This window comes from Gemella sp. 20925_1_85, assembly GCF_041433735.1.
In the GTDB taxonomy this organism is placed as follows: Bacteria; Bacillota; Bacilli; order Staphylococcales; family Gemellaceae; genus Gemella.
In genome coordinates this window covers 1-57,671 of sequence record NZ_JAPWCC010000007.1, presented here as the reverse complement: position 1 = coordinate 57,671, position 57,671 = coordinate 1, and the positions used below count along the sequence as shown (strand labels likewise).

General features: G+C 29.9%; 64 protein-coding genes, 2 tRNA genes and 1 riboswitch (1 of these 67 running past the window's edge). Of the genes, 50 read left to right on the top strand and 16 right to left on the bottom strand.

Features of this window, described 5'->3' with window-relative positions:
- From O3884_RS03905 to O3884_RS03835, 15 genes are all read left to right on the top strand, one after another.
- Window positions 1–247, top strand: partial view of a hypothetical protein gene (locus tag O3884_RS03905; protein ID WP_371451825.1) — the 3' end only. The gene continues 791 nt to the left of window position 1, outside the view; 247 of the gene's 1,038 nt are visible here — the last part of the coding sequence; its start codon lies beyond the left edge, outside the window; it ends in the stop codon at window positions 245–247.
- A gap of 133 nt (window positions 248–380) precedes the next feature.
- Window positions 381–1,385, top strand: a complete 1,005-nt coding sequence (locus tag O3884_RS03900; protein ID WP_371451824.1) for a hypothetical protein — start codon at window positions 381–383, stop codon at window positions 1,383–1,385.
- 134 nt (window positions 1,386–1,519) lie between these two features.
- Entirely contained in the window at window positions 1,520–2,209 is a 690-nt protein-coding gene (locus O3884_RS03895; RefSeq protein ID WP_371451822.1) for a hypothetical protein, read from the top strand.
- Between the two features lie 94 nt (window positions 2,210–2,303).
- Window positions 2,304–3,347, top strand: a complete 1,044-nt coding sequence (locus tag O3884_RS03890) for a hypothetical protein (RefSeq protein ID WP_371451820.1) — start codon at window positions 2,304–2,306, stop codon at window positions 3,345–3,347.
- A gap of 22 nt (window positions 3,348–3,369) precedes the next feature.
- Window positions 3,370–3,687, top strand: coding sequence for a metal-sulfur cluster assembly factor (locus O3884_RS03885; RefSeq protein WP_003147395.1), 318 nt, complete (start codon window positions 3,370–3,372; stop codon window positions 3,685–3,687).
- Window positions 3,688–3,870: 183 nt separating this feature from the next.
- Complete coding sequence (locus O3884_RS03880; RefSeq protein ID WP_004263672.1) at window positions 3,871–4,437, top strand: DUF402 domain-containing protein; 567 nt, start codon at window positions 3,871–3,873, stop codon at window positions 4,435–4,437.
- The gene (locus O3884_RS03875) at window positions 4,418–5,230 is read left to right on the top strand and encodes an NAD kinase (RefSeq protein WP_371451817.1); all 813 of its coding nucleotides are present in this window, start codon (window positions 4,418–4,420) and stop codon (window positions 5,228–5,230) included. The genes O3884_RS03880 and O3884_RS03875 overlap by 20 nt, the downstream gene beginning before the upstream one ends.
- A complete protein-coding gene (locus O3884_RS03870; protein WP_371451814.1) occupies window positions 5,223–6,104 on the top strand; it encodes an RluA family pseudouridine synthase in 882 nt (293 codons plus the stop codon). Before O3884_RS03875 ends, O3884_RS03870 begins: the two co-directional genes overlap by 8 nt.
- Window positions 6,105–6,377: 273 nt before the next feature.
- The gene (gene cysK / locus O3884_RS03865; RefSeq protein ID WP_371451813.1) at window positions 6,378–7,286 is read left to right on the top strand and encodes a cysteine synthase A; all 909 of its coding nucleotides are present in this window, start codon (window positions 6,378–6,380) and stop codon (window positions 7,284–7,286) included.
- Window positions 7,286–7,825 (top strand): serine O-acetyltransferase, encoded by a 540-nt coding sequence (gene cysE / locus O3884_RS03860; RefSeq protein WP_371451811.1) that lies wholly within the window; start codon window positions 7,286–7,288, stop codon window positions 7,823–7,825. Before cysK ends, cysE begins: the two co-directional genes overlap by 1 nt.
- Before the next feature lie 215 nt (window positions 7,826–8,040).
- Complete coding sequence (locus tag O3884_RS03855) at window positions 8,041–8,754, top strand: HAD family hydrolase (protein ID WP_371451809.1); 714 nt, start codon at window positions 8,041–8,043, stop codon at window positions 8,752–8,754.
- A gap of 223 nt (window positions 8,755–8,977) precedes the next feature.
- Window positions 8,978–9,709 (top strand): rhodanese-like domain-containing protein, encoded by a 732-nt coding sequence (locus O3884_RS03850; protein ID WP_371451808.1) that lies wholly within the window; start codon window positions 8,978–8,980, stop codon window positions 9,707–9,709.
- A 156-nt stretch (window positions 9,710–9,865) separates the two neighbouring features.
- Entirely contained in the window at window positions 9,866–10,753 is an 888-nt protein-coding gene (locus O3884_RS03845; RefSeq protein ID WP_371451805.1) for a rhodanese-like domain-containing protein, read from the top strand.
- A gap of 285 nt (window positions 10,754–11,038) precedes the next feature.
- The gene (locus O3884_RS03840; protein ID WP_371451804.1) at window positions 11,039–12,529 is read left to right on the top strand and encodes a TIGR04282 family arsenosugar biosynthesis glycosyltransferase; all 1,491 of its coding nucleotides are present in this window, start codon (window positions 11,039–11,041) and stop codon (window positions 12,527–12,529) included.
- A 10-nt stretch (window positions 12,530–12,539) separates the two neighbouring features.
- On the top strand, window positions 12,540–13,118 hold the full coding sequence (locus O3884_RS03835; protein ID WP_371451802.1) for a TVP38/TMEM64 family protein: 579 nt from the start codon (window positions 12,540–12,542) through the stop codon (window positions 13,116–13,118).
- Window positions 13,119–13,162: 44 nt separating this feature from the next.
- Here the strand turns inward: O3884_RS03835 and O3884_RS03830 are convergent, their stop codons facing one another.
- On the bottom strand, window positions 13,163–13,846 hold the full coding sequence (locus O3884_RS03830) for a LiaF transmembrane domain-containing protein (RefSeq protein WP_371451800.1): 684 nt from the start codon (window positions 13,844–13,846) through the stop codon (window positions 13,163–13,165).
- Between the two features lie 6 nt (window positions 13,847–13,852).
- The gene (locus O3884_RS03825) at window positions 13,853–14,305 is read right to left on the bottom strand and encodes a LytTR family DNA-binding domain-containing protein (RefSeq protein WP_294682318.1); all 453 of its coding nucleotides are present in this window, start codon (window positions 14,303–14,305) and stop codon (window positions 13,853–13,855) included.
- Window positions 14,306–14,534: 229 nt separating this feature from the next.
- Between O3884_RS03825 and O3884_RS03820 the strand changes: the two genes are divergently transcribed.
- Window positions 14,535–14,631 (top strand) — tRNA-Sec (locus tag O3884_RS03820).
- Between the two features lie 60 nt (window positions 14,632–14,691).
- Here the strand turns inward: O3884_RS03820 and O3884_RS03815 are convergent.
- The 4 genes from O3884_RS03815 to tehB all read right to left on the bottom strand — a co-directional run bounded on the left by O3884_RS03815 (window position 14,692) and on the right by tehB (window position 18,354).
- On the bottom strand, window positions 14,692–15,348 hold the full coding sequence (locus tag O3884_RS03815; RefSeq protein ID WP_371451798.1) for an energy-coupling factor transporter transmembrane component T: 657 nt from the start codon (window positions 15,346–15,348) through the stop codon (window positions 14,692–14,694).
- On the bottom strand, window positions 15,329–16,699 hold the full coding sequence (locus O3884_RS03810; RefSeq protein ID WP_371451796.1) for an ABC transporter ATP-binding protein: 1,371 nt from the start codon (window positions 16,697–16,699) through the stop codon (window positions 15,329–15,331). The genes O3884_RS03815 and O3884_RS03810 overlap by 20 nt, the downstream gene beginning before the upstream one ends.
- Window positions 16,699–17,256 (bottom strand): ECF transporter S component, encoded by a 558-nt coding sequence (locus O3884_RS03805; protein ID WP_371451794.1) that lies wholly within the window; start codon window positions 17,254–17,256, stop codon window positions 16,699–16,701. Before O3884_RS03805 ends, O3884_RS03810 begins: the two co-directional genes overlap by 1 nt.
- 81 nt (window positions 17,257–17,337) lie before the next feature.
- Window positions 17,338–17,427: riboswitch (TPP riboswitch) on the bottom strand.
- A gap of 63 nt (window positions 17,428–17,490) precedes the next feature.
- Window positions 17,491–18,354: an SAM-dependent methyltransferase TehB gene (tehB, locus tag O3884_RS03800; protein ID WP_371451792.1), complete on the bottom strand. Its 864-nt coding sequence runs from the start codon at window positions 18,352–18,354 to the stop codon at window positions 17,491–17,493.
- A 160-nt stretch (window positions 18,355–18,514) separates the two neighbouring features.
- Between tehB and O3884_RS03795 the strand changes: the two genes are divergently transcribed.
- Both O3884_RS03795 and O3884_RS03790 read left to right on the top strand, forming a co-directional pair.
- The gene (locus O3884_RS03795) at window positions 18,515–18,973 is read left to right on the top strand and encodes a low molecular weight protein-tyrosine-phosphatase (protein WP_371451790.1); all 459 of its coding nucleotides are present in this window, start codon (window positions 18,515–18,517) and stop codon (window positions 18,971–18,973) included.
- A gap of 52 nt (window positions 18,974–19,025) precedes the next feature.
- A complete protein-coding gene (locus tag O3884_RS03790) occupies window positions 19,026–19,529 on the top strand; it encodes a GNAT family N-acetyltransferase (protein ID WP_371451788.1) in 504 nt (167 codons plus the stop codon).
- 43 nt (window positions 19,530–19,572) lie between these two features.
- Here the strand turns inward: O3884_RS03790 and O3884_RS03785 are convergent, their stop codons facing one another.
- Complete coding sequence (locus O3884_RS03785; RefSeq protein ID WP_371451786.1) at window positions 19,573–20,412, bottom strand: TehB-like domain-containing protein; 840 nt, start codon at window positions 20,410–20,412, stop codon at window positions 19,573–19,575.
- A gap of 192 nt (window positions 20,413–20,604) precedes the next feature.
- Here O3884_RS03785 and O3884_RS03780 point away from each other — a divergent pair, with 192 nt between their 5' ends.
- The 19 genes from O3884_RS03780 (at window position 20,605) to O3884_RS03690 (ending at window position 38,358) form a co-directional block, all read left to right on the top strand.
- The gene (locus tag O3884_RS03780; protein ID WP_371451784.1) at window positions 20,605–21,327 is read left to right on the top strand and encodes a metallophosphoesterase; all 723 of its coding nucleotides are present in this window, start codon (window positions 20,605–20,607) and stop codon (window positions 21,325–21,327) included.
- Window positions 21,328–21,765: 438 nt separating this feature from the next.
- Complete coding sequence (locus O3884_RS03775) at window positions 21,766–23,148, top strand: CAP domain-containing protein (RefSeq protein WP_371451782.1); 1,383 nt, start codon at window positions 21,766–21,768, stop codon at window positions 23,146–23,148.
- A 133-nt stretch (window positions 23,149–23,281) separates the two neighbouring features.
- Entirely contained in the window at window positions 23,282–23,578 is a 297-nt protein-coding gene (locus O3884_RS03770) for a VldE C-terminal domain-containing protein (RefSeq protein WP_483299435.1), read from the top strand.
- A 197-nt stretch (window positions 23,579–23,775) separates the two neighbouring features.
- Window positions 23,776–24,750: a selenide, water dikinase SelD gene (gene selD / locus O3884_RS03765; RefSeq protein WP_371451855.1), complete on the top strand. Its 975-nt coding sequence runs from the start codon at window positions 23,776–23,778 to the stop codon at window positions 24,748–24,750.
- A gap of 26 nt (window positions 24,751–24,776) precedes the next feature.
- Window positions 24,777–25,577 (top strand): sulfurtransferase-like selenium metabolism protein YedF, encoded by an 801-nt coding sequence (gene yedF, locus O3884_RS03760; RefSeq protein ID WP_371451779.1) that lies wholly within the window; start codon window positions 24,777–24,779, stop codon window positions 25,575–25,577.
- Between the two features lie 11 nt (window positions 25,578–25,588).
- Window positions 25,589–25,861 (top strand): putative Se/S carrier protein, encoded by a 273-nt coding sequence (locus O3884_RS03755; protein WP_371451777.1) that lies wholly within the window; start codon window positions 25,589–25,591, stop codon window positions 25,859–25,861.
- A gap of 96 nt (window positions 25,862–25,957) precedes the next feature.
- Window positions 25,958–27,841, top strand: coding sequence for a selenocysteine-specific translation elongation factor (gene selB / locus O3884_RS03750; RefSeq protein ID WP_371451775.1), 1,884 nt, complete (start codon window positions 25,958–25,960; stop codon window positions 27,839–27,841).
- Window positions 27,842–27,888: 47 nt separating this feature from the next.
- A complete protein-coding gene (locus tag O3884_RS03745) occupies window positions 27,889–29,040 on the top strand; it encodes an aminotransferase class V-fold PLP-dependent enzyme (protein ID WP_371451773.1) in 1,152 nt (383 codons plus the stop codon).
- Window positions 29,041–29,050: 10 nt separating this feature from the next.
- The gene (selA, locus tag O3884_RS03740; protein WP_371451771.1) at window positions 29,051–30,433 is read left to right on the top strand and encodes an L-seryl-tRNA(Sec) selenium transferase; all 1,383 of its coding nucleotides are present in this window, start codon (window positions 29,051–29,053) and stop codon (window positions 30,431–30,433) included.
- A gap of 357 nt (window positions 30,434–30,790) precedes the next feature.
- On the top strand, window positions 30,791–31,228 hold the full coding sequence (locus O3884_RS03735; RefSeq protein WP_371451770.1) for a GNAT family N-acetyltransferase: 438 nt from the start codon (window positions 30,791–30,793) through the stop codon (window positions 31,226–31,228).
- Window positions 31,229–31,447: 219 nt separating this feature from the next.
- Complete coding sequence (locus tag O3884_RS03730) at window positions 31,448–32,011, top strand: dTDP-4-dehydrorhamnose 3,5-epimerase family protein (RefSeq protein WP_371451768.1); 564 nt, start codon at window positions 31,448–31,450, stop codon at window positions 32,009–32,011.
- A gap of 119 nt (window positions 32,012–32,130) precedes the next feature.
- Window positions 32,131–32,781, top strand: coding sequence for a hypothetical protein (locus O3884_RS03725; protein WP_371451766.1), 651 nt, complete (start codon window positions 32,131–32,133; stop codon window positions 32,779–32,781).
- Window positions 32,782–32,805: 24 nt separating this feature from the next.
- A complete protein-coding gene (locus O3884_RS03720; RefSeq protein ID WP_371451765.1) occupies window positions 32,806–33,585 on the top strand; it encodes an alpha-1,2-fucosyltransferase in 780 nt (259 codons plus the stop codon).
- Window positions 33,586–33,698: 113 nt separating this feature from the next.
- Complete coding sequence (locus tag O3884_RS03715; RefSeq protein WP_371451763.1) at window positions 33,699–33,887, top strand: hypothetical protein; 189 nt, start codon at window positions 33,699–33,701, stop codon at window positions 33,885–33,887.
- Between the two features lie 78 nt (window positions 33,888–33,965).
- On the top strand, window positions 33,966–35,465 hold the full coding sequence (locus tag O3884_RS03710; RefSeq protein ID WP_371451761.1) for a Sau3AI family type II restriction endonuclease: 1,500 nt from the start codon (window positions 33,966–33,968) through the stop codon (window positions 35,463–35,465).
- Between the two features lies 1 nt (window position 35,466).
- Complete coding sequence (dcm, locus tag O3884_RS03705) at window positions 35,467–36,714, top strand: DNA (cytosine-5-)-methyltransferase (protein WP_371451759.1); 1,248 nt, start codon at window positions 35,467–35,469, stop codon at window positions 36,712–36,714.
- A 9-nt stretch (window positions 36,715–36,723) separates the two neighbouring features.
- Complete coding sequence (locus O3884_RS03700) at window positions 36,724–37,626, top strand: class I SAM-dependent methyltransferase (protein WP_371451757.1); 903 nt, start codon at window positions 36,724–36,726, stop codon at window positions 37,624–37,626.
- Between the two features lie 215 nt (window positions 37,627–37,841).
- A complete protein-coding gene (rpsU, locus tag O3884_RS03695; RefSeq protein WP_003147339.1) occupies window positions 37,842–38,015 on the top strand; it encodes a 30S ribosomal protein S21 in 174 nt (57 codons plus the stop codon).
- A 187-nt stretch (window positions 38,016–38,202) separates the two neighbouring features.
- Entirely contained in the window at window positions 38,203–38,358 is a 156-nt protein-coding gene (locus O3884_RS03690; RefSeq protein WP_371451755.1) for a cytochrome C biogenesis protein, read from the top strand.
- Between the two features lie 71 nt (window positions 38,359–38,429).
- Here O3884_RS03690 and fni read toward each other — a convergent pair whose 3' ends face one another.
- From fni to O3884_RS03645, 9 genes are all read right to left on the bottom strand, one after another.
- Window positions 38,430–39,380, bottom strand: a complete 951-nt coding sequence (gene fni, locus O3884_RS03685; protein WP_371451753.1) for a type 2 isopentenyl-diphosphate Delta-isomerase — start codon at window positions 39,378–39,380, stop codon at window positions 38,430–38,432.
- A 21-nt stretch (window positions 39,381–39,401) separates the two neighbouring features.
- Window positions 39,402–40,391, bottom strand: a complete 990-nt coding sequence (locus O3884_RS03680; protein ID WP_371451751.1) for a mevalonate kinase family protein — start codon at window positions 40,389–40,391, stop codon at window positions 39,402–39,404.
- Window positions 40,358–41,269, bottom strand: coding sequence for a diphosphomevalonate decarboxylase (mvaD, locus tag O3884_RS03675; RefSeq protein WP_371451749.1), 912 nt, complete (start codon window positions 41,267–41,269; stop codon window positions 40,358–40,360). The genes O3884_RS03680 and mvaD overlap by 34 nt, the downstream gene beginning before the upstream one ends.
- Entirely contained in the window at window positions 41,251–42,057 is an 807-nt protein-coding gene (locus O3884_RS03670; protein WP_371451748.1) for a mevalonate kinase family protein, read from the bottom strand. The genes mvaD and O3884_RS03670 overlap by 19 nt, the downstream gene beginning before the upstream one ends.
- Window positions 42,058–42,255: 198 nt before the next feature.
- Window positions 42,256–43,146, bottom strand: coding sequence for a cation diffusion facilitator family transporter (locus O3884_RS03665; protein ID WP_371451746.1), 891 nt, complete (start codon window positions 43,144–43,146; stop codon window positions 42,256–42,258).
- A 149-nt stretch (window positions 43,147–43,295) separates the two neighbouring features.
- Window positions 43,296–43,949: a hypothetical protein gene (locus O3884_RS03660; RefSeq protein WP_371451744.1), complete on the bottom strand. Its 654-nt coding sequence runs from the start codon at window positions 43,947–43,949 to the stop codon at window positions 43,296–43,298.
- 21 nt (window positions 43,950–43,970) lie between these two features.
- Entirely contained in the window at window positions 43,971–44,297 is a 327-nt protein-coding gene (locus tag O3884_RS03655; protein WP_371451742.1) for a PadR family transcriptional regulator, read from the bottom strand.
- A gap of 354 nt (window positions 44,298–44,651) precedes the next feature.
- Window positions 44,652–45,188: a hypothetical protein gene (locus tag O3884_RS03650; protein WP_371451740.1), complete on the bottom strand. Its 537-nt coding sequence runs from the start codon at window positions 45,186–45,188 to the stop codon at window positions 44,652–44,654.
- 154 nt (window positions 45,189–45,342) lie between these two features.
- A tRNA-Leu gene (locus O3884_RS03645) sits at window positions 45,343–45,426 on the bottom strand.
- A 383-nt stretch (window positions 45,427–45,809) separates the two neighbouring features.
- On the opposite strand from O3884_RS03645, the gene spxA reads away from it, so the two are divergent.
- From spxA to O3884_RS03580, 13 genes are all read left to right on the top strand, one after another.
- Window positions 45,810–46,208 carry a transcriptional regulator SpxA gene (gene spxA / locus O3884_RS03640; protein ID WP_004263567.1) on the top strand — a complete coding sequence of 133 codons (399 nt, stop codon included), beginning with the start codon at window positions 45,810–45,812 and terminating at the stop codon, window positions 46,206–46,208.
- Window positions 46,209–46,337: 129 nt separating this feature from the next.
- Window positions 46,338–47,216, top strand: coding sequence for a CvfB family protein (locus tag O3884_RS03635; RefSeq protein ID WP_274459897.1), 879 nt, complete (start codon window positions 46,338–46,340; stop codon window positions 47,214–47,216).
- 4 nt (window positions 47,217–47,220) lie between these two features.
- A complete protein-coding gene (locus tag O3884_RS03630) occupies window positions 47,221–47,502 on the top strand; it encodes a cupin domain-containing protein (RefSeq protein ID WP_314090591.1) in 282 nt (93 codons plus the stop codon).
- Window positions 47,503–47,572: 70 nt separating this feature from the next.
- Window positions 47,573–48,493: a ribonuclease Z gene (rnz, locus tag O3884_RS03625; protein WP_371451737.1), complete on the top strand. Its 921-nt coding sequence runs from the start codon at window positions 47,573–47,575 to the stop codon at window positions 48,491–48,493.
- Between the two features lie 22 nt (window positions 48,494–48,515).
- Window positions 48,516–49,067, top strand: a complete 552-nt coding sequence (locus tag O3884_RS03620; protein WP_371451853.1) for an NUDIX hydrolase — start codon at window positions 48,516–48,518, stop codon at window positions 49,065–49,067.
- Between the two features lie 3 nt (window positions 49,068–49,070).
- Window positions 49,071–49,517, top strand: coding sequence for a Fur family transcriptional regulator (locus O3884_RS03615; protein ID WP_274459894.1), 447 nt, complete (start codon window positions 49,071–49,073; stop codon window positions 49,515–49,517).
- Window positions 49,517–49,975 (top strand): hypothetical protein, encoded by a 459-nt coding sequence (locus tag O3884_RS03610; RefSeq protein WP_371451736.1) that lies wholly within the window; start codon window positions 49,517–49,519, stop codon window positions 49,973–49,975. Before O3884_RS03615 ends, O3884_RS03610 begins: the two co-directional genes overlap by 1 nt.
- Window positions 49,976–50,302: 327 nt before the next feature.
- Window positions 50,303–52,657 carry a penicillin acylase family protein gene (locus tag O3884_RS03605; RefSeq protein ID WP_371451734.1) on the top strand — a complete coding sequence of 785 codons (2,355 nt, stop codon included), beginning with the start codon at window positions 50,303–50,305 and terminating at the stop codon, window positions 52,655–52,657.
- A 302-nt stretch (window positions 52,658–52,959) separates the two neighbouring features.
- Entirely contained in the window at window positions 52,960–53,637 is a 678-nt protein-coding gene (locus O3884_RS03600; protein ID WP_371451732.1) for a YggS family pyridoxal phosphate-dependent enzyme, read from the top strand.
- Between the two features lie 22 nt (window positions 53,638–53,659).
- The gene (locus O3884_RS03595) at window positions 53,660–54,358 is read left to right on the top strand and encodes a M48 family metallopeptidase (protein ID WP_371451730.1); all 699 of its coding nucleotides are present in this window, start codon (window positions 53,660–53,662) and stop codon (window positions 54,356–54,358) included.
- Between the two features lie 218 nt (window positions 54,359–54,576).
- Entirely contained in the window at window positions 54,577–55,845 is a 1,269-nt protein-coding gene (gene tig / locus O3884_RS03590; protein ID WP_060913481.1) for a trigger factor, read from the top strand.
- Between the two features lie 81 nt (window positions 55,846–55,926).
- Window positions 55,927–56,547: a DNA alkylation repair protein gene (locus tag O3884_RS03585; RefSeq protein ID WP_371451728.1), complete on the top strand. Its 621-nt coding sequence runs from the start codon at window positions 55,927–55,929 to the stop codon at window positions 56,545–56,547.
- Between the two features lie 113 nt (window positions 56,548–56,660).
- On the top strand, window positions 56,661–57,551 hold the full coding sequence (locus O3884_RS03580; RefSeq protein ID WP_371451726.1) for a restriction endonuclease: 891 nt from the start codon (window positions 56,661–56,663) through the stop codon (window positions 57,549–57,551).
- Window positions 57,552–57,671 lie beyond the last annotated feature (120 nt).

Here is a 57,671-nt window from a genome sequence, read left to right as displayed (position 1 = left end):
AGATGCATTAATATTATACGGTAAAGGTTTTAATTTTCAATTATTATCAGGTTTTTCAAAGGTAACTTTTGGTAGAGAAATTCGAAAAGGTAGAGTTGTAAGCTATATAGCACACTTCCACAATAATTTTGAAACAGATGAAAAAGTAAAAATCTGTTCGAACTACAAAAATTCAAGAGAAGATATTGACGAATTAGGAAAAACATTAAAACAAACCTTTGGAAAAACAGTACGATATAATTATTGATAAAAACGTAAAAATATTAGAACTCTAAGAGAATACCTGAAAATAGCGAATAGAGGGTATTTCAAAAATTTATAATGAAAACAAAAAGTATAATTATAGAAAATCCAAATAATTAAGGACGTGAAGGAAAGTTATGAGGAAGAGTTATTTAAGAGGAACATGGTTAAAACTATTCTTTGCAATATTGTTTGTTTTGTTTAGCATCGCAGCAACCATAGGACTATATAAAAATCATATAAGATCAGCAGAAGTTCAGTATAAAGAAGGAAAACAATTCCCAAAAGTTAGTTGGTATACTTTTATTAAGGTAGAGGCCCTTGAAGAATTAGATATTACAGATGATAGCTTAAAGGATAATAAAAAATTCTATATGCTTCGGCATGAACATGGTTTTGTAATGTTAAAAGCTTCTAAGGATGATGTTAAAAAATTAATTCAAAGTAATGATATACCAAATGACAAAATAATAGATTTAAAGGATAAAAATATTTACTCTCGTGTTAATGCTATATTTGAAAGAGAGAGTAAGTGGGAAAAAATAAATATCTCTCCAGAATTAAAAGAAAAATTTGAAAATGCTGCTGAGCACAGTTCAATATTTAGAGGGAGTGTATTAGATGATTATTCAAGTAAATTACGAGAAAAACCATTTCTTTCTAACTATTATTTAACAGTACCTGGTATAGGATATTATATTGGAGCTTATGGAGCGGAAGTAGTATTTCTTCTTATTCCGTTTTTCTTAATTAAATCTGTAATAAAAAATATTAGAAAAACTAAAGCTGAGTACGAAGAATTATTCATTGAATATCCGGAGATAGAACGAGATTTAGATATTTTAGTACGAGAAGCAAAATATATAAACAAAAAACTAAAGGTTCTAATATACAAAGATGCATTAATATTATATGGTAGAGGGTTTAATTTCCAATTATTATCAGGTTTTTCAAAGGTAACTTTTGATAGGGAAATTCGAAAAGGTAGAGGTATAAGCTATATAGCATATTTCCATAATAATTTTGGAACAGACGAAAAAGTAAAAGTCTGTTTGAACTATAAAAATTTAAGAGAAGATATTTACGAACTAGGAAAAATATTAAAACAAACCTTTGGAAAAACAGTAAAATATAATTTTTGATAAAAAACGTAAAAACATTAGAACTCTAAGAGAATACCTGAAAATAGCGAATAGAGGGTATTTCAAAAATTTATAAAGAAAATAAAAAGTATAATTATAGAAAATCTAAATAATTAAGGACGAAAAGGAAAGTTATGAAGAAGAGGGAACCAAGAGGTATAAGGTTAAAAATAGTTTTTGCTATAATGTTTATTTTTGTTAGTATTATAGCTGTTGGATCAACATATAGTAACACCATAAGCTCTCCTGAAAGGTCATATGAAAAAGGTGATCAATTTGAAGGTGAAAGTATAGGGATTACATATGTTAAATTGGAAGCTCTTGAGGAACTAGATATAGTAGATAAAGAACTAGATGAAGACGAAAAATTTTATATGGTTGAACACGAAAATGGTTTTGTAATATTAAAAGCTACACAAGATGATATTAAGAAATTAATTCACAGTAGTGATGTACCAGAGGGGAAAATAATAAATGTAAAAGATAAAAATATTTATTCTCGTGTTGATGTAAAAAGAGAAAAAGGAAGTAGCAGAGGAAGAGTTCATATTTCTTTTGAATTATTAGATAAATTCAATGATGCAGCAAAACATAGTTCTTTGATTAAGGGAAGGGTTTCAGATGTATTAAAAGAAGAGGGCTCAAATAAAACAGAAGCCTACTATAAAAAATTAAAAGAAAAACCTTTTGTTTCTAATGTATATCTAACAGTACCTGGTTATTTATATTACATGGGTACTTATATATTTACTACGATTTTTATTCTAGGTACATTATTTTTGATAACTTCTATAATTAAAGATATTAGAAAATCTAGAGATTAATATGAAAAATTTATTATTGAATATTTATAGATAGAACGTGTTATAGATATTTTAGTGTGTAAAGAAAAGTTTAAATAAAAAAGGAAGTGAAGTTATGAAGAAGAGTTATTTAAGAGGAACAAGGTTAAAAATATTCATTGCTATAAACTTGATTTTTGTTAGTTTGATTGCTACTATAGCTTCATATAATAGCTATACAAAGTCTGCTGAAACGTTATATAATGAAGGTGATCAATTCACGGGGAATTATTCCGGAATTACTTATATTAAATTAGAAGCAATCGAAAAACTTGATATAGTAGATGAAAAATTAGCTGACGATGAAAAATTTTATATGGTTCAACACGAAAATGGTTTTGTAATATTAAAGGCTACACAAAAAGATATTAAGAAATTAATCCAAAGTAGTGATGTTCCAGAAGGCAAGATTATAAATCTGAAAGATAAAAATCTTTATTCTCGCATAGATGTAATAGAAGAAAAAGGAAGCAAAGGAAAAACTAATATTTCTCCTGAATTGTTAGATAAATTCAATGCTGCTGCAGAACATAGTACTTTGACTAAAGTTAGAATCCTAGAGGTAATTAAAGACCTTGGATTAGATAAGACAGAAGCTAATTATAAAAGTAAATTACAAGAAAAACCTTTTATTTCAAATGTCTATATAAAAGTACCTGGAACTATATATTACCTAGGTATTTATGGATTTCCTGCTGCTATTGTTTTGGCTACATTATTGTTAATTAGATCTATAATAAAAGGTATTAGAAAATCTAAAGCGGAATATGAAGAATTATTCATTGAATATCCAGAGACAGAATATGATGTAGATATTTTAATACGAGAAGCAAAATATATAAACAAAAATTTAAGAGTTTTAATATATAAAGACGCATTGGTATTTTATGGAGGGGTGTTTAATTTCGAATTATTATCAGGATTTTCGAAGATTACTTTTAGTGATATAAATGATTCGAAAAATAATATCCAGTACTATACAGCGGAAATTTATAGAGAATTTGAATCAAATGAAGTAATAAAAATGTGTTCATATTATAAAGATGCAACAGCAGAAATTACTGAATTAGGAAAAATATTAAAAGAAGAATATGGAAAAGAAGTAGAATATGATTTTTAAGAATAAAGAAGAGGTGTAACAAATGGAAACATTAAAAGATAGAGTAATAGAAGCATTAGAAAATGTAATAGACCCTGAGCTTGGTATCGATATAATGAACCTAGGATTAGTATACGATGTTAAGATGAGTGATGATAATAAGCACGCTATAGTCGATATGACATTGACATCTATGGGTTGTCCTTTAGCTCCTATTATCATCGAGCAAGTTGAGACAGCAATGCTTGGTGTTGATGAGATAGAGAAAGTAGATGTAAATATAGTTTGGGAACCAGCATGGACAAAAGATAAAATGTCACGATATGCTAAGATTGCTCTTGGAGTCATTGATTATGAATAGAATATAAATACAAAAAGCAATTTCAAAATTGAGTTTAAGAAAAATTTTGAAGTTGCTTTTTTAATATAACTTATAGAAAATGGATAGAGAAATTTATAAAAAAATTGTTATTAGAGTAGAATGAAATATATTAAATATGTTATAATTAAAAAGACATTAAAAAAGAGTATGAAAGGAGGCACTATGTACAGAGGAGAAAGACCTAAAAAGGGCGATGTAGTTAAAATAATAGCATATAAACATGATGGCTCTATTCATAGAATTTGGCATAAAAATGTTGTACTAGAAGCGGATGAACAAGTTCTGATTTTAGCTAACAACAGGACACTTGTTACTGAAAATGATGGAAGAACGTGGGTTACTAAAGAAGTAGCTTTAGTATATTTTCATAATGAATGTTGGTTTAATATAATTTGTATGTTTAGGGAAGATGGAGTTCATTATTATTCAAATTTAAGTAGTCCATTTGCATATGATGTAGATGGGGTAAAATATATCGATTATGATTTAGATATAAAGAAATATCCTGATGGAAAATATTTCTTATTAGATGAAGATGAATACAATCAGAATAAAGTACGATACAAGTACGGTGAAAAAATTGATAAGATCTTGAAGTATAATGTGAATAAACTTCAAGAATGGATTGATAAAAATCATGGAGCACTTGCACCAGATTTTGCTGATGTCTGGTTAGAAAACTATGAAAAAATAATGGGTGAAGATCAAAATGTTAAAAGGAAAATTTAGTGTCGAAGTAAGACATGATGAGATTTCAGAAAAAATAGGTTTGCAATTAAAAGAATTTTTATTATCTAGTAATTTGACAGAAGATGTAGAGAATCCGGATTATGTTTTTGCAATTGGTGGAGATGGAACTGTACTTCGTACTTTTAATAAATACATGGATAAGTTAGACACAGTGAAATTTCTATCAATTCATACAGGCCATTTAGGTTTTTATACTGATTATTCAGTACAAAACTATGAAAAAATATTCTTCGATATGTTGGCGCTGACTCCCAAAATTGAGGAATATCCGTTATTGAGAGTTAAAGCATATTGTTCTAATGGAGATTTAGTTTCAGATTATTATTCTTTAAATGAAGTGACTGTAAACAATCATACCGGTGTAACGTATGCTGCGAAAGTTTATATTAATGGCGTTCACTTCGAGAGTTTTAGAGGTGATGGGTTATGTATAAGTACACCAACTGGTTCAACTGCTTATAATAAGAGTTTAGGTGGCGCTGTAATTCATCCACAATTACCATTATATCAGGTAACAGAAATAGCAGCCTTAAACAATCTTGTTTATAGAACACTGGGGAATCCATTAATCTTATCTCAGAATGATGAGCTAATGATTAAACCTATGAGTCCGGAAAATCATCGTATTACTGTAGATCACATGCATTATAATTATGATAGTGTAGCTAAAATAAAAATAACTTTAGCAAAGGATAAGAAGGTTTCATTTATTCGCTATAATGAAGATAGCTTCTGGCAAAGAGTAAAGAGATCATTTATTAAAAATGACTAATATTGTTTTAAAATATACTATTAAAGAAGAACAAATTTTAAGGGAGTTTCTGTTAGAAAATAATATTTCTAGAAAAACCTTAACAAGAATAAAGTTTGATAGTGATGGAAGTATAAAAGTAAACGGTAGGGAAGAGAATGTTAGATATCTTCTGAAAAAAAATGATATCGTAGAGATTACTTTACCGAGTGAAAATTTTAGTGAATTTGTTAGATTTATTGATAAGGGTATTAATATTATCTATGAAGATCCATATTTTTTAATTGTAAATAAAGAGATTAATTTACCTTCAATACCGTCTAGAAATCTTGAGGATGAATCACTTCTTGAGAGAATAAATTATTATTTTAAGAGTAAAAGTATCAATACAATTCCGCATATTGTAACACGTCTTGATAAGAATACGTCAGGATTAGTATTAGTTGCTAAGCATCGACACATCCATGCATTGTTTAGTAATATGGAGATAGATAAGTTTTATACTGCCTTGGTAAGTGGAAAAGTAAAAGATAATGAAATTATTGAAGCTCCTATCCGCAGAGTTAGTTCTAGTATTATAGAACGTGAAGTAGGTGAAGGTGGAGAATTTGCTAAGACTGAGTATTGGCTAGAAGAGTATATTTCAGACAAAGATATCAGTGTTGTTAAACTAAAGCTTTATACAGGAAGAACTCACCAAATAAGAGTACATATGAAATACAAAGGTTATCCGCTCCTTGGTGACGAATTATATGGTGGGGATGTAAGTAGCATATCTAGACAAGCTCTCCATTGTACAAATTTGAAATTTATTCATCCTATTACTGATGAAGTGGTGAATGTAAAAGCAGATTTACCAAAAGATATGATCAATATAATTAGACATAATGAGTAATTTTTACTTGTTATGTTTTTTTATTTTCTAGTGATTTATTTTAGGAATATTGTAGTAATTTATATAAAGAATTATTAAATAAAGTATACTAAAAATTAGAATTTTTTAATTCGTTATATTAGTATTATCATATTTTTTAAAAATATAATTGTTTTAAGTTTATGTATACGTTAAAAAATGTTAGTTTAATTACTTTATTTTCAGTAAGAAAATATGATATAATCAAATTCAAATAATAAAGTTATTTTAATAAGTCAGAAGAGGAGGGATTTTATGATCTCAACATCATTAAAATTCGTGGGTAATACACCCGTATATCAACTAGATAACACAAACATTTTTGTGAAATTAGAGAAATATAACTTAGGAGGAAGTGTAAAAGACAGAGCTGTACTAGGTATGTTAGAAGAAGCTATGTCTCAAGGTGCTATTAATAAAGATACTATTATAGTAGAACCGACTAGTGGAAATACTGGTATAGCTGTGGCTATTTTAGCTTCAGTTTTAGGTTTAAAAGCTGTTATAATCATGCCTGAGAGTATGAGTATTGAAAGACGTAATATTATCAAAGCTTATGGAGCACAACTAATTTTAACTCCTAAAGAATTAGGTATTAAAGGTTCAATCGAAAAAGCTGCAGAAATTCGAGAAAAATACAGCAATGCAATTTCTTTAAGTCAATTTGATAATCCTGCTAACCCAGCATATCACCACAAAACAACAGGACGTGAAATTTTAGAACAAGTTCCAAATATTGATGTTTTTGTTGCAGGTGTTGGTACTGGAGGAACATTTACTGGTGTAGCAAGATATCTGAAAGAACAAAAACCAGAAGTTGTATCGATCGCTGTAGAACCAGCAGAATCACCAGCTATTAGCGAAGGCCGTGGAGGGGCGCACAAAATCCAAGGTATCGGAACAGGATTTATTCCAGAAAACTTCCGAAAAGAGTATATGGATGAAGTATATACTGTAACTAGTGAAGAAGCAATCGAAGAAACTAAAAACTTCTTACGCTCTACAGGTATCGGTATAGGTATTTCTTCAGGAGCTGCAATAGTCGGAGCTAAGAAAGCTGCTGAGAAATATCCAGGAAAAAATATCGTAACAATCTTACCGGATGGAGTAGATAAGTATTTATCAGTACTTGATTTTGAGGATGTTACGCACGTAGAAGTGTAATGGGTTATTTTGAAAATTTAAATTATAATTTGAATCGAGTTTTGAAAGATGATCCTGCAGCTGAGTCAAAACTTATGATATATCTTACATATCCTCATATAAAAGCTCTTAATTATCATTTCTTTGCGCATAAGTTATATAAAAAGGGCTGGCATACAGCTGCTCGTTTAGTAGCGAAACGAGCACGTCGTAAGACTGGTATAGAAATACATCCAGGAGCAAAAATAGGCAAAGGTTTATTTATTGATCATGGCATGGGTGTAGTAATAGGTGAAACAGCAGTAATAGGTGATAATGTAACAATGTATCATGGTACGACGTTAGGTGGAACAACATTAGATCCAATTAAAAGGCATCCCACGATAGGCGATAATGTAATGATTGGTGCTGGAGCAAAAGTTTTAGGAAATATTACAATCGGTAAAAATTCTAAAATAGGTGCAAATGCAGTTGTTAAACATAGCATACCTGACGGAACAATCGTTTATGAAGCGAGACCAGCTGTAAAGTATTTAGAATCTGAGGAAGCTAAGATTTAAAAAATAAGGAAGTATCTGCAGGCACTTACTTTTAAACTATAAGAACTCAACAATTAAATATTAATGTAAAAGAATAAAGGAGCTATTCAATAAATTGAATTTTATAAAATTATGATTTTAGAAATGAGCTCCTTTATTTTTTATTATTATGTTATAATAGTATTGAGAATGTATATAAATAGTTAACATGAATTTTAATAAGGGAGGTGGAATTGATGTCTACGATAAAAAATTTAATTTTTGACTTAGATAATACATTATATGATTTTAGTACTATTTGGAAAAAATCTAATAAGCAGGTATATGAATACTTGAAATACGATAAAATAGTAAGTTATGAAGAATTTTTTAAACAGTATAAAGTTATTAACAATATGCTGGTGGATGAGGTTTTAAAGGGAAATATTAAGCTAAGAGAAATCAGGAATAAACGATTAAAGCTAACCTTAGAGAAATTTGGAATTATTCTTACTGAAGAAGATTGTAATGTTTATTATGAGAAACAGTTTGATTTTATAATAGAATCAATAAAACCTAATGAAGAAGTAAATTTATGGCTAAGTCGTTTATGTAAAAAATATAAAATGATATTATTAACTAATGGAAAATCTTGCGAACAGAGGGAAAAGTTAGCTAAGTTAGGTTTAGAGAATATGTTCGAACTTTATATTTCAGGTGAAACTCATATTAGTAAGCCCAAAGCAGAAGCATTTATTAATGTTTTAGAGAAGGAAAAGATAGTGGCTAGTGAAACTATGATGATTGGAGATTCGCTACATCATGATATAAACCCAGCAAATAAACTGGGAATGAAAACCTGTTTAGTAGAAAGAAAATGGCATTTTGATGATAAGTTAGAAAATTACTCTGGTTATAAAGTTAAAAACATTATCCAGTTTTTTACAGAGTTAGAAGCTAATAAACTGTAAAAAATATTATTATTTTTTTGAATATAATGAAAGTATAAAAAAAATAAGGTATATAATAAAGGCTATAATCACTAGTAGATTATAGCCTTTATTATATTTTTATGTAAATTAAAATATAACGTAAAAAGTAAAATAATTATTCGTTATCTTGGGAAGTGCTGTTGATTGAATTTATTGAATTTGTTATACTATTTATGAAAACTATTACAAAGGAGATAAATTTATGAAAAAGAATAAATTATTAGTTGTCAGTATGGCTGCTGTATTATCTTTATCATTAGCAGGGTGTTCTTCAGCTTCAAATAGTACTTCGACTAGCAATAATGGAACTGTTGCAGTAAAAGAACTTAAAGGAGACGAGCTGAATAAAATAGAAAAAGATGACAAAGAAAAAGAAAAATACCTTGTTATCGACGTAAGGGACGCTAATGAATATAAAGAAGGGCATGTAAAACACGCTATTAATATTCCATTGGCTGATATTGAAAAACATGCAGAGCACTTAAGTGCATGGAAAGATAAAGAAGTAGTAACAATCTGTAATACAGGTAAAAAGAGTAAGGAAGCTGCTGACAAACTTGTAAAAGCAGGATTTAAAAAAGTTTCTAATGCTCAAGGTGTGAAAGACTATAAAGACTATGAAATAGTTAAATTCACTACTTTACTTGCTCATGAATTCCAAGCAGCAATTGATAAAAAAGAAGGGACATTTATCGATGTTCGTGAAGCAAAAGATTATGAAAAAGGGCATGTAGAAGGGGCTAAAAATATCGATGTTAAAAATATTGATAAAGATTTAGCAGCATTATTACCAGCAGATAAAAATGCTCCAGTGTACACATATTGCTACAGTGGTAACCGTTCATCTAAAGCTGCCCAAAAAGCAGTAGAACTAGGATATACAAATGTGTATAATGCTTTTGATGGAGCTAAAGAACACGAATATAAATTCTAAGAGAATATTATAAAAAATGAGTAAAATATAATATAATTTATTAGAAAAAAAACTATTTTTAAGTTATACTAATAAGGGACAGGGTTCTACGTAAATACATGAGAAATTTGGGTTACCACCTTGTCTTTTATTAAATAAGGAGAGGAAGAAATATAAATGAAATATAATAAATTTTTAGCTGTAAGTATGTCAGCAGTGTTATCATTAACTTTAGTAGGATGTTCAACTACTTCATCTGCAAAAGAATTAAAAGGTGAGGAGTTAAACAAAATTCAAAAAGATGATAAGGAAAAAGAAAACTATCTTGTTATAGATATTAGGGATGAAGCGTCTTATAAAGAAGGTCACCTTAAACACGCAATTAACATTCCATTATCAAAAATAGATAAGAGTATTGAAGAAATCCGAAAATGGAGAGAGAAAAAAGTTGTTGTTTATAGTGATAAGTCTGACAAGACTAAAGATGCTGTAGATAAACTTACAAAACAAGGTTTTAAAGATGTAACTGGAGCTCAAAATGTAAAAGACTTTAGCTACGATCTTGTAAAATATACTTCATTAAGTGGAAGTAAATTCCAGGATGCTTTACTAGATACTGCAGCAAATAATGTATTTTTAGATGTAAGAGATAAAGCTGAGTTTGAAAAAGGACATGGAGCAGGTGCTAAAAATATCGATGTGAACAAATTAGATAGTTTACAATCTATTTTACCTGAAAACAAAGAGGTTCCTATATATGTTTATAGTAATACTGGAAACAGTTCATCTGTAGTGGCTCAAAAACTAGTTGACTTAGGATATAAAAATGTCTTTAATGCAATTGATGGAACTAAAGAATTTAGTTATAAATTTGAAATTGCTGACTGTTGTAAAGATCCAAGTGATGCAGTAAAAGGTTCAGAAAAACATGAAGGACATTGTGAAAACTGTGGAAACCATGAAGGTCATGAAGGTCACAATCATTCTGGAGAGAAGAAAGAAGACCATTCTGGACATGATCATTCTGCAGATAAGAAAGATGATCATGCTGGACACAAACATTAATATATAATGCAAAAGGGTGACTCAAAATAGTAATTTCAATCAGAAATTTTGTAGTTGAGTTGCCCTTTTTCTTTATAGGGGACTGCCCCAAAAGTCTTAAAATTTAACAAAGTTCATATGAGAACTCACAGACGCAGTGGTTTATTGATATCTAAATACGCTTTATAAAAGCTTTTTAGATATCAATAAATTGTGCGGGGATGACTCGACAAAATCGATTTCTCCGAAATCACGATTTTTGAGTCACTCCCTCAGAAGATTTTGTATAAAAGGAAAATTTCAGAGATGAAAAACAGGATAATATTTTTTACAAGAGTACCTAAGGTAGGTACAACAAAAACAAGGTTATATGACTTTGTGTCTCCGGATACAGCTGTAGAAATCCAAAAAAAATTAATGAAAAAAAACTATAGTGTTTTAAAAGCAAGTGCTGAAGAAGTAGTAGTCTACCATGATGGACAAAACATTGATGATAAAGTGATGGAGCATATTTTAGAAAATAGAGAATTTTCTTATCAAGTAGGTGAAACACTTGGTGATAAGATGTATAATGCTATTGAACAAGAATTAAAAACTAGTGACAAGGTGATTTTACTAGGTTCTGATATCTATAATCTAAAAAAAGATATGATTAATACTGCATTTGAAAAGTTAGATAAGTATGATGTCGTTATAAATCCAAGTGTTGATGGTGGTTATTTTTTAATAGGGATGAAAAAAGCTATTAAAGAGGTCTTCGATCTTCCAAGTTACGGGGATAACACCGTTTTAGAGAATTTACTTACTGTATGTAATAAACAAAATCTAAGTTATTATTTAGGAGAAGTTGGCTTAGATATTGATACGAAAGAAGATCTTCTATTAGCAGAGACAGGTTATAATAATATTAAGTTATTAGGTGCAGGGGAGTATAATATTAACTTTACCTTTGATGAAGGAGATTTGAAAAAGGTTCTCAGAATAAACATGAAGAGTCAGATGAATCTTGAAAATCAAATAGAATATGAATATGAAACACTACAATTGTTGAAAGACAGTGGAGTTACACCAAAACCTTATGATCTAGTAACAGAGACAAATTTATTACCGTATAAATATTTAACAATGGAATTCCTAAAGGGAAGACCACTTAATTACAAAACAGATATGCATATTGCAGCTTATTTATTAAGTAAGGTTCATAATACACCATATGGAGACAATAACTTAATCAATGCAACTAACCCATTCCAACTCATGTTTGATGAATGTAAACAGATGTCTGGTGAGTATTTAGCTTGGGAGAAGGCAGACGAAAAGGTTAGTAACTATATCAAAACCTTTTTAGAAAAATGTCAAACACTTATTCCAGAAGAATATGATATAGCTAATCCGTGTATTATAAACACTGAACTAAATTCAGGAAATTTCCTAATAGGAGAAGGAAAAGAAGACAGCTATATTATTGATTGGGAGAAGGCGTTAATTGGTGAATGTGAACAGGATTTAGCACACTTCCTAGCACCGACAACGACATTTTGGAAAACTGATATTATTTTATCAGAAAATGAAATTAATGAGTTTTTAGAAGAATATAGTAATTATAGAAGTTTTGATAGAGAAAGATTCGAGAGATATTTAATATTTAATTGCCTAAGAGGAGTTACTTGGTGTAGTATGGCATTTAGGCAGTATAGTGAAAATGATAAAATGCTGATGGATGAAACTACATTTAAGAAAATTGCTTCATATATAGAATTAGAGTTTTTAGAGAAAGTATCAGCATATTTTAAATAGGAGGAGAGTAATGACTGAGTTTATTCAAAGTTTTGGTGTCTTAGCACCGATAATTTATGTATTAATGTTTATGTTCTTACCGGTATTTTTCTTTCCGGTTCCAATACTTGCTGTTGCTGGAGGAGTAGCGTTTGGTTTTGTAGAAGGAAGTTTACTAACTTTCGTTGGAGCGTCATTAAATTGTTATATTATGTTTGTAATATCACGTCGTTTCGGTCGTGAATGGGTGAAAAACTACCTTAAGAAAAAAATGACACCTAAGCAACACGATAGAATTTTTAATGTTAGTGATGAAAAACTAATGATGAGTTTAGTAATACTGAGACTAATACCTTTAGTACCATATAATATGATAAACTATGGATATGGTTTAACTAATATCAGTTTATCAAAATATATGATAGCGAGTGTACTTGGTATTATCCCTGGAACTGTAGTATTCTTAAACTTTGGAGCTACTAGTACAAATGTCTTTAGTAAAGAATTTTTAATAGCTTCATTATTAGTAATTTTATTAACTGTTGGATCAATCTATTTATCTAAGTTAGTAGAGAAAAGAGAACAGCAAAAGAAAGCAGAAAACAATTAAAAATAGAACTCTCAAGATTTCTAGAATTCTTGAGAGTTATTTTTTTATACATGAATTATTTCAACTTCCCCAAATGTTACAGAACCATTTAGGATAATTTTAACATCTTTTCCGATGTTGTGAGTATGTTTTTGAACTTTTCCTAGGAAGTTATTTGTATTATTCTCGATTGCCCATTCTTTAGGAACATAGACTTTTAGATTGCCAAAAGAAATAGAAACATTAAGGTCAAAGTTCTTAATAGGATAAGTATCTAATTTTTCAAAGTAGATAGTAGTAGTTCCGAATGTTGTAGAAGCAGAGAATGAATCAGATTTAGTTATGTCTACATACTGAACATTTTCTCCGAATGTTACATCAGAAAAATCATTACCATTTTTTATTTTTTGATGTTTTTTTACTTTGTAAAAGCTTTTGAATTCTCTATATTTGTATTTTCTAGGGACAAACATAGAAATACCTAGACTAAGGAAAACAGCAACAAAGAATATTTTCCCACCTGATATATCAGCAAAGTGATAATTTTTATTGTATACATAGAATAATAATGCTAGGGGAAATATAGTTCCAAATGAATCAAAATCCATTAAACCTCGGATTGCGAAAAATCCTAGTACAACAGTACATATAGTTAGAAAGATTGATCCGTTTGGGAAAATACTAAATCCATCAAGTAAAGTAGTTACTGCAAGGATTATAAAGAATAATCCAATAAAACTTCTTCTCATTTATTTTTACCTCATTTCTTTTAATTTATCTTTTAATATTTTGTAGTAATGTCTTGAAATATGGACTTGCTTCTTTGAATTAGAAAAAGAAGCGGTACTTGAGCCAGAAAAAGATTTTTCTAGTGAATAAATTGCTTTTGTATTTATTATTGAACTCTTAGAAATTCGACAATAGTAAAAAGGAATAAGTTGTTCTAATTCATATAATTTGAATTTAACCTCGAAAAATTCATCGGTAGTGTGAGCATAGACTTTATTATCATCGGTTTCAAAAAATAAAATAGATTCTAGAGGGATGAAATATTCAGAGTCGCCTTTGTAGAAAATTATTTTTTGAGAATTTACTATAGCTTTTTCAACTAATTCTTTAATTAAGATGACATTACTATTTAAGTCTGGGGTCTTAATAACTAGTTCAATTTCTTTAAGATTTGAGTCCAACTCAATATTAATTTTCATATTGTCTCCTTTCTAAATGTTTATAGTTATATTATATATTATTTTAGTGTGAAACTTAATAGCTTTTAGGTAAGTGGTAAAAAATAGGAAGCAAGTGGTTAATAATTTAATCGTTTCTTTTAGAAAAATAGAGGAAAGTTGATTTATTACATATAAACAAGGTGTTCTGGATGCGTTAACATATCATCTTGATTTTTTATTATATTTATTGTATAATATAAACATAAATGGGAGTGGATGAGTTCTGGTGTGCTCTCTAGTCTTCAAAACTAGTATGAGGGGTTAAGAGCCTCTTGGGTGGGTTCGATTCCCACACATTCCCGCCAGTTTTTTTATTTTTTGAACATAGTAATGCCATCATGAATTTAGTTCATGATGGCATCTTTTTATTTATTTATGATTAATAAAAGGATTAATAGTATAGAGAAAAGTATAATAATAAAGAGACTTTTGATTTTATCAATAGTGTATTTATTATAATGTGTTCGAGTTTTGAAGTCTTCATAAGCATGGACTGTCATCGCCTCAGATATTTGAGGTTGCCAAGTTAATGCGATAAATATGGCTTTAGCATAGTAATAAGGCGACCAAAATGGTAAAAATATACCACGAAGACGACTAGATTTAGTAATCATTTGAGTTTCATATTGAATTCTTGGTAATGCTTGAATTACTACTAAGAGTCCGTATACGATATTTGAAGAAAGTCCGTGTTGTTCGAAATATTTTAGTAATTCTACAAGTGAAATATATGTTGCCAAGATTAATCCTAAAGCTGCAAAGCTATATGTCCTAGTGAAAATTAAAAGAGCATATTTATAATTAGAACTATGAACAATAATAGCCCAAGCAGAACCTATAGCGGGCAGTAGAGGTAGAAAAATAAAAATTAGAAGTTTGTTCCAATATTTCGATAAAAAAAGTAAAAATATTGTTGTAGCGATTATAATAATATTTGGTACTAGTAGTTTACTAAATGAAATCCAGATAGTTAATAACATTATAATAAGAGTAAGAGTAGGACTAATTATTTTCTTTTTCATAACAATCCTCCTTTATATAATGTAGCGTATTGTTTGAAATTTCAATATGGTAATCGCTCCTATTATTTAGTGGCTCTAATCTATGACTTACAATAATAAATGATTGTCCAGCAAGTCTTTTATTTTCTTCAATCCAATCCATTATAAATGAGCAGGCTCTTTCATCAAGATGAGTAAAAGGTTCATCAAGAAGCAATAGCTCAGTTTTTTGGCTTAATAAACACATAAGTTGAATAAGTTTTCGCTGACCACCGCTATAATAATATAAACTTTTATCAAGTTCTTTTTCTAAATCGAATTCTTTTAAAAGTCTCTCTTGCCATAAGGTAGCGTATTCCCAAATATCTTTCTGCATTGAAATCTCTTCACGAGGCATTAAGCTAATAAATTGTTGAAATGCATCTTGTAAACAAGTACTTATTTTTTTATATAACTTCCTTGATTTTTTTACCTTTTCTTCATTAAAGTATATAGTTCCATCGTATTTTTTTAATTGTGAAATAGCATGCAATAATGTTGTTTTTCCTGTTCCATTATCCCCCGTTAAAGTCGTAATACCTTTAAATATATGAAAATCATCAACATTTAATAATTCTTTTTTTCCTTGTTGAATAGAAATGTTTTCTAGTCTTAAGATTTGTTCAGAATGAGTGTTATTGCATAGTTTTACATTTGAATTTTTAGATGTTGGATTTGTTACTAACTCTAAATTACCATTAGAAAGATATGTAAAGGTATCAGCATAGTCCAAGTATAGTTGGTGCTCGTGATCGCATACGATTATAGTTACACCATGGTTGTTTAAGTCTTTCAGAAGAGTTAGTAGAGAATTACGAGTCTTCTTATCAACATTGGCAAATGGTTCATCTAAAATTAAAACTTCACTTCCCATAGCTAATGCTACTGCAAAAGCAGCTCGTTGACGCTCTCCCCCAGATAATGTATGGATATGTTTAGTAGAAATTTCTTGAGTGTTTGTAATAGACAAAGCGTAGTCTAATTTTTCATCAATAATTTGCGGCTCTAGACATAAGTTCTCTAATGCAAAAATTATTTCTTCTTCCAAAGTAGGCATGACAAATTGATTAATCGCATGTTGCATGACATACCCTATATTTTTAACATGTTCTTGCATAGGAATATCAACAATATTTTTCTCTTTGTAAGTAATTACTCCCTCGTAATGTTCTTTATTTAATTTACAAATAGTACGAAGCAGGGTAGACTTACCGCTACCAATATTTCCGGTTAAAACTAACCAACTATGTTCTTTTATTTTTAAACTAACATTATCAAATAAGACTTTATCTTTAATTTTCAAAGAAAAATTATCGATTTCTATGATATTCATTATTTATTACCACTGTTTTGTACTTTATTTACGATGTTCAAGATTAGTTTAACACAGACAACTCCGAAAACTACTACAGAGATAAAACGAACAGCAAACAATGCTATAATCATACCTGTAGAATATGCTTCATAACCAAGTTTGAAATATTCATATACAAAGCTGAAGACAGTAATACCTATTGCAGAAAGAAATAGTGATTTTGAATCATAACGTTTGTATTTAGTAATAAAAAATCCAAACTCAGATCCTAATCCTTGTACTAAACCTGAAACAAGAACCGCAGCTCCGAAAAATGAACCATATAGCATTTCTGCCAGAGCACCTAGAACTTCTCCAAGTGTAGCACTACCAGGTTTTTTGATTAATACTGCAGCAACTGGTGCGGCCATAACCCACAATCCAAATAAAATTGAATTTGCAAAAGGTGCATACCCTAATGGAGTAAGTGCTGTTTCTAAAACAGCGTAAATCCAACCAGCGGCAAGGAAAATCCCCCCGAATAAGAAACCTATTAAAGCTAAAATAATTATGTCCTTTGTAGACCATTTTTTCATAAGAAAAACCTCCTGTTATTTTTTATTCATTAAAACAACAAGAGGTATTTTTAAATTATATATATACTTTAAAATAGACTTGATAAAGATTAAACATTTTCCTACGGCTGTCCTAACAACATCAGGTTCTATGGGTATATTCTCAGCAAAAAAGCACCCCAAATGTTTTAATGATTAGTTAAAATTATAACATGAGTTAATAACGGTGTCAAAAAAGTAGCTTACAGAAAAAATTTATTTAATTTTTTTAGCTAGCATAGTAGCAAAACGTAATTTAAACCTATTACCATTCGCATCAGTCTTATGAAGCTGTCCAAAATCCTCATTATATTTAATAAACTCCCAGTCTTTATAATATTCTTTTAGTTCATTTTCTTTAAAAGTAAAAGGGAAAGGAAGCGGACAAGGTGCATCATCAGTAGACATTGCTGCTACTATCAAATTATAGCCACCGATATTAGTCTGCTCTTGCATATTTTTAATAACATTAGGTATAGATTGTTCTTCGATAAACATTAAAACTACTGTTGAAAGAATAAAGTCGTAGGTATTTCTAAGAGCTGCTGTGTTGATATCATAGCTCCCTATTTTAATATCTAAATTTTCAATTTTAGATGTTTCCATTAAAAATTCTAGAGCAGGAATATTATTATCTACGGCAGTCACTTCAAAACCAAGTTTAGAAAGAAATAAAGAATTACGACCTTGACCAGAGCCTAAGTCTAATGTTTTACAAGGCTTAATAGTCTTTAGGGCTTCTACTACTTCAGAATGAGCAGGGTTTATATCGTATTTGTTAGAAAAGTAGTTTTTCGGTTCGCAGTAGAACTCTAAGAAACATTCTAAATCATCTGATAGAGGTGCGACACGATGCCATGCTTGCGGCTCTACAAAAGGAATATTACTCTCAGGAGTGAAAATGTGCTCAGCTATAACTTCATTATCTTCAGTTAATTCTGTAAATTGAAGCTGTCCTTTTAGAATTGTTAATTTTGCCCAGACGTCTTTTCTAGTATTGTGTTTTTGCCTAAAAGGTTTAGGAAGTGTTTCAGTTGTCCAAATTGGTAATCGTTTATAGCATACTAAGTCTTTTGTCATAATAATCTCCTTATTAACGGTTAAGTTTAATTTCATTATAACATGTAAAATATAAAAATAAAACAAGAGGTGTGATTAGTACTTTTATCTTTATTATGTTGAATTAATCACTTTGTGTTATAATAAGATAGATAATAAATATTAATGAGGTAATGAAAAAATGGTAAAAGTGTTATTCGTTTGTTTAGGTAATATCTGTCGTTCGCCAATGGCAGAAGCAATATTTAGAGATATGGTTGAAAAAGAAGGCTTAAGTGAAAAAATCTTAATTGATTCAGCTGCAACTAGTAGTTGGGAACACGGAAATCCAGTACACAGTGGTACTAGAAAGGAACTTGCAAAAGTTGGTATCGGTGTAGAAGGGATGTATTCTCGTATTCTAAACGATAATGACCTAGATTCAGATTATATCGTGGGAATGGATGACAGCAATATAGAAAATATTAAAAAATTCATCGCAGGTAGAAAAACAGGTGAGGTTAAGAAATTATTAGAGTATGCTGGAGAGGATAGAATTATTGATGACCCATGGTATACAGGAGATTTCAAGACAACATTTAACGATGTAACAAAGGGTTGCGCTGCTTTACTAGATAAAATAAAAAAAGAAGATCTTTAATAGGTTTGTAGCTTTATAAACTTTTAAACAGAAAGTATTTAAGGAGAAAATCATGATAAACATTAGAACGGTTGAATTAGAAGATGCCGAAAAATTAGTAAATATTTATAGACCATATGTCGAACATACGGCAATTACTTTTGATTATACTGTACCAAGTGTACATGAATTTGAGGAAAAGATTTCGAAGGCTATTCAAAGTTATCCTTTTTTAGTAGCAACAGAAGGAAATGATATGCTAGGATATGCCTATGCTAGTGAGTTTTATCCAAAAGATGCATACAAATGGACAGCTGAGATTACAATCTATCTAGATGAAAAAGCTCGTGGTAAAGGTGTTGGAGAGAATTTGTATTCTGAACTTGAAAAACAACTTTATGACAGAGGAATATGTAGATTGACATCATGTATTGCCTATCCAGACGAAGGAAGTATTTCTTTCCATGAAAAAAGAGGATTTAGAAAAGTAGCTCACTTTGAAAAAGTAGGTTATAAATTTAATCGTTGGTATGATGTAGTTTGGTACCAAAAAGATATTAGAGAAAATATTGAATAGAAGAAAGCCCCACAAGAAAACAAAAGGTCTTGTGGGGTTAAGTTTATTCTGAAACTTTTTGGGCAAGTATCATAGCATATGGATAAGGAGAAGCTGTAATGTTTTCAGTATAACTGATGATTTTCCAATCTTCATAATATTCCTTAAGTTCTCCTTCAATAAAAGTGAAAGGAAGTGGTATTAGAGGACGACCGTGTTTTGTTGCATTTAATGCACTGACAATTAGGTTATAACCGTTAAGGTGTGTTTGTTGTTTTATATTAGAAATAATACTTTGAATTCTTGTTGGATTCAAATACATGAAAACATCAGTAGAGAAAATAAAGTCATAACTTCCCTTAATATTAGCTTTTGCAATGTCATGGTCAATTACATTAATATCCAGTTGTTCTTTAATAGAAATATCTGTTAGTTCGTGTAAAAACTCAGCATTATAATCTATTGCCGTAACATTAAAGTTTAATGATGAAAGATATAGAGAATTTCGTCCTTTACCAGCACCGAGATCTAATGTTTTACATGGCTCTATGATTTTCGTTGCTTTAACAACCTCAGGATGAGGAAGATTAAAATCATATTTATTATAGAAATAGTCTTCACGCGAACAATAAAATTCTAATTTGAATTGTAAATCTGTAGAGTTAGGTGTAATTTTAAAAACACTGAGAGGTTTAATAAGCTCAAGATTACTTTTTGGATTAAGAGAATATTGTCGAATAGTCTCATTTTCCAAATTAAGATAAGCAAATTTCATTTTACCTTTTAATATTGTTAATTTTGTCCAAACACCATCTTCTGTGAAAAATCCCTCTTTATAAATCTTCGGTAAAGAGAGAGCAGTAAGCTTAGATGTACTTTTAAAACAAAGTAAATTATTTTCCATATGCTACTCCTTTCTGGATAATTTACTAACATTATATCACGTGAAAAGCTTGATTAAAAATGATAACCGAAAGAAAAATAAATAAAATTAAAATAGTAGAAAAAGAGATTAGTATAGTTGGAAGATTACTATTTACAATGTTGTAATTTTGCATTATTATAGAAACAAGAGATAAATAAAGTAGGTGTTTTTATGAGAACAATAGTAATTTCAGATATTCATGGTAGCTTTTTTACGATGAAGAAACTATTAGATGAAATAAATTTTAATAGTAAAAATGATAAAGTTATTTGTTTAGGTGATATGTGTGATAGAGGGAAAAACACGAAGTTGGTTTGGGAGTTTTTCTATAACCTTCAACAGGAAAATCCACAGCATGTAGTGCTATTAGGAAATCATGAAGATATGTTTAATCTTGCAATAAAAGAGGCGAGATATGGTAATAATCTTTCGGTAAGACAAGATCATTATTTTAGAAATAGTGGCTTAACAACATTGCAATCGTTTTATCCAGAAGCTACAGTAGAAACTAGAGGTATTTATTTCAAGAAATTTGCTGATGAATACAAGCATTTGAGAAAATGGATAAAGAACCTTCCAACAAGGTATGAAAGTTCAGATTACTATTTTATTCATGCGGGGGTAGATTTCACGAAGAATTTTTGGAATCAAACACATAGAGATATGATTTGGATAAGAGAACCATTTTTAAGTAGTAATGAAAAATATAATAAAAAGGTATTTCATGGACATAGCCCTGTAAAACAAGAACCATATTATGAAGAAAAAAGTAATAGAGTAAATATAGATGGAGGTTGTGTTTACGGAGGAAAATTAAATATAGTAATAATAGAAAAAGAGAATTTAATGGTAAAACAAAGTTCTATGTTGAAAGAAGATGTTTATGAGAAATAAAAAAGGGCAGATATAGCTAAAATGCTAATATCTGCTCTTTTTAAACAAAAAAAGAACCGAGCACATTTGTCTCGGTCTCTTATAGAAAAGGAAAGTTTATGAAGTTTATAACTATTTACTAGTTATGGATTAATTATAATCTCTGAACCTTAAATATACTTAAAATTTAGTTTTAAGTTTTAAATGATTATTTTGACCTGAATGCTGATTTAATAGTCTTTTAATGGATTAATAATAGTTTAAAGTTTAAATCCTTATTTTAAGTAAATAACAAAACTAAGTAAACTAAAATTACATAAACGTTTCCAAATATTTCTAAATTGTTACAAAATGTATTTTGTATTACAAAATTGAAAATCTATTGATTATGATTTAGAAAATGAATTATAATATAGGAGAAGTAATTATTAAAGAATTATTAATAAGGAGAAAATACCTATGAGAAAACAGGGATTAAAATTAACTGGTAAGGTTCTAGCAGGACTAGTGTTATTTTCAGGAATAACAGCAGTGCCTACTAAAGCTATTGATGTAAAACCTGCCGCTGTAGATGTAAATGTGAAAAATGTAAAAGCAAGTGTATATGAAAAAGAAGGGCATTTCTATGCTAAATTAGTAGCTGATAAAGAAGTAGCGAATGTTGTAGCACGTATTACAACTGAAACTAAAGCTCAATTTTTAATTAAAAGAGATATTATTAAAGCTGGAGAAGAAGTTGTTGTAGAATTAGATATGAAAGCACAAGTTCCAACTAGAAAATTACCTCATACAGGAGTGAAAAAAGAATCATTCAATACTGTAACTGAGTTAGCAGGGCACACTTTCAAAATTTCTGTAAGTTATGAAGTATCTACAGACGAAGTAAAAGCTCAACAAAAAGCTAACAACGACCAAAAGAAAAAAAATGAAGAAGATCTTAAAAATAAAACAAAAGTAGAAAAAAATGAGGAACCAACAAATGTTCCAAGTATTACTGATCTAAAAAAAGATCCAAATGCTAAAGTAGAACAACCAAAACCTTCAGCACCAGCTGCAGAAACTAAAAAGCCAGCTGAGCAAACAAAACCAGCTGAAACTACTAAACCTGCAGATCAACCAAAAACTAATGTAACAGCACCAGCTAAACCGAACACACCTGAAGGTACAAAACCATCGGTTAACCCAATGAATTTAGTGGGTACACCTGTGGCTAGTGCACCAGTAACTCCGGTAAATACGGTGATGACAAATACACCAAAAACAGAAGCAAAATCAGAAACAAAAGCTGAAGCAACTAAACAAACTCCTCAACCAGCAGCTACAACGCCAGTTGCTGCAACATTTGAAGAGCAAGTTAAACAATCGTTTATCAAACAATTAAATCAATTACGTGCTAAAAATGGATTACCTCAGTTAGCTCAAAATGCAGCGTTAAATAATGCTACAGCAGCTCGTGCTAACTACGTTGCGAATAATGGTGGAGTGCATGCAGGAGTTCACGGTTCTGGTGGATCTTTAGAAAAAGCAGCAGCTACTAATGCAGGTTTTCCAGGAGCTAATAGTATCCTTTACAATGTTGTTCAAGTAGGGCATAGTGGAACAGCTGATCAAGTCGCTTATCAATTATTACATGAACTATTTTCGGAAGAACATAATGTAACACCAGCTCATAAATACGGACACAGAAATACACTTCTTTCAAATACTTCATCATTAGTAGGTGTAGGTGTTAACATTTCAAATGGACTTGTAACATTAGTTCAACATCAAGATAATACAGGGTGGTATAATGGTTCAACTCCAACTCCTGGAAAATTCTTAGACGGTAAATCTTATATTTAATAATTAATTTGAATATTTATTAACAGCTAATTAAGTAATCTTAGTTAGCTGTTTTTTATATTACAAGTTTATTATTTTTATTAATAGCATTATGATGAGAATTTTGTTAAGTAAATAATTTAAGAAATTTGAAATAACTAGTTTCTCAATGTATCGTGCGGGTGATGATGATGGAACTGGGCATGGACATGGAACAGGTATATCGGTCGACTTTATGGTTCCAGTAGGTTCTGCACAAGGAGATCAACTTGCAGAGTACCTGACTAAAAATATGAATGAATTAGGTGTATATTATATTATTTGGAAACAAAGATTCTATATGCCACAATATAATATGTATGGTCCAGCGAACACATGGAATTTAATGCCGGATCGTGGTGGTGTAACTGCTAATCACTATGATCACGTACATGTAAGTTTTGTAAAATAAAATATAAAAATTATAGACAACTAACAGATGAAATTGATTCTAAGTTAGTTGTCTATTTTTACATTAAAAAACTAAATAATACTTTTAAAAAATGTTCTGAAGTAGTATAATTATAGGTAAGTAGTATTATAACACAGGAGGTAAATATGTCAGAGAAAAAAATGAACATGATAGTTTGCGGAGGGTGAAACTCGAAAATAGGGCCGGGGGCCTTATCAGATATATTAAGAGACCTTCCTAAAAAAGAAGATAAAAATTTAATAGTAGGATATGAATCTTCGGATGATGCAGCTGTTTATAAAATATCTGAAGATAAGGCGATTATTCAAACTTTAGATTTCTTTACGACAATGATTAATGATCCATATTTATATGGTCAAATTGCAGCAACTAATGCCCTTAGTGATGTGTATGCAATGGGTGGAGAAGTTATTTCAGCTTTAAACATCGTTGCCTTTCCGGAAAATATGGACTTAGAAATATTACATCAAATATTAAAAGGTGGGGCTGAAAAAGTTCATGAAGCAGGAGGAGTTCTTGCAGGAGGACACTCTATTCATGATGCTACACCAAAATATGGTTTATCAGTAACAGGAGTTGTTCATCCTGATAAAATATTACAAAATAACAATTGTAAAGTAGGGGATTTATTAATAGTAACAAAACCTTTAGGTGTAAGTATTATTAATACAGCTCACATGGTTAAAGAGTGTTCTGAAGAAGCATTTGCTCAAAGCGTTAAACAAATGACAACACTTAATAAATACTCTGCTCAAATGATGAAAGATTTTAACGTAAATAGTTGTACAGATATCACAGGATTTGGTTTCCTAGGACATCTTGTAGAGATGTTAGATGGTAAACATTCTGCAGAAGTATATATAAAAGATATTCCGTATATTGAAGAAGCATATAAATGTGCCAATGAATTTGTTATTACTGCAGGAGGGCAATTAAACAGAACGTTTGTTGAGCCAAATGTAGAATATCAGGTTAAAGACTTTGCATTAGAAGAAATTATGTATGATCCACAAACTTCAGGTGGGTTATTAATAAGCTTACCAGAGAATGAAGCACATGAATTATTAGAAAAACTTAATACTCTTGAAATTAAGAGTGCTATCGTAGGAAAAGTTATAGAAAAACAAGAAAAAGCAGTTATCGTTAAATAGAACTGTTATAAAAGGAGAATATAAGTATGAAAAAAGAAATTCTAGACGCACAAGGTTTAGCTTGTCCAATGCCAGTTATTCAAACAAAAAAATTATTAGTGGATAATGATGTAGTCGAAACAATTGTAGATAATGTTATTGCTACACAAAATTTAGAAAAAATGGCAACTCAACTAGGATATAACTTTGCGGTAAAAGAGGAAGCAAAAGATAAATATATCGTTACAATCTCTAAAGGAGAGGTTACTGAAGGTGTAGTTGTTGATACATTATGTGATACATGTGTTGTACCTGTAACTCAAGCTATACGTGTATTAGAAGAAGAAACAAAAGTTACGTTATTAGTAAAAACTGAAGACAGCGTTGAAAGTCTTAGAAAATTTGCTGATAAAAATAGTTATGAATTTAAAGTTTCTGATATTGAAGGTGGATTTAAAGTAGAAATTACTAGAGAAGAAGCACCGCAATTAGAAACTGCAACAGTTGTTAAAGATGATAGCTACATTGTTGTAATTAACAAAGATCAAATGGGACATGGTAGTGAAGAATTAGGAAAAAGATTAATTAAAGCATATCTTTATGCATTAGGAGAACAAGAAGTACTTCCTAAAAAAATAATTTTCTACAATGGTGGAGGAGTTTTAGTAGATAAAACTCGTAGTCATGTAATTGAAGAATTAAAAACACTAGAAGACGCTGGTGTAGAAATAGTTTGTTGTGGGGCATGTATTGACTATCATAAGATTGATTTAGCAGTTGGTAATCCAACAAACATGTACTTCATCGTAGAAGATATGAGAAAAGCGAACAAAGTAATTCAACCATAGGAGGAAATAGCGTGGAAGAAGGTTTAATTGTTTTTAATAGTACGCATGATTCAATAAAGGCTGATAACATTTGTTTAGAAAGAAAACTTGCAGCATCATTAATCCCTACGCATCCGTCAATAAGTGTAGGATGTGGTTTTATGCTAAAAACAGCATGGGATAATTTTGATAACATTGTAAGAATGTTACAAGAGGAAAATATTGAATATCGTGGACTATACTATTCTAAAAAAATTGGAATTAAGAGAGCAATAAAAGAATTAGAAAATTATAAAATTAAATAAAATTTTGAATAGAGATTAACATAGAGAAAGTTTAAAATGTTTGATTTAATTTTCTTAAATAATCTCTATTCTTAATATAGTGTAAAGGTGAAATATATGAATAACAATGTAATTATTGGTACGGCAGGGCACATCGATCATGGTAAGACTACGTTGATCAAGGCTCTGAGCGGAATCGAGACAGATACTACTCAAGAAGAAAAAGACAGGGGGATGTCTATTAACCTTGGGTTCGCATATTTTGATCTACCGAGTGGGAAAAGATGTGGAGTTGTTGATGTTCCTGGCCATGAGAGGTTTATTAAAAATATGCTTGCTGGGGTTAGTGGTATAAACTTAGTTTTACTACTAGTTGATTCTAGAGAAGGAATTATGCCACAAACTAAAGAACATATTGATATTTTAACGTTATTAGGGATAGAAAATTATATTATCGTAATGACAAAAATAGATTTAGTTGAAGAAGAATATAGAGAATTAGTAAAAGAAGATATCCAAGAATTTATCTCAGGTACAGTTCTTGAAAATTCTCCAATAATTGAAGTCGATTCAATTAGTAAAAAAGGACTTGATACATTATTAGCTACAATCGATAAGAAAACAGAAGATATCGCAGCTAAAAATGTTGAGAAAAATGCTAGAATTAACATCGACCGTTCATTCCAAGTAAAAGGATTTGGAACAGTTGTAACAGGGACTCTTACAGAAGGTGTTATAAATGTAGGGGATGAATTAGTAATTTATCCAAAAGAAGTAAAAGCAAAAGTTAGGAATATTCAAGTTCACTCAAAAGATGTAGAGACTGCCTATGCAGGGCAAAGAACAGCTATAAACTTAGCGAATATTAAGTTTGATGATGTAAAACGTGGAGATACATTAGCCACTGCAGGTTCATTAACAAAAACATACATGCTTGATACTGAAATCAAACTAATAAATGATGAGAGAGCAAATCTTGAATTATGGGATAGAGTACGTGTTTATATCGGTACTGAGGAAGTAATGGCGCGTGTTGTACCGCTTGGAACAGACTTATTAAAAGCAGGAGAAAGTAGTTTTGCACAGCTTCGACTTGAAGAAGAAATTGCTGTTAAAAACTATGACAAATTTATTATCCGTACATACTCACCTATGATTACAATAGGTGGAGGGGTAATATTAGATGCTAATCCTAAAAAACATAGTAGATTTAACGAAGAAATCTTAGAAAAACTGAAAGTTCAGCTTGAAGGTAATACAACTGATTTAATTGCTAACTATTTATTATCACATACTGATTACTTAAATTCTAAAGAGAATATTTTAAAAGAACTTCAACTTCCTAAAGAAGAGTTTGAGGAATCATTAACACAATTAATAGAAAACACTACAATCTATGAAACAAAATTAGGTTATATTCATAAGAAAAAATATGATGAAGTGTTAGAAAAACTGAAGAAATTATTAAGTGACTACCACAATAGATATAAATTAAAAGTAGGTATTCCTAAGATTGAAGTACTTTCTAAGTTTAAAATTTCTCAAAAAGAAATGCTAGAGTTATTAGACTTATTCATACTAAATAACGAAATTCGCTTAGAAGGTAATTTAGTTGCAGAAAAAGATTTCGTAGTTAATTATGATAAGAAACAATTGGCAGAAAAAGAAAGAATAGAAAAAGCATTATTAGATGGTGGCTTCACACCTCCAAGTGTTAAAGAACTAACAAATGGAGAAAAACCAAAGGTTGAGTTGTTAGAATCTCTTATAGATAATACGATAGTAAGATTAGATGCTGATTTAGTTTTACATGAAAAAGTATTTAAAGACGCTGTTCAAAAAGTAGAAGATCACTTTAAAACTAATGATCAAATAGGACTTGCAGAATTTAGAGACATGACAGGTTCTAGTAGAAAGTACTCTATGGCTATTTTAGAGTATATGGATAAAATTGGTATAACTAGACGTTTAGAAAATTATAGAGTTTTAGTTAAGAAATAAATATTGAAGGGAGCTAGGTTGTTTATAACTTAGACAGGGTAAGTAATATGAGTTATTATTTTGATTATGGTGCGACATCACTAAAAAAACCAAAAGAAGTAGCTGATAAAGTCTATGAAGTATTGTCATCGGCAAAGTATGCTAACGCTTCAAGAGGTAGTTATTATGAAGCGAATAATGCATTCCGTGAAGTTTTTGAGGCGAGAAGTGATATTGCAAAATTTTTCGGTATGAAGGAAGAAGATAGGGTTGTCTTTACTAGTAATTCTACAGAAAGTTTAAATATTGCGATTTTAGGACTGTTAGAAAAAGAAGATCACGTTATTACAACTTCTATGGAGCATAATTCAGTTTTAAGGCCGATATATTTAGCACACGAAACAATAGGGTGTGAATATACTATTGTAAAAGCTGGTAAAACAGGATTAATCGATTATGATGATCTAGAAAAAGCTATTAAACCTAATACTAAAATGATTGCTATTACACATAGTTCTAACGTAACAGGAAGTATAGTGGATTTAGAAAAAGTTGCGGATATTTGTAAAAGACATAATATTATTTCAGTTGTAGATGCTTCGCAAACAGCGGGAGTAGTACCTATTAATATGGATGAATTGGGAATAGACGTATTATGTTTTACTGGTCACAAAAGTTTATATGGACCACAAGGAATCGGTGGTCTATGCGTGAGACTTAAAGAACCGGAGATTAAGAGATTTAAAGTCGGTGGGAGTGGTGTTAGAACATTCGATGAGAAACACCCTGGGGAATATCCACTGCGTTTAGAAGCGGGTACTTTGAATACTTCTGGAATCCTAGGTTTACATGAGGGAATAAAATATATAAATAAGCATGGAATTGAAAATCTTTATAAAAAACAAATCGACTTTGCTGATAGATTCTATAATGAATTAAAAGACTTAGAGTGTTTAGAGTTTTATGGAGATTTTACAAAAGATCGTACTGCGGTAGTAGCAATGAACTTCAAAGGAATATCAGCTTCAGATGTTGCAGATGTTCTTGCTGAGGAATACGATATTGCAGTTAGGCCTGGAGCACATTGTGCACCTTTAATGCATGAAGTATTGGGAACAAAAGAACAAGGGATAGTAAGGTTCTCATTTTCAAGTATGAATACAGATGAGGAAGTAGACTACGCTATTAACGCTATAAAAACATTAGCAAAAGAGATTTAGGAGAAATATTATGTCAAAACAATTATTATCAAAAATTCCTGCAATAAATAAGATTTTATTATTAGATGAAGTGAAATCATTAATTCAAGAGTATAGTGAAGTTGGTGTGAAATCAGCGATAAAGAACTATATTGATGAAATCAAACAAGAAATATTAAACGAAGAATTACATGAAGTTCCAAGTTTAGAGAATATTGTAGAAGTAGTTACACAAATAGTGAAAAGTGAAGACAAGAATTCTTTACGACGAGTTATTAATGCAACTGGAACAATTTTACACACAAACTTAGGGCGTAGTTTATTAAGCCAGAAGATTAAAGAAAACATTGAAAGTGTAGCATTTAACTATTCTAACCTTGAGTTTGATATTGATAATAAAAAACGCGGTAGTCGTTATGTTCATCTTATTGATATTATCAAAAAATTAACAGGTGCAGAAGATGTACTTGTTGTTAATAACAACGCAGCAGCAGTATTATTAACATTAAATACTCTAGTTAAAGATAAAGAAATAGTAGTTTCTCGTGGAGAACTAGTAGAAATCGGTGGAGCATTTAGAATTCCTGAGATTATTAAATTAAGTGGTGGTACTCCTGTCGAAGTAGGGACTACTAATAAAACACACTTAAAAGACTACGAGAACGCAATTACTGACAACACAGGAGCATTACTAAAAGTTCATACTAGTAACTATAAGATTGTAGGATTTACTAAAGAAGTATCTAATGAAGAAATATCTTATCTTGCTCGTGAGAATGAACTAGTATCGATAAATGACTTAGGAAGCGGTCAGTTCGTAGATTTCTCTAGATTTGGCTTACCTTATGAACCAACTGTAAAAGAAGTGCTTGATAGTGGTATCGATATTGTAACATTTAGTGGTGATAAACTTCTTGGAGGACCACAGGCAGGTATTATCGTTGGTAAAAAAGAATATATCGAACAAATGAAGAAGAACCAACTTACTCGTGCATTACGTGTAGATAAGATGACTCTAGCTGCTCTAGAAGCTACATTGAAATTATATCTAGATGAAAAAGAAGCGTTGGAACACATTCCTACATTACACATGATTTCATTATCAAAAGAACGTTTATTTGCTAAAGCAGACGTATTTAAAACAAGACTTAGTGACATAGACTTCAAGATTACCGTAGCTGAAGATAAAGCAGAAGTAGGTGGCGGAAGCTATCCAGCAAGTTATTTAGATAGTGTTGTAGTTAAGTTGGAACATCCAAGATTAAGTGCGACAGATATTGAACGCCGCTTATTAGAAGTAGAAATTCCAATCATTACACGTATCAAAGATAATGAGCTTATCTTTGATATGAGAACTCTTCGTACTAGAGAGTTCGACTTAGTTAAACAAGGATTAATAGAAGTTGCGAAGTAAAGATAGAATTTAAGTTGCAGTAAGTTGCACGTTAAAGTAAAAATTCAGCTGTGAAAAAGTAAAAAGCTCGATATATCAGTGTTCTTAGATGATAAAATAGAATAATTTAAGTTGCAGTAAGTTGCACGCTAAAGTAAAAATCCAGCTGTGAAAAAGTAAAAAGTTTGATATATCGGCGTTTTTAGATGATAAAGTAGAATGATTTAAGTTGCAGTAAGTTGCACGTTAAAGTAAAAATTCGACTGTGAAAAAGTAAAAAGCTTGATATATCAGTGTTCTTAGATGATAAAATAGAATGATTTAAGTTGCAGTAAGTTGCACATTAAATAATATTTGATAAAATCAGAAGGTGAGTATATGTTCAGAGAAATAAATATAGAAGATGCACAAGAAGTTGCAGAAATCTGTAAAGCAGCATTAGGTTACGATGTAGATGTTGAAAACGTGAAAAGGCAAATAGAGAAACTAACTAATGACAAGAAACAGCATATTATTATCGGTTATGAAGATGAAAACACAAGGAAAATTATAGGATTTGTTCATGCTCAAATGTATGAAAGTTTTTATAGTGATCTTGGTTTAAATATTCTAGGACTTGCTGTTAATCCTGATTTTCAAGGTAGGGGAATAGGTAAGAAACTTATGAGTAAGTTAGAAAGCTATGCCGTAGATAATAATATTAGCTTTATTAGGTTAAATTCTGCCTTGAAACGTGAAGATGCGCATAATTTCTATGAACATATCGGTTATACCTGTGATAAAGTTCAAAAAAGATTTATAAAGGTATTTGAGTAAGGATGTTGAAACAGAAGTTTTGATGTTTTAGCTCACTTTTAGAGAGTTTGAAAAAGATTTATATAATTAAAGGTAGTTATTATTTCCTAGGAAATCCTTGGAGATACTGATTAAGTTTGATTGTATAGATCTTTCTTTTTGCTTAGTTTTCTTCAACTTGTTTGTACAAAAAAAGTATGATAATATAAAGTAGACTTATATAAAGAAGAGGTAGAAGGAATGGAGTTTAGTAAAGAATATAATGAAATCGATGGATTGTTAGTTTTGACAAGTCCACTTCACCACGATGATAGAGGATATTTTCTAGAAAATTGGAAGAAAAATGATTTAATAAAATTTGGGGTACCAGAAGATTTCTTCGATAATGATCTGCAAAATAATGTTTCAGTGTCGAATAAAGGGACTCTAAGGGGAATGCACTGTCAAGGATGGGCGAAGTTAATGACTGTTGCATGGGGGATGTTTAGAATGTGTTTTGTAGATTTACGACGTGAATCTACCACGTATAAAAAGGTGGTATCACTTGATGTGAAACCTGGTATGGCAGTATTCGTTCCTGAAGGTGTTGCGAACGGTGCGCAATCGTTAGCAGAGAATGGAATATTAAATTATATCGTAACTGGTTATTATAATCCAAATGAAAAATACTTAGGGATTACACCACTAGATTCAAAACTTAACTTACCTTGGGATATGACTACAACACCGATAATTTCAGAAAAAGATATGAACAGCTTATCTTATGACGAAGTAATAGAGATTTTAGAAAGTGATGTGAAGTAATGAAAAATATTGCTTTAATAGGATCAACTGGCTCAATAGGTCAGGAAATATATAATCAGTTATCTCAAAAAGATAAGGTACATGTTGATACTTTTAATAGAAAAAATATCGAGGGTTTATTGAATAGTGAATATGATATTGTTATTTGCGCAGCACCCTCTTCTGGGAAGCTAAAAACGAATTTAGGGCTTGATAATAGAGACAAAGACATAGAAAAACTATGTAAAGTAATCAAAGAAGTAAAAACAGAAAGATTTATACTTATTTCATCGCAATCAGCTATTAATGAAGAAGATAAACCATATGGAAAAGTTCAGAAAAGGGTAATGGATAGTGTTCTTTCACATCATAAAAATTATACGGTTTATATGGTAGATACGCTATATGGACCTAGTTTGAACAAAGGTTTTATTAGTGATATTATTACTAAACGATGGAGTTTCTTGTCTGATGAACTTATTCAAAAGTTACCGGAATTAACGAATTATTATAGAAAGATAGAAAATACTAATCTTTGGGAAGGATACATTGATTTACCAAAGGATATATTAGAAAAATTACCAAATATAGTAGACATTTATCCAGATGATAAAATTTTTCAGACTACTCCGATTTCTACATTAGCTAGAACCGTTGTAGAAAATATAGAAGTATCACAAGGGTTAAAAACTAGTATATCTGAGACTGAAGTATTTACAGGAAAACAGATTAAAGATCTCTATGAAAATCCAAACGAGAATGCATTTTTGGGTAAATATTTCATGAAATAAAAAATATAGGAAAGGAAATTTAGAATGAAAGTTTATTATAACGATAGAGGATTCCAACTTGGTAATCTACTATTTCTATTAATGCAAGCACATAAAGATAGATTAGTTGGTATAGAAGAGAGCTATGTATTAAGAACAGGTTATTTTAAATTCGCACAAAGTTTCTTTCCGAAAACAGAACGACTATTTGGAAAAGCACAAGGTTGTGAACTTGAACCATTTGGCTATTACCAAATATCAGGACAAGACTATGATGCAGAGGTATTGGACTCATTCTGCAGAGAATATCTTTTAGAAAGAACAGAAGAACTATCTAACCAGTTTGATAATAAAAATATAACTATCGCGATAAGAAGAACAGACCTTTTACATGGAGATAGAGCAGAGAAATATGGCTATGATGCAGTTAAGTATGTTGTCGATTGTTTAGAAATAATCAAAGAAAAAGAAGGTAATATTTCTGATTTAACAATAAGAATAACTTCAGATGACACAACTTGGTGCAAAGAAGAATTAGTCACAAAACTAAAAACATTATTTCGTTTCTCGAATGAAATAGTAGTTGAAGATCAAGATATTCAAGATAATTTCTTACAATTGTACGCAACAGATAAATATTTCATTACGCCAAACTCAACTTATGGATACTGGGTAGGATATGTTCTGAGAGTGAGCGCACGAAATGTTCAAACTTTCGCACCTAACTTCAATACAACGCTAATCGAAGACGGACGACAAATAGCCGACACAAGAGGTTGGATACTAGTTGATGTGGATAGAAGTATGTATGAAGAAAAAGAATAAATGAATTAAAAAAAAGATAAAAATAGCAATCCTATCTGGATTGTTTTTTTTTGTTGACACTAGGACAAATAGATGATAGGATCTAATATAGAAAAATTAGAGGAAGAATTATTATGGGATATTTAGAAATAGTAAAAGTTATCGAGAGAATATCGGAATCGAATTATAAAGAATATATTAAGGCTATGATTTACATAGAAAAAAATATAAAAGATGAATTAGTTTTGGATAAATTATATCAAAAATATTATGAGAATAATGATATAAATTTATTAAATGATTTTTTTGATAAAGAAAAATAGATAAATTAAATGATTATTGACATATTGCTATAAAAATTATGGTATAATAATTATTATTTGATTAGGAGCTGTATTATTGTGAATTTACCTTATGATAAACATAATCCATTGGCTATAGAGAAATATGCTAAAAAATTAGAAGGAAAAAAATTTTTTGAAGTACTAAAAGACTATTATTCAAATAGTGAGATAAGAGAAAGTGGTATTGGTTACTCAGAAAAGAATGAACTTCAAGAAAAAATAACATATTTTAACAATCCTAGAGGGAAGGGTAGTCTAGGAAATCTGTTAGAAGAATATTATTTTTATTACAAACCAAATAGTGATTCTAATCCTGATTTTTTAGAAGCTGGTACAGAATTAAAGGTAACACCAATAGAGAAAAAAAGAGATGGTAGTTTAAGAGCAGGAGAAAGACTAGTTATCACTATGATACCTAATGACAGACCTGTTGAACCAGTGTTTGAAAAATCTCATGTATTAGAAAAAATGAGATTAATGTTGTTAATTTTGTATTTAAGAGAAAAGGATATCTTAAGAACAGAGTATAGTATAGAGTATGTAAAACTGTTTTCTATTTTATCTGAGAACTGTAGAGAAGATTTAATAATTATTAAAGAGGATTATTCTACAATTATTACAAAAATTCAACAAGGTAGAGCACATGAACTATCTGAAGGTGATACAAAATATTTGGGTGCATGTACTAAAGGAGCAACAGCTAAGAAAAGCGAGCAAAAGCAATATTATAGCGAAATTCCTGCCAAAAGAAGAGCATACTCATTAAAACAATCATACATGTCATATGTGATTAATAATTATGTTGTTGGGCAAATTAATACCTATGATTCTATTTTGAAAAATACAGAATTAAAAGAAGAAACTTTTGATAATGTAGTATTAAACAAGATTAATGAGTATAAAGGAAAAACAGAAGAGGAACTATATTCTCAATTTGAAATCAATAAAAATTCTAAACAAGCAAACAGTAGTTTGATATCAAGAATGCTTGGTGTTAAAACAGATAATGTTGAAGAATTTGAAAAAGCTAATATAGGAATAAAGACAATAAGGATAGATAAAAAAGGTAATCCTAGAGAGAGTATGTCATTCCCAAAATTTAGAATTTTAGATTTTGTTCAAGAGATATTTGATAGTTCAGAATTATATAATTATTTTTATGAAAAAAGATTTCTATTTGTTGTATTTAAAGAAAATATGTCAGGAGAATATGAATTAATAGGTTCTAAATTTTGGAATATGCCAATATTAGATTTAGAAGGTATTGGAAAGCATGAATGGGAAAAGTATCAATCGCAATTTATAAATGGGATAGAATTTGAAATAAAAGATAATAGAATAAGTAATAACTTATTAAAGTCAAAAGAAACACAAATATTCCATCTAAGACCACATGCTCAAAGATCGGCATATATAATAAATGGAATAAAATATGGTAATGGTACAGATAGTGACATGGATGAATTACCAAATGGAGATAAGATGACAAAACAATGCTTTTGGTTAAATAAAAAGTATGTTTTAAAGAATATTCAAGATATAATTGAAGGAGATTAACATGAACTTAGATGTTGTAGAATTATTCGCTGGAGTTGGTGGATTTAGAGTTGGATTAAATCAAATAAGCGAATTTGATAAAGAAAGTGGAAAAGCTATAGAAAAAGGTGGATGGAATTTTGTTTGGGCGAATCAGTTTGAACCTTCAACAAAAACACAACATGCTTTTGAATGCTACACAACAAGATTTGGAGAAGATGATTGTTCAAATGAAGATATTAATTTAGTTGATAAGAAAAAAATTCCAAATCATACTTTATTGGTTGGAGGATTTCCTTGCCAAGACTATTCAGTTGCACGTTCATTGAGTGGAGAAAAAGGAATAGCTGGGAAAAAAGGTGTACTCTTTTGGGATATTAGAGACGTATTAGTAGAAAAAAATACTCCGTTTGTACTTCTTGAGAATGTTGATAGATTATTAAAATCACCATCATCTCAAAGAGGGCGTGACTTTGCAATTATGTTAAAGACGCTTGATGAATTAGGATATTATGTACAATGGAGAGTTATAAATGCTGGTGATTATGGAATGCCACAGAAGCGAAGAAGGGTATTTATTTTTGCTTCTAAAAAAAATACAAAGTATTCTAAGAGTATAAAGAATGAACAAAACCTAGAAAACAGTATTTTTGAAAAAGTTTTTCCAACGGAAGGTGAATTAGATATTTTATTTAATACAGATATTAATAATTATTCTGATGCATTAGATGTAACAGAAAATTATAAAGATGGGAAGTTCTTAGATACTGGAATGATGATAGATGGAAAGATTATGCACAGAGATGTTACGCCAAGAAAATCTGAAGTCTATTCGCTAGAGAAGTTATTAAAAAATGCAGAAAAATATAATGATGAAGATTTAAGTAAATACTTTGCAGAAGAAGATAAATTAGATAAATGGAAATATCTAAAAGGATCAAAAAGAATTGAGCGTGAATCAAAAACAGGGCATAAGTATATATATAGTGAAGGAGCAATGAGTTTTCCTGAAAATATTAAAGAACCTGCTAGAACAATGTTGACAAGTGAGGGAACTGTTAACCGTTCGTCACATATAATATTCGATGAGATTAATAAAAAATATCGAATTTTAACAGAAGTAGAATGTGAAATGATACAAATGTTCCCACCTAATTGGACTAATACTATGCCTATGCGACGAAGATATTTTATGATGGGAAATGCACTAGTAACAGGAATAATTTCAAAATTAGAACCAGTATTAAAGAATATTATAGAAAATGAATAAGGAGGAACCATGTCAGATTTAGAAAAATTATTTTTTAAGATAGATAAACAGGTAGAAGAGAATAAAGGTGAAGGGCTATATTTTGATTCCCTAGTGAATTACTTAACTTTGGAGAATGATGAAGATTATTTTGATATTGTAGATAATTTCTCTAAAGAGGATATAAAAAAAGCTTATCAGTTCTTACTTTTAAAAGCTCTTAAAGAGTTGAATAATCCTAGTTATGACATTACACCAGAAGTAATAACGATGTATGTATCTCATATTTTAGAGTGTTTATATAATAACGAGAAGATTTCTGTAGCTGATTTTGCTAGTGGAAGTGGAAACTTCTTAATTAACCTTTCAGCCTTATCAAAAGGTGATTACGAGTTAACTTCTGTTGATGTTGATAATAACTATGCTAGATTACAACAAAATATTTTCAATTTGTTAGAAACTAATGTTGAAATTATTAATCAAGATGCTCTTAAACCTTTAAATATTAAGAAGCAAGATGTTATCATCAGTGACGTGCCTTTTGGATATTATGCAGATGAGGATAACAGCTTAAACTATAAACTTTGTAGTGCTGAAGGATATAACTTAAATGCGCTACTATTTATCGAGCAAGCGGCTAATTATTTAAATGATAATGGTGTAGGAGTATTAGTAGTACCTAAGAAGGTTCTTGAGCTTGAAGATAATTTCAAAAAATTCTTAGAAGAAGATATTAATTTAAATGCGGTAATTACTTTACCTGATGAGATGTTCAAAAATGCCTCTCAACAAAAAGCTATTATTTTAATAACTAAAAAAGAACAAACTAAATTACCAAATCAAGTATTTTTAGCACAAGTACCTAGCCACAAAAATAAAGAAGGTTATGCTAATTTTATTGAAGAATTTAAAAACTGGTTATCTGAAAAATAGTTTAATTAATATATAAATGAAAAGATTGTTTTCTTTGAAAATATGTTAATAAATTGCTATTAAAGGTTGACAAGAACGTAAGAATATAATACAATATGTAAGTAGATTGCTTAAAGAGCAGTCTTATTGATTGAATGTTTGTATTTATTTTATATCTTAAACATTTAATTAAGTATTAAATTAAGATTTTGTAGTATCGGAGGGAGGGAAATCCAATGTCAAAAACTGTAGTTCGTAAAAATGAATCACTAGAAGATGCACTACGTCGTTTCAAACGTGCTGTTTCTAAAAACGGAACTATCCAAGAAGTTCGTAAACGTGAGTTTTATGAAAAACCAAGCGTTCGTCGTAAGAAAAAATCTGAAGCGGCTAGAAAACGTAAATATTAATAATTGGTAATTAACACGCAATTTATTAATAAAATCTAAAAATTTTCCCTCTTTTAGATTTATTTAGAAATAATGACCTCATCGTAAGATGAGGTTTTTTTATGTAGTATTAAAGAATAGAGCATCTCTTGTTAAAAAAGAGAAATTGTGTTATTCTAATTTTAATTATAATCATTAGGAGAATGGTATGTTTGCAATAATTTGTTTAAATGTTATGTTACTAATTTCATGTTGGTATTTAATTGCTGAAAATCAAAAGAATAAATCTAAAATTAATGGTTTAGAAGATGATTTAAATAAAGCGATTAAAAGATTAGCAGCATTAGAAGAGTCTCAAAAATAGTAGTTTTGAGTAAAAAATACAACTTAAATCAAAATAAGATTCCATCCAAGACGGACGGAATCTTATTTATTTTATAATTCTATTTTTCTTATTTTTTTATCTAATTCAGCGATTGTTTTAGCATTCATTAGTATCATTAAGAATTTAACTTCTTTTTTCCATTTTTCAATTTCTTGAATTAGGGCATCTTTTCCTTCATTTACAAGAATTTCTAAGAATATTTTAGAAATGCCAACTGCTTTAGCTCCTAAAGCTAGACATTTTACAACATCTAGAGGATTACGAATACCTCCACTTGCGATAATATCAATTTTATCTTTATAAGAGTAGGCTATCTCTAGGCTTTCTGCCGTAGTATAACCAATTCCTTCTAGATAAGTTGATTTGTCAGTTCTTCGTCCATTTTCGATTCTTGCGAAGTTTGTTCCACCCATTCCACTAATGTCTACAGCGGGGATATTTAGGTCGATGGCTAGTTTAATAGTAGCTTCGTTCATACCAAAACCTGTTTCTTTTAAGATTACAGGAATAGGAGATTTAGAGCTGACTTCTTTTAGGTTAGCGTACCAACTTTCGAAATTATGATCTCCTTCTGGCATAACAATTTCTTGAAGAGGATTAGTATGAAGTTGAATATATTTTGCTTGTGATTTTTCAATTGCTTTTAAAACAAGTTTTGGATCTTTATCTAAGCCTAAGTTTACTGAATATCCTTTTGGATAAGCTTCTTCGTCCTCTTTACTCTTAAGAGCAGGAGAGTATGATCCTGGGAAAAATTTAATTCCACATTTTTCACTAACTTCCATAAAGTCTTGATTAATCTTATTACAATCTTCCCCGCCAGCAGTAATGGCATTGATGAAGAATGGAAATTCCCAACGGTCACCACAAACTGATGTAGAAGTATCAACATCGTCTAATCCAAAAAGGGGGATACTGTTATAATCAATTGCGTATGAGTCTAAGCTAGTTACTTTTGTTTTATCAGCAAGTGCTAATCTAATATGATCTTTTTTTCTCATAATTAATCCTTTCGTAGTATATTATAGTTTTTCTAAGTTCAGTTGTAGCTGATACTTATCGTTATTTTTCTCGAATCCTAATACAATGTCACCACTACCTGAACCACTTTGCTTACCAGCCGAATGGCTTTCAATATAGTTTTTCATTGCTTTTGTTTCCATAGGTATTTTTGAGAAACTTTCTAAATAAAGTAGATTTTCTCTAAGTTTTCGTATTGTATTTAAAGCAGATGTAGCATCTGTTTCTTCTAAATTCTCTTTTAAAGTTTTAACTAATGTATTAGAAGTTTCAACAAAAACTCTAAATTCTTCTTTGTAGTTGTCTTTATGTTTTTTCCATAGTTTTACATGTTCTTTTGTATCTACAGCCTCACCCGTCCAACGTGCTAGTATGCTTAAATCAGCTTTTGGATGAACTTTTTCAATACGAAGACCATCCCAATCTGTGTTTATTATCTCTTTGACAGACTTGTCTTGAAGGATCATATTATTAACGAATTCAGCATTGAATTTCTCGTAATATGTAATACCATCATTAATGCTCGCAGCAACGTCACCCATAGATCCACTTAGATTGTGTTTTATATTAAATAGGGCAACTAGCTTGAAAATAGTTAAATCGTCATAAGATACATTTTCAAATGATAATATAGCACGGGCTATAGCTACAAGTACGGCCCCAGAAGAACCTAAACCGTATTTTTTATCGTCATTGTGAAGTTCATTGAAAATAGTAAGTGAAAAAGTCTTATCACTATTTGTATATTCTGTTAAAAATAGAATAAATTGTTGAACAAGTGTAAAGTTACTATTTTCTTCTAAAAGTCCAACTTTAGTTTTATTAATCGTATCGAAGATAGTAGTCTCATTATTGTTTTCTACAAATACTGTAATTTTTTTAGGAACACTTGTTATTAGTGCAGAAGCATAATCTTCTAAAATCGCATATTCTCCAGCGAGATAGAGTTTACCGTAGGCTACTCCATGCACAAAATGATTTTTTTCTTCCATAATTTTGAAATTTCCTCATATAATTTATCTTGGTCTTCCCTTAAGTAAAGTACCTTCACATTCGGACCAGCATCCATTGTGAAGTAACATTTATAACCTTTAGAACGTAGTTCTTTTACAATATCCATAGCCATATGACTTTCTTCTGTTAAGAATGAGAAGCTAGGAGTAGATGTAGAAGTAGTACCATGCATAGCTAAAGCATTATTTTCTGTAATTTCTCCAATTTTTTCGAAATCAGCATCTTTTAAAGCTTCTTTCATTAATACGAAATCACCTTTAGCTTTTTCAACCCAAGCATCAAAAGTTGTTGATGTTTGAACGCAACGTTCCATAGCGACACGACTAGAAATTTTCTTTCTATCCTCGTTAACTACAAGAACCATCATTCCAAAATCTAAAGAACATTCTAATTCTTCAACACTTCCATCTTCAAGCCATGCAGCAAGTTTATAGAAACTTCGACATGAAGAACCAGATCCTTCTTTAGCTATTTCAACTAATTCTTTAGTAGTTTTGTTTAATTTAAAATATTCATTACAAGCAAGAACTAAAGCCATAGTACCACTAGAACTTGAAGAAAGCCCTGCGGCAGTAGGTACAGTATTATAACTTCTAATAGTTATAGCTTCACGATTAGTTGGTGTGAATTTTGAGATGAATTTAATCATTTTATCTACTTCTTCTTGACTTTGTTTTTCGTCATTGATATAAAATTCATCAATATTATTATCATTTTTCTCGATTTTTGTTTTTGATAAAAGATTGTCTAATCTTAAAGAAATATTAGGATTATAAGGTAAGACAGGATCTTTAGATTTTTTTCCCCAGTACTTTACTAGGGCAATATTAGCATAACCTAAACTGTAACTATCCATGATGAATATCCTTTCTCTTTTAATGCATTTTGAATTTCTAATGCATTTTCTTTTGTTTTGCTAAGACTAATGCAACATCCACCAGCGCCACCACCAGTTAGTTTAGCACCGACTGCATTATTATTTTTACAAATTTCCACAACCTCATCGTTACTAGCGTGACTTACCCCAAGCCTTTGTAATAAGTCGTGGGCTTTGTACATGTATTGTCCGACAAGATCGATGTCTTTATTTTTTAATGGTTCAATTACTAAATCAGTGATTTCTCCTAATTCAGCAATATATTTTTCATATTTATCATAATTATCAGCTATATGTTTTAGAGTTTCTTTAGTAATTCCAATAACACCTGTATCGATAATTAGTAAATAACTATTTAAGTCAAAATCTAATTCACTAGCTCCTTCTTTTTTAGAAAATAAAAGGGGAGTATCACTAAGTACTTGATTAACATCTATACCACTTGGATTGCCGTGAATAAATTTTTCGCATTTATTTGCAATTTCTCGTACGTTTGGGAGTTTTTTGGCACGTGCAATAGCGATACTTAGCGCAGCAGAAGATCCTAGCCCTCGTCCAACTGGAATAGTGCTAGTTATATTAATTTTTGTTTTTTTATCAATTCCACATGTATCAGCGATAAAACTTAAAATTTCATCACGTTGTTGAATTGTCTCTGTGTCTTCTAATGTAACTTCGACGTTCATCTGCGGAAGGGGAATAGTTATTCCTTTATATCCATAAACGACGGCATGTTCACCGAAGAATATTGCTTTTGCGTGTGTCATAAATTAAAAACTCCAATTTTTATTTAAGTATTATTTTAAGCTATTTAATTAAAAAATAACTAAGACTAAAAATACTTTTATATGTACAATAATTATACTTTTAGTATTAGTTTTTGTCAAACGTACGAACAATAAAAAAGATGAAATTATACTTGAAATAACAGGTGTTATAGTGAGTATAATTTCATCAAAATTAATTTAATATGTATGACATGGGATGCCATGTGGTTCTAAGTGTACTAAAGTTTCACAATAATAGAATTCTTTAGAGAGTGCTTTTTCAATATTAACAGTAATATCGTGACTTTGTTTAACATTTAAAGAAGGATTAACGGTAACTGTAATATCGATAAAGTATAATAAGCCATGAGTTCTACCTTTCGTATCGACTATAGAAGTTACACCGTTGATGTCAGTTACAATATCATTAACCTTGTCTATCACTTCAGTATCTACACCATCGGTAAGAACGTGTGTAGATTCTTTGAAGATGCTAATTGATGTGTAAATAATAAGTAATCCAACTATAATTGCGACTACTGAATCAGCTATTGGAATACCTATATATGTAGAAATAATCCCTATCAGTGTAGCGATAGAAACAAATGCATCGCTTAGATTGTCAAGTGCGGCAGCTTTTAGTGACTTGCTACCAATTTTTTTAGCAAGACGAATATTATAGAAATATACACCAAGCATAATAATACTAGCTATAAATGCTACAACTGCTGATAGTATGCTAGGTTGTTCAATCGTTCCTGAGATAATTTTTTTTATCGCGTACATTACTACTTCAATTCCAGCGTAAAGCATAATAAATGAAGCTATTAATGTAGATATAAGCTCGGCTCTAAAGTGACCATAAAGGTGATCTTCATCTGCTGGTTTTCTAGAAATTTTTAAACCGATAAGAACACAAACTGATGAAATTACATCGGTAGCGTTGTTAATACCATCGGCAACAAGAGCTGATGATTTAAAGAATATACCAGCGCCAAGTTTCAATACTGTAAGTAGCAAATATGATAAAATACTAAGTTTAGCGCCCTGTTCAGCATGTTTTAATTTATCAAAAATTGAGTTATTCATGGCTTCTCTCCTAAAATAATGTTTTACTATTATAACAGGTTTAAAAAAATTATTCAAGAGAAAATTTGTTATTCATTAAGTAAAATTATTTCTATAAGGTGAACTTTTATAAAAATTAGCTCGACTAATAGAACAGTCGAGCTGGTTTACTATATTTTTTTAGAATAGTATTTTTTAAAAGTTAAAAAAATATATATGTAAGAAAGTGCACAAAAAAATCCAAAGAAGTATAAGATGTTACTTGATACTGTTACTTCTAGAGAAAGATACTCTGGAAGTAGCTTTAATTTATTTAGAATAGGTATTAGAATAAAAGAAATCTCAAATATAATTAACGAAGAAATATATATAAACCACTTATTTTTATCTGTTTTTTTATAAATTAATAGATATAAGCAAACTGCTGATCCTAAAGCTAATAATAATATAGAGAACATTGTTATAATTGGTTGTATAGTTCTAGTGAATACAGTAGGTACTAGAGAACTAATAATTAATATTAGAAGATAAACTAGAGAAAATCTTAATAGTTTTCCTTTATTTTCCTTTGGAAGTTCTACAAGTATTGATGAAGATAATTTGTTTATATCATTTCCAAAAACATCGGTAAAGTTTTTTCCTTGTTTTTGATATAGGATCAAATCTTGTAATATTTCCAGTAATTGAATTTCTAGTTCTGATTCTTTTTTTGTAGTATTTTTCATCCGACAAGCAACTAAAAGTTCTTCATAATATTTCTTATTATCTTCATTAAGTTGAGGTCTAAGTTGATTGTTTTGTTTTATTAAGTCAGCGATGTTCATAATAATTCCTCCCTATCGATATTATTTATTTTCTATAATATTTGTTATTGTAGTACTTATATTTCCCCATACATTTTTAAATGAATTTATATATTCTTTACCATTTTTGGTAATTGAATAATATTTCCTAGGAGGTCCAGAGTTACTTTCTTTTAAATAACTAGTGACCATATTTTCCTTTTCTAATTTTAAAAGTAGAGGATAGATAGTTCCTTGGGCAACCATATCAAGCCCGTAATTAGAAAGCTGTTCAGTTATTTCATAGCCGTACATTTCTTTATTTTTTATTAGCTGTAAAATGCATGCTTCTAAGGTCCCTTTTAATATTTGGGAAGTGTTTATCTCCATTTTGTTCCTCCTTTCTTTAAATATCTTGTTGAGATTATCTAAGTAAAAGATGTTCTTGACAAAACTATTTTAGAAATAATTTTCAGTTTTAGGCTTCACTATCTTGTTATACATAATAGTATCATAAACAAAGTATCTTGTAAAGCAAAATAGTAAATTAGCTTACTTGTTTAATGAAATAAAAAAGACTCGAAAATAATCTCGAGTCTTTTTAAAAAAATTGTAAAATACCAGCAGCTGAGGTTGAACCGACACGATGTTGCCATCGCTGAATTTTGAGGTTTTAATTAATAGTAATCAAAAATATAATGTTAATTTAATAAAGCTAGAAAATATATTTAATTTTAGAACTTATTATAATTTAAAAATTGAGAGTATTTTTCTTTTAAAAGTTAATTTATATTTATAAGAAGATATATCTACATTTCCGTTATAACCGTTATTATTAAATGTATATTCACCAAGTTCCCCTTTACTAGTTTCCCATTTTACTTTCAAATTAGGAATTGTTTCAGGTACTATAGTTTTAATCAATAAACTATAATTATTTATTAAATTATTTTTAGTATATAATAGTTCGTCTTCAATTAATTTTTCATCAAATTTTAATGAGAAAACCTCTATTTTTTTTATATCTACATTTTTAGGATAAATCAAGAATAGATCTGTGTGAGCTTCGTTTATTATATGTTCGTATTCATAAATATAGTGAAACTCTGAGTTTAACTCTTCGAGATTATCTGGATTAATTTTCTTAATTCTAACATTATCTATATAATTATCATAATGGTTAATCTTTAATATAAGAACTATAAATGTAATGATTTGTACAATACGTAAAAACCAGTCTATTGATAATGTTAATATTGATACATAATCTATATTATTCATACATATTACTCCTTTATCACGATTTTTCATTGGAATAAAATTCTTTATTAAATTAAACGACAAAAAGACACTTTTAAACTGTACCGACCCCAAAAAGTTAGATTTTTTGGTCTAACTTTTTGGGGTCGGTACAAAAACCTTGTCTTAATAATTATACCAGCAGCCGGGGTCGAACCGGCACGATGTTGCCATCGCTGGATTTTGAGTCCAGTGCGTCTGCCAATTCCGCCATGCTGGCATATGTATATGATATCATACATAAAAAGCATTGTCAATTTAGCTATGTTTATAAAAACTTTAGAAATTATCGATAATATTTAATTTAAATTTTAATTACAATGTTTATAATAAGATAGTAAGAATATGTAAAGTAGTATTAGAGTGTATTATTATATAATTTATTTTAACTAATCAAATATAAAAATGTAAGGGTTACACATTAACGTTGTGTCTACAAGGATAGTCGAACGTAAAACAATGTAAAACAAGTGTTTTTAGTTGACAAATTAAAATATTTTTTCAATAGTATATTGTAAAATTATAATATATGTAGTATAATTATAGAAGTATATAGAATTATAAAAATATTAATGTTATTTTTATAAAGGAGTGTGAGTGCTGGTGGTAGTTACGTTGTTTACATCGCCAAGTTGTACTTCTTGTAGAAAAGCGAAAGCTTGGCTTATTGAAAATGGAATAGACTTTGTTGAAAGAAATATTTTTTCAGAAGCTCTGACAACAAATGAGATTAAAGACATTTTGTCTATCACGGAGCACGGAACAGAAGATATAATCTCATTCAGATCGAAAACTTTCCAAAAATTGAATTTGGATATTGAAAGTATGTCAATTCAAGAATTATATAAAGTTATTCAAGATAATCCAGGAATGCTTAGAAGACCTATCATTGTTGATGATAAGAGATTACAAGTTGGGTATAATGAAGATGAAATAAGAAGATTCCTTCCAAAGGAAATAAGAGTAAATCAATTAAAACAAATAAAAAATATGGTTAAGTAAGTACGCCCTGATACTACTTTTTCCGATTAATTTAAAGGTTGATATTAGGTATCAACCTTTTTTTATGGGATGAAATTTAGTGACAATTCTGTAAAAAGTTATACAATAAATAAAAGAAAGAGGTACTTGATGGAAAGAGAAGATATAAAATTTATTACTGGAGAAATTCATTTTTTAGAGTTAGTAGAAAAGAAAAGTTCATCATTAGTTTTTAAAGGACCGAATGAAGAAGAAATTAGCTGTAACGAATCTGACGTAGAAAGTTTAGATGATTACGAAATTGGAGAAGAGTATTCAATGTTCGTATACCCTTCACGTAGTGGGAAATTATTCGCAACACCGAATATTCCAGAAGTTACGGTTGGAGATTATTCGTTTAGTAAAGTAGTAAAAGTAGAGGAAGACCGAGTAGGTCTTGATATTGGGTTCTCTCGTGAAATTCCACTTTTAGGAGAAGATTTACCAAAGTTACGAAGTGTTTGGCCTAAAGAAGGTGACGAACTATTTATTACTTTACGTCGTGATTTTAGTGGACAATTATTTGCGCGTTTGGCGACAGAGACTATCGTAGCATCATTATATTCTAAAGCAACTAAGAATATGAAGAATAAAGATATTGAAGCTTATCCATACCGTTTAATGCGAGTTGGGACATTCCTATTAACAAAAGACGGTTACAAAGTTTTTGTTCATGAAAGTGAACGTGAAAAAGAACCACGTTTAGGAGAAAAAGTTACTCTGCGTGTTATTGGTGTTAAAGATAATGGAGAAATTAATGGTTCATTCTTACCTCGAGCTCACGAAAGAATGGATGCTGATGGTCAAGCTATCATGGATTACATTGAAAACAACGGATATTGTGAGTTTACAGATAAATCAGATCCAGAAGAAATTAAAGCAGTGTTTGGAATGAGTAAGGGAAGTTTCAAACGTGCTGTTGGAAGATTATTCAAGAATAAATTAATTATGATTGAAGAAGACGGGTTATATAAACGTAAAGGAAGATAAGATTATGAAAAAAGTAAAATTAGATAAAAATGCACTATTAGGTGGTATTGTATTAGAAAATGATAAATATCAAGTGGTACATATGAATCTAAAAGTAGGGAATCAAACAGACTCATATAGCAATGATAAAAATATTTTATTATTAAATATTAGCGGAAAGATTACAGTTTCTTTTGAAGAAGAGGTTGAGACTGTAAATGAATTTGAACTATTAGAAATTCCAGCAGGGGTAGAGCATGTAATAACTTGCTTACAAGATGCACAGATTTTTGTAGTAAAACTATAACTTACATAAGGTGGCTTAAATGGAATATCTTTTTAGGCCACCATTATTAATTTTAAAGTAGAGGAATACGATGGAAGTACAATTTTTAGGAACAGGAGCTGGGCTTCCAGCAAAATTTAGAAATACACAGAGTTTTGTATTTAACTTTATGCAAGAACTAAAAGAGTGTTGGATGTTTGACTGTGGAGAAGCAACGCAGCATCAGATTTTAAAAACAAACATTAAACCAACCAAAATAACTAAAATTTTTATTAGCCATCTTCATGCTGATCATGTATTGGGGTTAATTGGTTTTTTATCTTCTAGAAGTTTTCTTTTAAATACGAATGCTTCAAAGGTTACTATTTATGGTCCAGTAGGGATTAAAGATTTTATAGAAAAGAACATGATGTTCACACATTGTTCACTTTCTTATAGCGTGGAATATATTGAAATTTCTAGTGAACAGTGTATAATAGATAATAAAACTGTTACTGTTTTTAGCTATCCATTAGCTCATAATGTTGAATGTTTTGGATATAAAATTATATTTAAAAAACAAAAAGGGAGCTTAGATGCAGATAAGTTAAGAGAATTAGGAATTATGCCAGGGCCGTTTTATAGAGAAATAAAGGAATCAGATACTTTTGAATTTAATGGAAAGGTGTATAATTCAAGTGAATTTTTATCTGAAGATAAACCTGGAAAAGAAATCTCGATTATACCAGATACAAGATACTTTGAAGGATTGAATGAATTTGTTAAAAATAGTAATATCATTATTACAGAGTGCACCTACTTATTAAAAGAAGATGCGCACCATGCAAGAAAAAACTATCATTTGAGCATTTTAGATGTTGAGAAGATGATAGAAAATAGTAAGGTTGAAAATTTATTATTAACACATATTAGTGCAAGATACGATAGAAATATTGAAAAAGATGCTGTAGAATCGCTATGCGATAAATGTAGTGTGAAGATTGCACATGATCTAGAAGAATATACTTTGTAAAGAGATGGAGGAAATTATGAAAATAGATTTAGAAGAAAAAACTATTGAAGTAGAGAAAATATTTGAAGGTAAAGTTCTTGATTTAGAAGTACATACAGTAACTTTACCAAACGGAGAAACTTCAACACGTGAACTGATAAATCATAGAGGAGCAGTGGCGATATTAGCACTTACTAAAGAGGATGAGGTAATTCTTGTTGAACAATATAGAAAAGCTATCGAAGCTGTAACTTTAGAAATTCCTGCAGGTAAATTAGAGCCTGGAGAAGATAATAAGAAATTAGCCGCTATTCGTGAACTACAAGAAGAAACAGGATATGTGGTTGAAGAAGGGGAACTAGAAATGCTATGTGATGTGCATGTAGCTCTTGGTTATAGTTCAGAATTGATCACTATATATTATGTTGATAATTTAGAGTATGCTGGAGAACAAAATCCAGATGATGATGAATTCATTAATTTACGAAAATACAAAATTGAAGAAGCATTCAAACTTTTAGATGATAATGTTATAACTGATAGTAAGACTATGCTTGCATTATCTTACTTAAAAAATAGGAAAGGTGCAAAATAATATATGACTATTTATGATGAGATAATTAAAATAATTCAACAATCACCATATAAACTAACACCTCAAAGGGAAAAAATAGTTGAGATTTTAGTAGAAAATGATGAACAGCACCTTAGTGCTGAAGAATTATACTTTATTTTAAAAGAGAAAACACCAGATATTGGTATTGCTACAGTTTATAGAACTTTAGATATTTTCTATGAATTAAAAATCTTAGAAAAAATTTCTTTCAGTAATGGTGTTTCTAAATATCATTTAAGACAATCTGTTGATGATGAACTACACCATCATTTAATTTGTACTAACTGTAATAATATAGAGAAAGTATCAAATCCTATATTTAACAAACTTATTGAATATATGAGAAAAGAATACTCATTTGAAGTTCAGGATAACTCTCTATCATTTTATGGTACTTGCGCTAAGTGTAAGGATAAAGGTGAAAATTAATGCATTTTGACAAATTAGAGAAAATATTATTACTTATCTCTAGCGTAGTTTATGTAGTATACATCGGGTTTGTTGGAAGTATGATCAATCTGTTTCGAGAGTATGTAGGAAATGAGTATTTAAGAACTAAAATTGTTGATCAGATTCGTGAACAAACACGCCTTACTCAAGATAGTGCGAATGTCTCTACAAAAGATATGCATTTTATCTTTCAAATTATGGGGCAACTTGCATGGTTATACTTTGCACTTTTAGTAGTGTTATTTTTACTATTACTTTTTGTGATTTTTAAAAAGGGGATAAATCACAACATAGTAGCATTTCTTTTTCTAGTGTACAGTATATTACTATTAATCTTTAGTTTAGGTATACTATTTATTAGTTGTTTAATATACTTTTTCTTAGGAATAAGAATAATATTAATAAGAAATTCAGAAAAATATAAGCGTGAAGCATAATTTCCGAGGAATTCAGTTTCTTCGGAAATTTTTTTGTGAAATTTTTATAAAAATATAAGTGTGTTGAAGTAATATGATAGTAAAATATTAAAAAATATCAAGAAATCTGAGAAGGTAAGTCATTATTAGGGGAATAGTAAAGTAAAATGTATTCAATCTATATTGTTAGTATTCTTTAGAGATAGACAGTATCTATCAAATAATAAATATTAAATAAAAGTGAAAAAAATACTATGCTTATTTAGAGTTTTTTTAGGAATTATCAGTTTGCAAAAAATGGATAAAACTAATATAATTCTTAGTATAATTTATTTTTTAGGAGGACTTATGAAAAATAAAGTTATTAAGATTTTAAAACGATTAGCAATAGTGTTAGTAACCTTGCTATTATTGGTAGGAGGTTATGGATATTATTTTGTTCATAAATCTTTACCAACAGTAGAAGGGAAGACAGAATTAAAGATTTTAGACAATAGCGTAAAAATATCGCGAGATAAAAATGGAATTCCAACGATTGAAGCCGAAAATGATAGTGATTTATATAAAGCTCAGGGTTATATTCATGCTCAAGATAGATTATTTCAGATGGATTTAGCGAGAAGACAAGCGAGTGGTAGACTTTCTGAAGTAGTTGGTGAAGCAGCGCTAGAAAATGATAAGAAATTTCTAGTTTTTTCTTTAAGGAAAGCAGCAGAAGAATCTTACAAGGATTATTCAGAAGAAGCCAAAAAAATATTAGAAAATTATGCTCAAGGAGTAAATGCATTTATTGAAGAAGCTAAAAGAGATAATAAATTACCTTATGAGTTTTCTTTATTAGGATATTCTCCTGAAAATTGGACTCCTATTGATTCTTTAACAGTCGGAAAATACATGGCATATGATTTAGGTGGGCACTGGGATCACTTAGGATTTAATAATTGGATTTTAAATAATTTAGGTGAAGAAAATCTAAAACAGTTACTTCCTGATAGTTTTTCAAAAAATAAAGATAATGAAGAAATTATAAAAGCGAATCAAGGTATAGATGTTAGTATAGATAAGAATACAGCTAAGACTGAGCGACCACCGATGGAAAATGGTAGTAATGACTGGGTTGTTTCTGGTAAGAAGACTAAATCGGGTAAGCCGTTATTGGCAGATGATCCTCATTTAGGGCTAGGTACTCCATCAGTTTGGTATCAGATGTCACTTTCAATACCAAATAATAAAGTTTCAGGTGTCATTTTTCCAGGAGTACCTGGTATAATTCTTGGTCATAATGAACACATAGCATGGGGAGTTACGAATTTTGGACCAGATGTTCAAGATCTTTATATTGAAAAACGACAAGAGAATAATCCATATAAATTTAAATATGATAATGAATATTATGATGCTAAAGTTGATAAGTATTCAATAAAAGTAAAAGGAAAAGATGCTGTCGATTTTGAGGTTGTTAATACGAAACATGGACCAATAATTGATCAACTACTGAAACCATTAGGAAATAAAGATACGAGTTTTTCAATGCAGTGGACAGCACTTGAGTCGACGCAAGAACTAGAAGCTATTTTAAATATAGATAAAGCGAAAAATTGGCAAGAATTTGAGAAATCATTGGAAAAATTCAAAGCACCAGCTCAAAACTTTGTTTTTGCCGATAATGAAGGAAATATAGCTTATAAATCAAATGGTAATGTACCTATTAGGAAAAAGGGAGATGGGAATCTTCCTGTACCCGGTTATAGTAGCGATTATGGATGGAGTGGTTATGTTTCATATGATAAATTACCGAAACTTGTTAATCCAGAAGAAGGTTTTATTGCGACAGCGAATACTGAAACTGTGAAAACTGATTATCACACATCAAACGTTTGGGCACAGCCATATAGAAAAGCTCGTATAGATGAAGTATTATCAAAGAAAAATAATTTAACAGTTGATGATATGAAGAAACTTCAAATGGATACAAAAAATCTGTATGCACAAGAATTTTTACCAAACTTCTTAAAAAATATAAGCGTAGATAAAATTTCTAAAAAAGAAGTAGTTGATAAACTAAAATCATGGAATAATGTAGACGAGAAAGATGAAGCAGCTCCGTTGATTTTTGATTTATGGATGAAAAAAATTCAATCTTATATACTAAAAGACAAGATGGATGCAGATGTTTACAAATTTATGCCTCATAAAGAGAGTTATGTAGATAAGGTACTTAGAGATAGTTTAAACGGTAAAAAAGTAAATCTTATTGAGGAGAAAAATGGACTACAAGAGGTATTAACAAACAGTTTAAATGAAACTATAACTGAATTAGAAGGTAAATATGGGAATGACGTATCTAAATGGAAGTGGGGTACAGCTCATACATTAGGATTCAGGCATCCATTATCTAAATCATCTGTATTGTTAGCATATTTCTTAAATCCGAAAGAATATCCTATTTCAGGTTCTAAAGTTACAGTTCAAGCAGCTAGACAAAACGATGAGGGATTAGTTAATCATGGTGCATCATGGAGATTTGTTTATGACTTTGAGACTAAAACAGGACATCATATTGTTGGACCTGGACAAAGTGGACACTTCTTAAGTGATAATTATGATGATCAAATTGAAAAATGGGTAAAAGGAGAATATACGAGTGAATCTATAGGAAATATTCCTAAGGATAGAGTATTGGAACTTGTACCTGGAAAATAATAAAAATAATGGAAAGTAATAGGGTTTCTTGTTACTTTCCATATTTTAATAGAAAAAATAAAGAATACTATAAAATTAATTTGAAAAATGAAAAAAATTTGATAAAATGAGAGTAACAAGTAGGGCAGTGGTTTGAAGAAGGAATACGCTCTGAAAAGAGAAATGGCGGTGCGAATCCGTCCGACTACTTGTTATGACATCTATTTAAATAGATGTCTTTTTTATTTAATTTATAACAAAATAATAAGCATCATGTTATAATAAAATTAGAAAGAGTTTAAAGAAAATAAGTAGGAGAGAAAATGAACGTTAGAGAGAATTTTGAAACAATAACAAAAGAAATCGCTGAAACTTGTGAAAAAGTAGGAAGAAATGTTGATGAAGTGAAATTAATAGCTGTAACTAAATATGTAACTGATGCTAGAGTGGAAGAAGCTATAGAAGCAGGGATTACAGATTTTGCAGAGAATCGTCCGCAAAATTATGTTGAAAGAAAGGGGAAATATTCTAATAAGACTTGGCATTTAATTGGAAGTTTACAAACACGAAAAGTACGTGACGTAATTAATGAGGTTGATTATTTCCACGCATTGGATAGAGATAGCTTAGCTAAAGAAATCGAAAAACGTGCTGATAAGGAAGTTAAATGTTTTGTACAGGTTAATGTTTCTGGAGAAGAGAGTAAACATGGTTTAACTTCAGAAGAGGCTATTGATTTTATAAAATCATTGGAGCAGTATTCAAAAATAAAAGTTGTCGGACTTATGACTATGGCACCTTTTGTTGAAGATGAAGAAATATTACGTAATTGCTTTAGAAGATTAAGACAGTTACGTGATGAAGTAAAAGAACTGAATTTAGCATATGCACCATGTGAATTCTTATCGATGGGAATGAGTAACGACTATAAAATTGCAATTGAAGAAGGAGCGACTCATATAAGAGTTGGAACTGCCTTAGTAGGTTTTGAGTTGAAATAATAAAATATAGAGGAGGGGTAATATGCAAAGAGTAATAACTGTAGGTGATTTAATCGTTACTATTAAATACAGAAGAAAAATGAAAAACATCTATTTAAAAGTTGAAAAGAATGCTGATGTAATAGTGAGTGCCCCTCCAAGAACACCAAACTATATCATAAAAAAACTGGTTCAAGAAAATATAGATGAGATAAAACTTAGAAGAAATAATATCTTGAAGAATGGTCATACTGTTAAAAATTATGCAACAGGTGAAAAGCATTATGTTTTCGGGAAAGAATTGACTTTAGAAGTTATACTTGGAGATAAAAATAAGGTAACTATCTCTAATGATAAGTTAATGTTAAGCATTAAAGATAAATATCAAGATAGAGAACAAATAGTAACCAAGGAACTTAGAAAGATTCTTTATAATAAATGCTTGGATTTTCTTAGTAAGTATGAAAAGATTATGAATGTTCATGCTGAACAACTTAGAATTAAAAAGATGAAAACACGTTGGGGAACATGTAATATCGAAGCGAAAAGAATCTGGATAAACTACGAACTTGTAAAATATCCAATAGAGTGTTTGGAGCATACTATTGTTCACGAACTTACCCATTTGTTGGAAACAAATCACACACCAAGATTTTACACATTGTTAGGAAAATACTATCCTAATTACAGAGAAAATGATAAATTAATAAAAGAATTTAGTAAAAAACTGGTCGGTAGATAAAAAAGTATAGAAGTATTACAATTTTTTTGAAATTTAGTATTAAATGGGAGTAAGTTAGATAATTTTTTGAAACTATTTAACTTACTCTTAAAAACAATAATTTGAATATGTAACGATTGACTTTTTACGCTATTTACTATATAATTAATCAAGAGTTTTTAGTATTTTTATACTAACATTTTTGATGATACTTAAAAGTATTTTTGGAGGAAAAATAAATGTCACAAATTTTAAATAAAGAAGATGGAAAAGTAGTTATCGCTTTTTCAGCAACAAAAGAAGAATTTGCGAAAGGATTAGACCAAGCATTCAAACGTGCAGTTAAACGTGTTAACGCACCTGGATTCAGAAAAGGTAAATTACCAAGAGCCGTATTCAACAAAATGTACGGTGAAGAAGCATTATTCCAAGATGCAGTAGATTTCGTATTACCAGCAGCTTATACAAAAGCTATCGACGAATTAGAAGTTTCACCATTAGCTATGCCTGATATCGATGTTAAAGAAATCAGCAAAGAAGAAGGTGTTAAATTCGAAGCAGTTGTTACTGTTAAACCAAACGTTGAATTAGGTGAATACAAAAACCTTGGATTAGAAAAAGAATCAGTAGAAGTTACAGATGCTGATGTAGAAGAAAGATTAGATAGCTTATTAAGCCGTCAAGCTGAATGGCAAATTAAAGAAGGAGAATCTAAAAAAGGTGATATCGTAGTTATCGACTTTAAAGGATTCATCGGAGACGAAGCTTTTGAAGGTGGAGAAGCTAAAGGTTACGAATTAGAATTAGGTTCAGGTTCATTCATCCCTGGATTCGAAGAACAATTAGAAGGAAAAGTTGCACCAGTTGACACAGAAGTTAACGTAACATTCCCAGAAAACTACCAAGTAGCTGATCTTGCTGGTAAAGCAGCGAAATTCGAAGTTACAGTTCACGATGTAAAAGAAAAAGTTTTACCAGAATTAACTGACGAATTCGTTAAAGAATTTTCTAAAGAAGCAGCTTCAACTGTAGCTGAATACAAAGAAAAATTAAAAGAAGAAATCAAATTAGAAAAAGAAAACTTAGCAGAAAAATCTTATTCTGATAAAGTAATTTCTACAGCTGTAGAAAACGCAAAAGTTTCTGTACCAGAAAAATTAGTAGAACAAGAAGTTAACTCAATGTTCGAACAATTCACTGGAAACTTATCTCGTCAAGGATTATCATTCGACTTATATGAGCAATTCACTGGAAAAGGTGAAGCTGATCTTAAAGCAGAAATGAAATCAGACGCTGAAAACAAAATCAAAACTTCATTCGTACTAGGTGAAATCGCTGAAGTAGAAAAAGTTGAAGTAACAGAAGCTGACATCGATGCAGAAGTTAAAGAACTTGCTACTATGTACAACATGACTGAAGAAGGAATCAAACAACGTATTAGTGTTGAAGACTTACGTGGTGAGTTAGTAATCCAAAAAACTGTTGATTTCTTAAAAGCTAACAACTAATTTTAGCAAATCATCCTTAAGCATATAGAGTGTCTAACATTCTATATGCTTTTTTTAGTAATAATAAGGTGGTGAACTTATTTGGACGAATATATTAAAATCTTAGAACAAGAATTTTCTTTAATAAAGAATGGATTTAAGGAGGAAGAGAAAAGAGCCTTAGCTGATTATAAAAGTAATGATAGGGATTATACTAAGAAGTTGGCTTTCTTATCATATGAGTCTAAAGTATATCAAGTTAGAATGTACGGTGTATTTCTTTTTGGATATTTATCAAGTGATACTGGTATTCTTAAGTTCATGCGTGATGAGGTATCTAAAGATGATAATTGGAGAGTACAAGAGGTACTTGCAAAAGCATTTGATGAATATTGTAAAAATAAAGGTTATGAAAATGCAATACCTATAATTGATGAATGGCTAAGTTCTGATAATCCGAATACAAGAAGGGCTGTCACAGAAGGATTAAGGATATGGACGAGTAGACCATATTTTAGAGAAAATCCACAAGAAGCAATAAAAAGACTAGCAGCATTTAAAGAAGACGCTAGTGAATATGTAAGAAAATCAGTAGGAAATGCATTAAGGGATGTTAGTAGAAAGTTCCCAGAGTTGATAAAAGAAGAATTAAAAACTTGGAATTTAGAAACTAAGGAAATCAAACAAGTGTATAAATTAGCTAGTAGGTTTGTTGTGGAGTAAGTATAATAAGATAAAGTAGTAAACACGTATATAATCTATACGTATCTTTTTTATGTACATGATATATGCTATAATAAAGTTGATATTAATTGATTTCATATTAGGAGAAGGATATGTTTAAGAAATGTTGTAGTAGTAGAAGTGAAAAAAATTATAAAATACACCACAGCCCTAGACCAATTAAGCTTTCAGAAGAAATGGATACTGTAATAAAAAAATTACTTTGGTATACTCCGAATATTGATTCATACCAATCAGATAAAAATGAATTAATTTCTGATAAAATATATGATGAATTTTCATTTACCTACGTTATGAATCAAATGGGAATGAATGAAAGTCGTGATGTGAAGTGGATAGGTTCAAAGGATGTTATAAGTAATGATGAATGGAGATTTTTTGAGGGGAATATTTGTTCTAATTGTCAAAAAATAATAGTTGCGAAATATACTACATTTTCAAAAATAAATGCTTTATTAACTGCCATTAGAAACTGTATAGCACATGGTCATTTTGCCATAGTGGAGGATTATATTATTGGATTTAATAGGAAATTATTAACAAAAGATCCTGAGGGATTAAAGAAATCTGTTATTAAGATTAAACCTAAACCATTACTTGCAGCTTTAGAGAAGTTGACTTCACCAATAGGTAAAGAACTATTACTAGCATATGCTTTTAAAAATGTTGGTTATAAAGTTACGGAACCCAAAAATAGAAGTGCAGACTTTGATTTATGTCTTGAGAAAAAAGGAAAGAAATATGTAGTAGAAATAAAATCATATAAAGGTCAGACATATTTACATCCTGAGCATGTTATGAAATTTCTTAAGAGAGCAGAAGAAAAAGTACCTGATTATGAAAAGATATTACTTATTGATACATCGAGGGTGACCAAGTCAGTAAGACAGCTGGAATCAAAGATCAAAGGCTTTAGAATTGTTGACATTAATGATGTAAAACTGTTACTAGATGAAGAACCTGTGGATATATTGGCAATATAATTAATAATATGAGCGATTCAAAAATAATAACTTTTAAAAGAGTGTATATGAGAATTCATAGACGCAGTGGTTTATTGATATCTAAATTCGCTTTATGAAAGCTTTTTAGATATCTAATAA

Excerpts from the sequence above, each read along its gene's own strand:
- O3884_RS03900 (WP_371451824.1), top strand. The coding sequence starts at position 381 with ATGAGGAAGAGTTATTTAAGAGGAACATGGTTAAAACTATTCTTTGCA.
- O3884_RS03895 (WP_371451822.1), top strand. The coding sequence starts at position 1,520 with ATGAAGAAGAGGGAACCAAGAGGTATAAGGTTAAAAATAGTTTTTGCT.
- O3884_RS03890 (WP_371451820.1), top strand. The coding sequence starts at position 2,304 with ATGAAGAAGAGTTATTTAAGAGGAACAAGGTTAAAAATATTCATTGCT.
- O3884_RS03885 (WP_003147395.1), top strand. The coding sequence starts at position 3,370 with ATGGAAACATTAAAAGATAGAGTAATAGAAGCATTAGAAAATGTAATA.
- O3884_RS03880 (WP_004263672.1), top strand. The coding sequence starts at position 3,871 with ATGTACAGAGGAGAAAGACCTAAAAAGGGCGATGTAGTTAAAATAATA.
- O3884_RS03875 (WP_371451817.1), top strand. The coding sequence starts at position 4,418 with ATGTTAAAAGGAAAATTTAGTGTCGAAGTAAGACATGATGAGATTTCA.
- O3884_RS03870 (WP_371451814.1), top strand. The coding sequence starts at position 5,223 with ATGACTAATATTGTTTTAAAATATACTATTAAAGAAGAACAAATTTTA.
- cysK (WP_371451813.1), top strand. The coding sequence starts at position 6,378 with ATGATCTCAACATCATTAAAATTCGTGGGTAATACACCCGTATATCAA.
- cysE (WP_371451811.1), top strand. The coding sequence starts at position 7,286 with ATGGGTTATTTTGAAAATTTAAATTATAATTTGAATCGAGTTTTGAAA.
- O3884_RS03855 (WP_371451809.1), top strand. The coding sequence starts at position 8,041 with ATGTCTACGATAAAAAATTTAATTTTTGACTTAGATAATACATTATAT.
- O3884_RS03850 (WP_371451808.1), top strand. The coding sequence starts at position 8,978 with ATGAAAAAGAATAAATTATTAGTTGTCAGTATGGCTGCTGTATTATCT.
- O3884_RS03845 (WP_371451805.1), top strand. The coding sequence starts at position 9,866 with ATGAAATATAATAAATTTTTAGCTGTAAGTATGTCAGCAGTGTTATCA.
- O3884_RS03840 (WP_371451804.1), top strand. The coding sequence starts at position 11,039 with ATGAAAAACAGGATAATATTTTTTACAAGAGTACCTAAGGTAGGTACA.
- O3884_RS03835 (WP_371451802.1), top strand. The coding sequence starts at position 12,540 with ATGACTGAGTTTATTCAAAGTTTTGGTGTCTTAGCACCGATAATTTAT.
- O3884_RS03830 (WP_371451800.1), bottom strand. The coding sequence starts at position 13,846 with ATGAGAAGAAGTTTTATTGGATTATTCTTTATAATCCTTGCAGTAACT.
- O3884_RS03825 (WP_294682318.1), bottom strand. The coding sequence starts at position 14,305 with ATGAAAATTAATATTGAGTTGGACTCAAATCTTAAAGAAATTGAACTA.
- O3884_RS03815 (WP_371451798.1), bottom strand. The coding sequence starts at position 15,348 with ATGAAAAAGAAAATAATTAGTCCTACTCTTACTCTTATTATAATGTTA.
- O3884_RS03810 (WP_371451796.1), bottom strand. The coding sequence starts at position 16,699 with ATGAATATCATAGAAATCGATAATTTTTCTTTGAAAATTAAAGATAAA.
- O3884_RS03805 (WP_371451794.1), bottom strand. The coding sequence starts at position 17,256 with ATGAAAAAATGGTCTACAAAGGACATAATTATTTTAGCTTTAATAGGT.
- tehB (WP_371451792.1), bottom strand. The coding sequence starts at position 18,354 with ATGACAAAAGACTTAGTATGCTATAAACGATTACCAATTTGGACAACT.
- O3884_RS03795 (WP_371451790.1), top strand. The coding sequence starts at position 18,515 with ATGGTAAAAGTGTTATTCGTTTGTTTAGGTAATATCTGTCGTTCGCCA.
- O3884_RS03790 (WP_371451788.1), top strand. The coding sequence starts at position 19,026 with ATGATAAACATTAGAACGGTTGAATTAGAAGATGCCGAAAAATTAGTA.
- O3884_RS03785 (WP_371451786.1), bottom strand. The coding sequence starts at position 20,412 with ATGGAAAATAATTTACTTTGTTTTAAAAGTACATCTAAGCTTACTGCT.
- O3884_RS03780 (WP_371451784.1), top strand. The coding sequence starts at position 20,605 with ATGAGAACAATAGTAATTTCAGATATTCATGGTAGCTTTTTTACGATG.
- O3884_RS03775 (WP_371451782.1), top strand. The coding sequence starts at position 21,766 with ATGAGAAAACAGGGATTAAAATTAACTGGTAAGGTTCTAGCAGGACTA.
- yedF (WP_371451779.1), top strand. The coding sequence starts at position 24,777 with ATGAAAAAAGAAATTCTAGACGCACAAGGTTTAGCTTGTCCAATGCCA.
- selB (WP_371451775.1), top strand. The coding sequence starts at position 25,958 with ATGAATAACAATGTAATTATTGGTACGGCAGGGCACATCGATCATGGT.
- O3884_RS03745 (WP_371451773.1), top strand. The coding sequence starts at position 27,889 with ATGAGTTATTATTTTGATTATGGTGCGACATCACTAAAAAAACCAAAA.
- selA (WP_371451771.1), top strand. The coding sequence starts at position 29,051 with ATGTCAAAACAATTATTATCAAAAATTCCTGCAATAAATAAGATTTTA.
- O3884_RS03735 (WP_371451770.1), top strand. The coding sequence starts at position 30,791 with ATGTTCAGAGAAATAAATATAGAAGATGCACAAGAAGTTGCAGAAATC.
- O3884_RS03730 (WP_371451768.1), top strand. The coding sequence starts at position 31,448 with ATGGAGTTTAGTAAAGAATATAATGAAATCGATGGATTGTTAGTTTTG.
- O3884_RS03720 (WP_371451765.1), top strand. The coding sequence starts at position 32,806 with ATGAAAGTTTATTATAACGATAGAGGATTCCAACTTGGTAATCTACTA.
- O3884_RS03715 (WP_371451763.1), top strand. The coding sequence starts at position 33,699 with ATGGGATATTTAGAAATAGTAAAAGTTATCGAGAGAATATCGGAATCG.
- dcm (WP_371451759.1), top strand. The coding sequence starts at position 35,467 with ATGAACTTAGATGTTGTAGAATTATTCGCTGGAGTTGGTGGATTTAGA.
- O3884_RS03700 (WP_371451757.1), top strand. The coding sequence starts at position 36,724 with ATGTCAGATTTAGAAAAATTATTTTTTAAGATAGATAAACAGGTAGAA.
- rpsU (WP_003147339.1), top strand. The coding sequence starts at position 37,842 with ATGTCAAAAACTGTAGTTCGTAAAAATGAATCACTAGAAGATGCACTA.
- O3884_RS03690 (WP_371451755.1), top strand. The coding sequence starts at position 38,203 with ATGTTTGCAATAATTTGTTTAAATGTTATGTTACTAATTTCATGTTGG.
- fni (WP_371451753.1), bottom strand. The coding sequence starts at position 39,380 with ATGAGAAAAAAAGATCATATTAGATTAGCACTTGCTGATAAAACAAAA.
- O3884_RS03680 (WP_371451751.1), bottom strand. The coding sequence starts at position 40,391 with ATGGAAGAAAAAAATCATTTTGTGCATGGAGTAGCCTACGGTAAACTC.
- mvaD (WP_371451749.1), bottom strand. The coding sequence starts at position 41,269 with ATGGATAGTTACAGTTTAGGTTATGCTAATATTGCCCTAGTAAAGTAC.
- O3884_RS03670 (WP_371451748.1), bottom strand. The coding sequence starts at position 42,057 with ATGACACACGCAAAAGCAATATTCTTCGGTGAACATGCCGTCGTTTAT.
- O3884_RS03665 (WP_371451746.1), bottom strand. The coding sequence starts at position 43,146 with ATGAATAACTCAATTTTTGATAAATTAAAACATGCTGAACAGGGCGCT.
- O3884_RS03660 (WP_371451744.1), bottom strand. The coding sequence starts at position 43,949 with ATGAACATCGCTGACTTAATAAAACAAAACAATCAACTTAGACCTCAA.
- O3884_RS03655 (WP_371451742.1), bottom strand. The coding sequence starts at position 44,297 with ATGGAGATAAACACTTCCCAAATATTAAAAGGGACCTTAGAAGCATGC.
- O3884_RS03650 (WP_371451740.1), bottom strand. The coding sequence starts at position 45,188 with ATGAATAATATAGATTATGTATCAATATTAACATTATCAATAGACTGG.
- O3884_RS03635 (WP_274459897.1), top strand. The coding sequence starts at position 46,338 with ATGGAAAGAGAAGATATAAAATTTATTACTGGAGAAATTCATTTTTTA.
- O3884_RS03630 (WP_314090591.1), top strand. The coding sequence starts at position 47,221 with ATGAAAAAAGTAAAATTAGATAAAAATGCACTATTAGGTGGTATTGTA.
- rnz (WP_371451737.1), top strand. The coding sequence starts at position 47,573 with ATGGAAGTACAATTTTTAGGAACAGGAGCTGGGCTTCCAGCAAAATTT.
- O3884_RS03615 (WP_274459894.1), top strand. The coding sequence starts at position 49,071 with ATGACTATTTATGATGAGATAATTAAAATAATTCAACAATCACCATAT.
- O3884_RS03610 (WP_371451736.1), top strand. The coding sequence starts at position 49,517 with ATGCATTTTGACAAATTAGAGAAAATATTATTACTTATCTCTAGCGTA.
- O3884_RS03605 (WP_371451734.1), top strand. The coding sequence starts at position 50,303 with ATGAAAAATAAAGTTATTAAGATTTTAAAACGATTAGCAATAGTGTTA.
- O3884_RS03600 (WP_371451732.1), top strand. The coding sequence starts at position 52,960 with ATGAACGTTAGAGAGAATTTTGAAACAATAACAAAAGAAATCGCTGAA.
- O3884_RS03595 (WP_371451730.1), top strand. The coding sequence starts at position 53,660 with ATGCAAAGAGTAATAACTGTAGGTGATTTAATCGTTACTATTAAATAC.
- tig (WP_060913481.1), top strand. The coding sequence starts at position 54,577 with ATGTCACAAATTTTAAATAAAGAAGATGGAAAAGTAGTTATCGCTTTT.
- O3884_RS03580 (WP_371451726.1), top strand. The coding sequence starts at position 56,661 with ATGTTTAAGAAATGTTGTAGTAGTAGAAGTGAAAAAAATTATAAAATA.